Annotated in this window: 33 protein-coding genes and 1 tRNA gene; 13 read left to right on the top strand and 21 right to left on the bottom strand. The window is 68.7% G+C overall.

Annotated elements, in window-relative coordinates:
* Positions 1-179 precede the first annotated feature (179 nt).
* On the top strand, positions 180-1,790 hold the full coding sequence (locus tag ACFVDP_RS16420) for a protein kinase (RefSeq protein WP_383489686.1): 1,611 nt from the start codon (positions 180-182) through the stop codon (positions 1,788-1,790).
* 139 nt (positions 1,791-1,929) lie between these two features.
* On the opposite strand, the gene ACFVDP_RS16425 is transcribed toward ACFVDP_RS16420, so the two are convergent.
* Both ACFVDP_RS16425 and ACFVDP_RS16430 read right to left on the bottom strand, forming a co-directional pair.
* On the bottom strand, positions 1,930-3,405 hold the full coding sequence (locus ACFVDP_RS16425) for a hypothetical protein (protein ID WP_383489689.1): 1,476 nt from the start codon (positions 3,403-3,405) through the stop codon (positions 1,930-1,932).
* 205 nt (positions 3,406-3,610) lie between these two features.
* The gene (locus ACFVDP_RS16430; protein ID WP_003999697.1) at positions 3,611-3,739 is read right to left on the bottom strand and encodes a DLW-39 family protein; all 129 of its coding nucleotides are present in this window, start codon (positions 3,737-3,739) and stop codon (positions 3,611-3,613) included.
* 335 nt (positions 3,740-4,074) lie between these two features.
* Between ACFVDP_RS16430 and ACFVDP_RS16435 the strand changes: the two genes are divergently transcribed.
* Positions 4,075-4,410 (top strand): DUF6344 domain-containing protein, encoded by a 336-nt coding sequence (locus ACFVDP_RS16435; RefSeq protein WP_383489692.1) that lies wholly within the window; start codon positions 4,075-4,077, stop codon positions 4,408-4,410.
* Positions 4,411-5,066: 656 nt separating this feature from the next.
* On the opposite strand, the gene ACFVDP_RS16440 is transcribed toward ACFVDP_RS16435, so the two are convergent.
* From ACFVDP_RS16440 to dnaA, 9 genes are all read right to left on the bottom strand, one after another.
* Positions 5,067-5,140: transfer RNA gene (locus ACFVDP_RS16440), tRNA-Ile, on the bottom strand.
* A gap of 120 nt (positions 5,141-5,260) precedes the next feature.
* Complete coding sequence (locus ACFVDP_RS16445; protein WP_383489695.1) at positions 5,261-5,953, bottom strand: DUF3566 domain-containing protein; 693 nt, start codon at positions 5,951-5,953, stop codon at positions 5,261-5,263.
* 18 nt (positions 5,954-5,971) lie between these two features.
* The gene (gyrA, locus tag ACFVDP_RS16450; RefSeq protein WP_383489698.1) at positions 5,972-8,602 is read right to left on the bottom strand and encodes a DNA gyrase subunit A; all 2,631 of its coding nucleotides are present in this window, start codon (positions 8,600-8,602) and stop codon (positions 5,972-5,974) included.
* A 42-nt stretch (positions 8,603-8,644) separates the two neighbouring features.
* Positions 8,645-10,717, bottom strand: a complete 2,073-nt coding sequence (gyrB, locus tag ACFVDP_RS16455; RefSeq protein ID WP_383489701.1) for a DNA topoisomerase (ATP-hydrolyzing) subunit B — start codon at positions 10,715-10,717, stop codon at positions 8,645-8,647.
* A gap of 275 nt (positions 10,718-10,992) precedes the next feature.
* On the bottom strand, positions 10,993-11,535 hold the full coding sequence (locus ACFVDP_RS16460) for a DUF721 domain-containing protein (RefSeq protein WP_383489704.1): 543 nt from the start codon (positions 11,533-11,535) through the stop codon (positions 10,993-10,995).
* The gene (recF, locus tag ACFVDP_RS16465) at positions 11,532-12,656 is read right to left on the bottom strand and encodes a DNA replication/repair protein RecF (RefSeq protein ID WP_383489707.1); all 1,125 of its coding nucleotides are present in this window, start codon (positions 12,654-12,656) and stop codon (positions 11,532-11,534) included. The genes ACFVDP_RS16460 and recF overlap by 4 nt, the downstream gene beginning before the upstream one ends.
* Before the next feature lie 113 nt (positions 12,657-12,769).
* On the bottom strand, positions 12,770-13,645 hold the full coding sequence (gnd, locus tag ACFVDP_RS16470) for a phosphogluconate dehydrogenase (NAD(+)-dependent, decarboxylating) (protein ID WP_383489710.1): 876 nt from the start codon (positions 13,643-13,645) through the stop codon (positions 12,770-12,772).
* Between the two features lie 170 nt (positions 13,646-13,815).
* Positions 13,816-14,946, bottom strand: coding sequence for a DNA polymerase III subunit beta (gene dnaN, locus ACFVDP_RS16475; protein ID WP_383489714.1), 1,131 nt, complete (start codon positions 14,944-14,946; stop codon positions 13,816-13,818).
* 902 nt (positions 14,947-15,848) lie between these two features.
* Positions 15,849-17,945 (bottom strand): chromosomal replication initiator protein DnaA, encoded by a 2,097-nt coding sequence (gene dnaA, locus ACFVDP_RS16480; RefSeq protein ID WP_383489717.1) that lies wholly within the window; start codon positions 17,943-17,945, stop codon positions 15,849-15,851.
* Between the two features lie 407 nt (positions 17,946-18,352).
* Between dnaA and rpmH the strand changes: the two genes are divergently transcribed.
* The 9 genes from rpmH (at position 18,353) to ACFVDP_RS16525 (ending at position 25,359) form a co-directional block, all read left to right on the top strand.
* Positions 18,353-18,490, top strand: coding sequence for a 50S ribosomal protein L34 (rpmH, locus tag ACFVDP_RS16485; protein ID WP_003967884.1), 138 nt, complete (start codon positions 18,353-18,355; stop codon positions 18,488-18,490).
* A gap of 20 nt (positions 18,491-18,510) precedes the next feature.
* A complete protein-coding gene (gene rnpA / locus ACFVDP_RS16490; protein ID WP_383489720.1) occupies positions 18,511-18,882 on the top strand; it encodes a ribonuclease P protein component in 372 nt (123 codons plus the stop codon).
* A complete protein-coding gene (gene yidD, locus ACFVDP_RS16495; RefSeq protein WP_351449324.1) occupies positions 18,879-19,229 on the top strand; it encodes a membrane protein insertion efficiency factor YidD in 351 nt (116 codons plus the stop codon). Before rnpA ends, yidD begins: the two co-directional genes overlap by 4 nt.
* A gap of 8 nt (positions 19,230-19,237) precedes the next feature.
* Positions 19,238-20,557, top strand: coding sequence for a membrane protein insertase YidC (gene yidC / locus ACFVDP_RS16500; protein WP_383489724.1), 1,320 nt, complete (start codon positions 19,238-19,240; stop codon positions 20,555-20,557).
* 57 nt (positions 20,558-20,614) lie between these two features.
* On the top strand, positions 20,615-21,124 hold the full coding sequence (locus ACFVDP_RS16505) for a protein jag (RefSeq protein WP_383489726.1): 510 nt from the start codon (positions 20,615-20,617) through the stop codon (positions 21,122-21,124).
* A gap of 111 nt (positions 21,125-21,235) precedes the next feature.
* A complete protein-coding gene (gene rsmG, locus ACFVDP_RS16510) occupies positions 21,236-21,952 on the top strand; it encodes a 16S rRNA (guanine(527)-N(7))-methyltransferase RsmG (protein WP_383489729.1) in 717 nt (238 codons plus the stop codon).
* A gap of 309 nt (positions 21,953-22,261) precedes the next feature.
* On the top strand, positions 22,262-23,338 hold the full coding sequence (locus ACFVDP_RS16515) for a ParA family protein (RefSeq protein ID WP_383490420.1): 1,077 nt from the start codon (positions 22,262-22,264) through the stop codon (positions 23,336-23,338).
* Positions 23,335-24,438: a ParB/RepB/Spo0J family partition protein gene (locus ACFVDP_RS16520; RefSeq protein ID WP_383489732.1), complete on the top strand. Its 1,104-nt coding sequence runs from the start codon at positions 23,335-23,337 to the stop codon at positions 24,436-24,438. Before ACFVDP_RS16515 ends, ACFVDP_RS16520 begins: the two co-directional genes overlap by 4 nt.
* A gap of 303 nt (positions 24,439-24,741) precedes the next feature.
* On the top strand, positions 24,742-25,359 hold the full coding sequence (locus tag ACFVDP_RS16525; protein WP_383489735.1) for a GNAT family N-acetyltransferase: 618 nt from the start codon (positions 24,742-24,744) through the stop codon (positions 25,357-25,359).
* Between the two features lie 98 nt (positions 25,360-25,457).
* Here the strand turns inward: ACFVDP_RS16525 and trxA are convergent, their stop codons facing one another.
* The 7 genes from trxA to ACFVDP_RS16560 form a co-directional block, all read right to left on the bottom strand.
* Positions 25,458-25,790: a thioredoxin gene (trxA, locus tag ACFVDP_RS16530; RefSeq protein ID WP_111663056.1), complete on the bottom strand. Its 333-nt coding sequence runs from the start codon at positions 25,788-25,790 to the stop codon at positions 25,458-25,460.
* Positions 25,791-25,836: 46 nt separating this feature from the next.
* On the bottom strand, positions 25,837-26,814 hold the full coding sequence (gene trxB, locus ACFVDP_RS16535; RefSeq protein ID WP_383489739.1) for a thioredoxin-disulfide reductase: 978 nt from the start codon (positions 26,812-26,814) through the stop codon (positions 25,837-25,839).
* A gap of 142 nt (positions 26,815-26,956) precedes the next feature.
* On the bottom strand, positions 26,957-27,862 hold the full coding sequence (locus ACFVDP_RS16540) for a hypothetical protein (RefSeq protein WP_383489742.1): 906 nt from the start codon (positions 27,860-27,862) through the stop codon (positions 26,957-26,959).
* The gene (sigM, locus tag ACFVDP_RS16545; protein WP_383489745.1) at positions 27,859-28,572 is read right to left on the bottom strand and encodes an RNA polymerase sigma factor SigM; all 714 of its coding nucleotides are present in this window, start codon (positions 28,570-28,572) and stop codon (positions 27,859-27,861) included. The genes ACFVDP_RS16540 and sigM overlap by 4 nt, the downstream gene beginning before the upstream one ends.
* Before the next feature lie 45 nt (positions 28,573-28,617).
* The gene (locus tag ACFVDP_RS16550) at positions 28,618-30,351 is read right to left on the bottom strand and encodes a protein kinase family protein (protein WP_383489748.1); all 1,734 of its coding nucleotides are present in this window, start codon (positions 30,349-30,351) and stop codon (positions 28,618-28,620) included.
* A gap of 120 nt (positions 30,352-30,471) precedes the next feature.
* Entirely contained in the window at positions 30,472-32,718 is a 2,247-nt protein-coding gene (murJ, locus tag ACFVDP_RS16555; RefSeq protein WP_383489751.1) for a murein biosynthesis integral membrane protein MurJ, read from the bottom strand.
* 45 nt (positions 32,719-32,763) lie between these two features.
* Complete coding sequence (locus ACFVDP_RS16560) at positions 32,764-35,112, bottom strand: DUF6049 family protein (RefSeq protein ID WP_383489754.1); 2,349 nt, start codon at positions 35,110-35,112, stop codon at positions 32,764-32,766.
* A 221-nt stretch (positions 35,113-35,333) separates the two neighbouring features.
* On the opposite strand from ACFVDP_RS16560, the gene ACFVDP_RS16565 reads away from it, so the two are divergent.
* Entirely contained in the window at positions 35,334-36,806 is a 1,473-nt protein-coding gene (locus ACFVDP_RS16565) for a CCA tRNA nucleotidyltransferase (protein ID WP_383489757.1), read from the top strand.
* A gap of 88 nt (positions 36,807-36,894) precedes the next feature.
* Here ACFVDP_RS16565 and ACFVDP_RS16570 read toward each other — a convergent pair whose 3' ends face one another.
* From ACFVDP_RS16570 to ACFVDP_RS16580, 3 genes are all read right to left on the bottom strand, one after another.
* The gene (locus tag ACFVDP_RS16570; RefSeq protein WP_383489760.1) at positions 36,895-38,148 is read right to left on the bottom strand and encodes an MFS transporter; all 1,254 of its coding nucleotides are present in this window, start codon (positions 38,146-38,148) and stop codon (positions 36,895-36,897) included.
* Positions 38,149-38,282: 134 nt separating this feature from the next.
* Entirely contained in the window at positions 38,283-39,365 is a 1,083-nt protein-coding gene (locus tag ACFVDP_RS16575) for an inositol-3-phosphate synthase (RefSeq protein ID WP_383489763.1), read from the bottom strand.
* A gap of 43 nt (positions 39,366-39,408) precedes the next feature.
* Positions 39,409-40,089: a helix-turn-helix transcriptional regulator gene (locus ACFVDP_RS16580; RefSeq protein WP_383489766.1), complete on the bottom strand. Its 681-nt coding sequence runs from the start codon at positions 40,087-40,089 to the stop codon at positions 39,409-39,411.
* 371 nt (positions 40,090-40,460) lie between these two features.
* On the opposite strand from ACFVDP_RS16580, the gene ACFVDP_RS16585 reads away from it, so the two are divergent.
* A complete protein-coding gene (locus ACFVDP_RS16585; protein ID WP_383489769.1) occupies positions 40,461-43,190 on the top strand; it encodes a transglycosylase domain-containing protein in 2,730 nt (909 codons plus the stop codon).
* The last annotated feature ends 161 nt before the right edge of the window (positions 43,191-43,351 follow it).

The following is a 43,351-nucleotide window of genomic DNA, read 5'->3' on the forward strand; positions in this document are numbered from 1 at the left end:
CTGGGGGGTGGTTCGCTACGGGCTGGTAACCATAGGTTCGACTTCAGGAGGTCACCGCGGGTAGGCGTGTTGTGTACCCCCTAAAATCGACGGCGCCCACGGGCCGCGCCGGGCGATCTCGCGCGACGTCCGATGGAGCCCTGCGCAGCGTGGGCCCGGGAGGGGAGCGACGCACGACCATGGGTGAGGTCTTCGCCGGCCGGTACGAACTGGCCGACCCCATCGGCCGCGGGGGAGTGGGCGCCGTGTGGCGCGCCTGGGACCACCGCCGCCACCGCTATGTGGCGGCCAAGGTCCTGCAGCAGAGCGACGCCCACACGCTGCTGCGCTTCGTGCGCGAGCAGGCTCTGCGCATCGATCATCCGCACGTCCTGGCTCCGGCGAGCTGGGCCGCGGACGACGACAAGGTCCTGTTCACCATGGATCTGGTGTCGGGCGGCTCGCTGGCCCATCTGATCGGCGACTATGGGCCGCTGCCCCCGCAGTTCGTCTGTCTCCTGCTCGACCAGCTGCTGGCCGGGCTCGCCGCGGTGCACGGGGAAGGCGTGGTGCACCGCGACATCAAACCGGCCAACATCCTGCTGGAGGCCACCGGCACCGGCCTGCCGCATCTGCGCCTGTCGGACTTCGGCATCGCGATGCGCAAGGGCGAGCCGCGGCTGACCGAGGCCAACTATGTGGTGGGCACCCCCGGATACATCGCCCCTGAGCAGGCACTGGGCGCCGAACCGGACTTTCCCGCCGACCTGTTCGCCGCCGGCCTGGTCGCGCTCTATCTCCTGGAAGGCGCCAAGCCGGACAGCAAGGCCCTGATCGAGCACTTCGCGGAACACGGCACCCCCGGACCGCCGCAAGGCGTCCCCGGGCCGCTGTGGGGTGTCCTCGCGGGGCTGCTGCAACCGGATCCCGAAGCCCGCTTCCGCACCGCGACCGGCGCCCGCAAGGCGCTGCTCGCCGCCGCCGAACTCCTGCCGGAGCCGGGCCCCGACGACGAGCTGATCGAGGTCTTCGACCAACTCGGGCCGCTGCCGCCCGGATTCAGCCCCGAAGGGCCCGCCACACGCGGCCGCAGGGCCCGCCCTCTGCACGCCCCCACAGCCCCCTCGCCCGCGCCCGCTGCCTCGCACACCCAGTCGACGGTGGTGCCCGAGCGGCCACAGTCGCCGCCCGTGCCCGAGAAGCCGCTCACGCCACCGCCACCACCACCGGTGCCGCCGCTCACTCCCGGGCCGACGCCCACGCCCACCTTCACGCCGGAACCCGAGCGTCCCCAGCTCCCCGAGCGCCCTCAGGACTCCCAGGACCCCCACAACACTCAGGGCTCCCAGAGCACTCAGAACCCCGCCGAGCAGCCGGTCACGAAAGCCCCTCTCCCCTCCATGTCGGAGACGGGCAGCTTCCACCTCCCGCCGCCGGCCGCGCCCGCGCCCGCCCCCGAGTCTGAAGAACAGTCCCCGCCGCCACCCGCGGTGCCTCCGATGCCACCGGTCCAGCCCGTCACGCCTCCGCCCACGCCGGTCACCGATCCTCAGCGCCCGGCACTCACCCCTCGGGCGAAATCCCCGGTTCCCGTCGTCACGTCCCCCCATGGCCTCTCCCTCTCCCCTCGTCCCGCACACACAGTGACGACCGCGACCCCGCCCGACCAGGATCGTCACTCTCTGTACGCACCGGAGAGCGGGGAAGTTCCCCGTCGCCGCCCCGGACCACCCCCAAGGGTGACGATCCCGGTCGTGCTCCTCGCGCTGCTCTGTTTCGCCGTGGGGATCTGGGCCCTGACACAGACCTGACACCGGGCCCGCACGCGCATCGGCCCGGCGATCCTCGACCCGCTGCCCTCGACCCGCCGCTCCCCCGGGTCCGGCGATCCTCAGCCCGGCACCCCGCCGCCCAGGCCCCCGCCGCCCGGCACCCCTCGCCCCGCTCCCCTCAGTTCCGCACCCCCACCCGCCGCACCGCGACGAACCGCCACACCCCGAGCCACAGCAGCAACGCCGTCCCCGTCCCGATGCCGGCGACGCCGATCACCGTCATCGCCGCGCTCCCCGGCGACGTAGAAGAGGAGGCGGCGGAGCTCGACCCTGCTCCCGCGGACGGTCCAGAACCGGCGTCGGCGCCAGAACCCGAACCGGCCGAGTCACCGCTCCCACGCCCCTCGTCGGCGGACCCGCCCGCAGCGCCGCCCCGCGCGACCTCCAGGCCCTTCCACACGGCCCCGCCCGCGCCGTTCTCCGCGGCCTTCAGGTCCGCCTCCGTCACCTGGAAGTCCCCCGCGTCCCGCACATAGTCGGGCGGCCGGACCGCGTTCCCGTCGACGGTCACCCGCAGCGTCACCAGCGACGACTTGTCCCCGAGCTTCTCGGCCACCGCCGGATTCACGGTGACCTTGAGGTAGTACCAGCCGGCGAACCGCATCGCCGCCTGTTCGTCGCGCGACAGTTGCCGGTTCTCGTAGGCCACGGGCGGCAGCGGATCGAGCGACACCGAGGCCGGTTCACCCGCGTACAGGGTGTCCTTCGCCGTGACCGGGGCCCGCGCCGGGTTGTACAGCTGCACGTCGAACGCGTCGGTCACGGTGCCCCCGTGCGCGGAGCGGTCCGTCGAAGCGCCCAGCTCGGCGTCGACGTACAACTGCTGTCCCCAGTCCACGGGGACCCGGAAGAAATGGCTCTGCCCGGATCCGACCCGGTCCTTCCAGACCCCGCCCGACAGGGCCCGCGCATCGTTGAAGCCGGTGCCGCCGCTGCGCTGTGTGCCGGTTCCCGACGGCGGCTGCACCGACGCCGACGACCAGCTCCGCGGGCCCTCGGTGGACGCCGAAGTGACCAGGCCGGGCTCGGTGGCCACCTTCAGTTCGAGGCCCCAGGTCCCGCCCGTCGAGTCGGCCTCCGCGACCCTCTCCACGGCGATGTCGTAGGTCTCGGCCGCCTGACACCGCAGACCGCCCGTCTTCACGAGCCGCTCGACGACGGCCGCGACCGGCCGCGGATACGCGCCGGAACGGAAAGTCGCGCGCTGGGAGTCACACTCGTTCCCGCCGCTGTCCTGAAGGGTCACGGTGACCCCGTCCGAGGACGCCGCCTTCACCCCCGAGCCGAGCGGGGGAACCGCGACCACCGAGACATACGCGTTGGCGGCGCCGTCCAGGTTCACGCGGTAGTGGGCGGTGGCCTCCGCCCCGAGCGAACTCCGGTACGTCTCGCCGGTCGTGAGCCGGGGCGCACCTGTGCTGCTCTGCGTTCCTCGTACGTTCTGCGCGCCCTCGGCGAAGACATACGCGTCGCTCGCCCCGGTACCGGCCGCTCCGGCCGACGCCGGAACCCCGCACAGCCCCACCCCGGCAACGACCGCCACCCAGGCCCGGCCGCGCCGTCCCTCCATCAGCCGCCTCATGAGTCCCCTCATGGACCGCCATCCTGCCGCCCCGAGCCGTGCACTGTCCGCCCGGCGCCGTAAATCCCGCCATCCACTTTGCCGACGCAAGCGACTCCGTCGCATACGCGAACATGACGCCGGCAGCCTGCACAGCTCACGGAATCCCGCACCCGGACAGCACGGAGCCCCGGCCGCTACTGCGACCGGGGCTCCGTGACGAGACTGTTGTCGATACTCACGAACCCGTGGGCACGGAGTCGGTCGCCTCCGTCCACAGATCCTGCTCGGCGCGATCCGCCTGGATCTGGCGGTACACGAGGAGCCCGCCGATGGCGGCCAGTGCGACCAGGAGAAGCTTCTTCACCGCGCGACCTCGTCTTTCCTTGACGTAGGGGACCTCTGGCGCCCGACTATACACACCGACCGATACCGATCGGTGACCTGGATCGGCCTCAACTCCCGCACCCGGTAGAGCAGTCGAACCGGAGCATCCAACTCCAGGGTTCATCCCTGTCTCATTCCCGGACTGTGAGATTCGCTGCTTTTCAGCAGTCATGGCACTCATTGCCCCCACTTGCGGCCATCCGAGTGGTGTTCATCTGAAGATCGACGCGCCACGAGGGTCGGTCCCACCGTCGAGGCCCTGCGTACACATCATGAGGAAAGTACGCAAATCGCCCTACCTGAAAGTGAGGGGCCATGACCAAGAACAAGGTCATGACGATGTGGACCATCGTCATCTCAGCCTTCATCGCACTCTTCTCGGCACTCGGTCTCGTCTCCCCGGCCGCCGCGGCCACTCCCGTCCAGCACACGGAGGAGGCGCACCGGGCCATCGAGGCCGACGCCCCCGCCGCCACGACGGCCCATCCCTTCTGGGCCTTCAAGAGGTCCCTGCCACCGACGATGAAGCAGCGCATCCGCGCCGAGGCCCACGGTTCCTCCCCCAGCTGCCGCACCCGCCCGCCGGCCGACTCCGAGCAGTCCGACAGCGACACGGAACTGGCGAACGAAGCTCTCGCGGGGCACCTGTAGCCCGTACGGCACCACCCCGCGACATCAGTGAGCAGCAGAAGCCGGCGCGAAAGCGCGGCACACGCTGCGGCAGGAACAGCACGTGGCAAGGAACAGCACGTGGCAAGAACAGCGCACCACAAGCGGCACAGAACATTTGCAGCACGCGGTGAGCACACAGCAAGCGCACGCAAGACAGTCGGTACGCACAACAGGTAGTACCGGCGTCGCACAGCACGCACATCAGGCGGTACCAGCAACAAGTAGTACTGGTAGCGCGTAGCGCGCACATCAGGCAGTACCAGTAACAAGTAGTACCGGTAGCGCATAGCGCGCACGACAGCCACAACAGGCAGTACGCACACGGGACGCGACGCGGCACCGCGCACAGCGGCATGCCCACGCCGACCACAGGACTCACCGGCCCACCATCAGGTGGTGGCCCCCGTACAACCAAAGACGGCAAGACCCACCAGGCCCCAGCCAGCTCATCCGGCTGAGAGGGCCCTTTCGGCATGCCCTGCCGACGTGCGGCAGAGACTGTCGACGCTCAGCAGCAGTGGCCTCGTTCCGACGGGCGTCAGTCGGTCCCGGCCGGCAGGTGCACGGGGCTCTCAGCCCTCACCTGCGGATGCCAAAAGACCCCCGATCCAATGGACCGAGGGTCTTCTCGTATGTGGGGCTAACAGGATTTGAACCTGTGGCCTCATCCTTATCAGGGATGCGCTCTAACCAACTGAGCTATAGCCCCGCCGCGCTCTGCGGTGTGTGTCCCGCGCGCTGACTCCTGAAGATTAGCGCACTGGGGGGCCAGTCCCAAAATCGATAGTCCTGGCCCACCCACCAGCGGGTCTTCAGGCCGCCACGCGGCTCATTCGTCCTCGGCGAGCGTGAGCTCGATGCCGCCGACGAAGCCCGCGGAGAGGTTGTAGATGAACGCGCCGAGCGTCGCGAGAGCCGTCGCGAGGACGACGTCGATGACCGCGATGACCGTCGTGAACATCAGCACGCGCGGAAGCGACAGGAACGACTGGAGGTCGAAGCCGTTGCCCTCGTTCGAGCCCGTGGCCTCGGAGATCGTGCCACCGACCGTGGAGAAGACGCCCATGGCGTCCATGACCATCCACAGCACGGCGGCCGCGATGATCGTGCAGATGCCCAGCGCGATGGACAGCAGGAAGCTGACCTTCATCACCGACCACGGGTCGGCCTTGGCGACGCGCAGGCGGGCCTTGCGGGTGCGCGGGGTGGTGCGCGCCCCCGTACGCGGCCTGCGGACCGCTCCGGCCGCCGGTGCGTTCTGGTACGCCTGTGGCGGGTGATACGGGCCGGCCGGCTGCTGCGGCTGCTGCCGCTCGCCGGGCAGGGCCCCGCCGCCATCGGCGGCGTACTGCTGGGTCTGCGGACCTCGGGTGTCCGTCACAGTTCCCCCCTGGGATCCATGAGACTCGTGCGCGTTCGCCGAGCCGCTCGAGTCCTTGACGTCGCGAGCGGAGCCACGGCCGCTCTCCGATTCCGTACCGGTGGATGTCCCGGTAGAGCCTGCGCCCGTGGCTCCGCTCACGATGACTCTCTCCTCGCGCTACTCGGCCGGGGACTGCTCGCCCTCGTCCGTTCCGACAGCCGTCTCGCCCTGGGCCGATTCGTCGGTCTCGGCGCCGTCCACCAGCTCGGCGGCCCCGTCGACTTCCTCGGCCTCGCGGCCGGCCTCGGCATTACGTGCGATGCCGACGACGGCATCGCGCTTGCCCAGGTTGATCAGTTGGACGCCCATGGTGTCACGGCCCGTCTCCCTGACCTCGTTGACTCGCGTACGAATCACACCGCCGGACAGCGTGATGGCGAGGATCTCGTCCGTCTCCTCGACCACCAGCGCGCCGACCAGCGAGCCGCGGTCCTCCACGATCTTGGCGGCCTTGATACCGAGGCCACCGCGACCCTGGACGCGGTACTCGTCGACGTTGGTCCGCTTTGCGTACCCACCGTCGGTGGCGGTGAACACGAACGTACCCGGCCTGACGACATTCATCGAGAGCAGTTCGTCGCCCTCGCGGAAACTCATGCCCTTCACGCCGCTGGTGGCACGGCCCATCGGGCGCAGTGCGTCGTCCGTCGCGGTGAACCGGATGGACTGCGCCTTCTTACTGATGAGCAGCAGATCGTCCTCGGAGGAGACCAGCTCGGCGCCGATCAGCTCGTCGTCGGAACCGTCCGCCGCCTCACGGAGATTGATGGCGATGACGCCACCGGAACGCGGCGAGTCGTAGTCCTTCAGGGACGTCTTCTTCACCAGGCCCGCCTTGGTGGCGAGCACCAGGTAGGGCGCGGCGTCGTAGTCGCGGATCGCGAGGATCTCGGCGATCGCCTCGTCCGGCTGGAAGGCCAGCAGGTTCGCCACGTGCTGCCCGCGCGCGTCGCGTCCGGCGTCCGGGAGCTCGTACGCCTTCGCGCGGTACACGCGCCCCTTGTTGGTGAAGAAGAGCAGCCAGTGGTGCGTCGTGGACACGAAGAAGTGGTCGACGATGTCGTCTTCCTTGAGCTTCGTGCCGCGTACGCCCTTGCCGCCGCGCTTCTGGGAGCGGTAGTCGTCCGTCTTGGTCCGCTTGACGTAGCCGCCGCGCGAGATCGTGACGACGATGTCGTCTTCGGCGATGAGGTCCTCGATGGACATGTCGCCCTCGAAGGGGACCAGCTTGGAGCGCCGGTCGTCGCCGAACTTGTCGACGATCGCCTGCAGTTCCTCGCTGATGATCTGGCGCTGCCGCTCGGGCGAGGCCAGGATCGCGTTGTACTCGTTGATCTTCTGCTGCAGTTCGTCGTGCTCGGCGACGATCTTCTGGCGCTCCAGGGCGGCGAGGCGGCGCAGCTGCATCTCGAGGATGGCGTTGGCCTGGATCTCGTCGATCTGGAGGAGCCCCATGAGGCCCTCTCGCGCGATGTCCACGGTGTCGCTGCGCCGGATGAGGGCGATGACCTCGTCGATGGCGTCCAGGGCCTTCAGGAGGCCACGCAGGATGTGCGCGCGCTCCTCGGCCTTGCGCAGCCGGAACTTCGTCCGGCGGACGATGACCTCGATCTGGTGCGTCACCCAGTGGCGGATGAACGCGTCCAGGGAGAGCGTGCGCGGCACGCCGTCCACCAGCGCCAGCATGTTGGCGCCGAAGTTCGTCTGGAGGTCGGTGTGCTTGTACAGGTTGTTCAGCACGACCTTGGCGACGGCGTCGCGCTTGAGCACGATCACCAGGCGCTGGCCGGTGCGGGACGACGTCTCGTCGCGGACGTCCGCGATGCCGCCGACCTTGCCGTCCTTCACCAGGTCGGCGATCTTCTGCGCCAGGTTGTCGGGGTTCACCTGGTAGGGCAGTTCCGTGACCACCAGGCACTGGCGGTTCTGGATCTCCTCGACCGCGACGACCGCGCGCATCGTGATGGAGCCGCGACCGGTGCGGTACGCCTCCTCGATGCCCTTGCGGCCGACGACCAGGGCACCGCTCGGGAAGTCGGGGCCCTTGATGCGCTCGACCAGCGCGTCCAGGAGATCCTCGTGCGAGGCCTCCGGGTTCTCCAGGAACCACTGGGCGCCGGCGGCGACCTCGCGCAGGTTGTGCGGCGGGATGTTGGTGGCCATGCCGACCGCGATGCCTGCCGAACCGTTGACCAGCAGGTTCGGGAAGCGGGACGGCAGGACGGTCGGCTCCTGGGAGCGGCCGTCGTAGTTGTCCGTGAAGTCGACGGTCTCCTCGTCGATGTCACGGACCATCTCCATGGACAGCGGCGCCATCTTGCACTCGGTGTAGCGCATGGCGGCCGCCGGGTCGTTGCCCGGAGAGCCGAAGTTTCCGTTGGAGTCCACCAGCGGCATGCGCATCGACCACGGCTGGGCGAGGCGCACCAGGGCGTCGTAGATCGAGGAGTCGCCGTGCGGGTGGTAGTTACCCATGACGTCACCGACGACGCGGGCACACTTGTAGAAGCCCTTCTCGGGCCGGTAGCCGCCGTCGTACATGGCGTACAGGACGCGACGGTGGACGGGCTTGAGACCGTCCCGTACGTCGGGCAGTGCGCGGGAGACGATGACGGACATCGCGTAGTCGAGGTAGGAGCGCTGCATCTCCGTCTCGAGCCCGACGGGCTCGATCCGCATCGCGATGGCGCCGTCCTCAGGCTCTGGAGTGCTGGGATCCGTGGCAGGGGTGGGGGTCTCGTCGGCCATTGCTGGTGAAGATCCTTTCTGTGGCGGTCAGCTGAGACCGACTCAGATGTCGAGGAAGCGGACATCCTTGGCGTTGCGCTGGATGAACGAACGGCGTGCCTCGACGTCCTCACCCATCAGGACCGAGAACAGGTCGTCGGCCTGGGCGGCGTCGTCGAGCGTCACCTGGCCGAGGACGCGGTGCTCCTGGTCCATGGTTGTGATGCGCAGCTCCTCGGCGTTCATCTCGCCGAGACCCTTGAAGCGCTGGACCGAGTCGTCCCTGATGCGCTTGCCGGCCTGGCGGCCCAGCTCGATGAGGGCGTCGCGCTCACGGTCCGAGTAGGCGTACTCGAAGTCGTCCCGGCCCCACTTGATCTTGTAGAGCGGGGGCCGCGACAGGAAGACGTGGCCCGCCTCGACCAGCGGCCGCATGAAGCGGAACAGGAACGTCAGCAGCAGGGTGTTGATGTGCTGGCCGTCGACGTCGGCGTCCGCCATCAGGATGATCTTGTGATAGCGGAGCTTCTCGATGTCGAAGTCCTCGTGGACACCGGTACCGAAGGCGGAGATCAGCGCCTGGATCTCCTGGTTCTGCAGGATCTTGTCGATCCGCGCCTTCTCGACGTTGAGGATCTTTCCTCGGATCGGGAGGATCGCCTGGTACTGCGGGTTTCGGCCGGACTTCGCGGAGCCGCCGGCGGAGTCACCCTCGACGATGAAGATCTCGCACTTGGTCGGGTCGTTCGACTGGCAGTCGGAGAGCTTGCCCGGCAGGGACGCCGACTCCAGCAGGCCCTTGCGGCGCGTCAGGTCGCGCGCCTTGCGGGCCGCCACGCGCGCGGTGGCCGCCTGGATGGACTTGCGGATGATGTCCGACGCCTCGACCGGGTTCCGGTCGAGCCAGTCCGTGAGGTGCTCGTGCACGACCTTCTGCACGAAGGTCTTCGCCTCCGTGTTGCCCAGCTTGGTCTTGGTCTGGCCCTCGAACTGCGGCTCGCCCAGCTTGACCGAGATGATCGCGGTCAGACCCTCGCGGATGTCGTCACCCGTGAGGTTGTCGTCCTTCTCGCGCAGCAGCTTCTTGTCGCGCGCGTACCGGTTGATGAGACCGGTCAGCGCGGCGCGGAAGCCCTCCTCGTGGGTGCCGCCCTCGTGCGTGTGGATCGTGTTGGCGAAGGAGTAGACGCCCTCGCTGTAACTACTGTTCCACTGCATGGCGACCTCGATGGACAGGAGCTTCTCCTTGTCCTCCGCCTCCAGGTCGATCACCGACTCGTGGATGACGTCGCCCTTGCGGGAGTTGAGGTACTTCACGAAGTCGACGATGCCGCCCTCGTAGAAGTACGTCACCGTGCGCGGCTCGAAAGCCGTGTCGTCGCCCGCCTCCGCGGCGTCGGCGCCTGCGGTGGCCTTGGCCGACTCGCGCTCGTCCGTGAGCTTGATCGTCAGGCCCTTGTTGAGGAAGGCCATCTCCTGGAAGCGCCGCGACAACGTCTCGAAGTCGTAGTCGGTGGTCTCGAAGATGTCGCCGTCGGCCCAGAAGGTGACCGAGGTGCCGGTCTCCTCGGTGGCCTCGTGCTGCGCCAGAGGGGCGGTCGGAACGCCCGCCTTGTAGTCCTGCGTCCAGCGGTGGCCGTCGGTACGGATCTCGACGGCGACCTTCGTCGACAGGGCGTTGACGACGGAGACGCCGACGCCGTGCAGACCACCGGAGACGGCGTAACCGCCGCCGCCGAACTTGCCGCCCGCGTGCAGGACGGTCAGCACGACCTCGACGGCCGGCTTCCCCTCGGACGGGATGATGCCTACGGGGATACCGCGGCCGTTGTCGATGACGCGGACGCCGCCGTCGGGCAGGATCGTGACGTCGATCGTGTCCGCGTGGCCGGCCAGCGCCTCGTCGACGGAGTTGTCCACAACCTCCTGCACCATGTGGTGCAGGCCACGCTCACCGGTCGAGCCGATGTACATGCCGGGTCGCTTGCGGACCGCGTCCAGCCCTTCGAGGACAGTGATCGCGCTGGCGTCGTAGGAGGCCTCTGTGGCCCCTACGTGCGCCTCGGCGTCGGTGGACGGGATGATCTCGTTGGGGTTGCCGGAATCGGCCACGAAGCGCCCTTTCTGGCACAGCACAAGCCCTGCTCCCGGCTGGTGGCCGGAGCGGCTGCGGCGTGTTGGTTCGGTAGGCCCTAGTCAGCGTTGCTCGGTGCGTCCCACAAGTGGGGCGGGATTGCTCTCCAGTGTACCGGTAGCGCCGACAGTGATGGGGGTTTGCCGGTACCTGAGTCCGCACGTGCCGCCCTCAACCGGTCTCGGCCGACTCCCCCTATGGGGAAAGGGGCTCCAAGAGGCTCACAGCGGCACTCAGCGCTTCGAGGTGTCAACCAGCAGCTACCGTGACCGCGCTCTCACCCGTAGGTGGGGTCGTGACCGGTGCTTCCGGGGGCGCGCAGGGGGCCGTAGCGACGGGGGCCACCGCCGGGATTCTTGATGTCGATGCGTCGCACGGTGCCGTGCCCGAGGTCCTCGTTCAGGCGCCTGACCAGCTGCGGAGCAAGCATCCTGACCTGCGTCGCCCAGGCCGTCGAGTCGCACTGCACCACCAGGACGCGCTCGTCCTCGTCGTATTTCTGCGGCACGCAATGTTTGGCGAGATCCTCACCCACGATCTGCGGCCAGCGGCCCATCACTCCGCCGACGGCGGCCGGCGCTTCCCAGCCGCGCTCGGTGATCAGCCGGTTGATGGCGGCGCCGAGCCCCATCGGGTCGCGCCCGTCGGCGCGCGCCCCGGAACGCAGTCCGCCGCCGCGCCGCGCCTGCTTCTTCTGCTGCGCGGAGGCGCCACGCGCGCGTGCCGCCTCTTTCGCCGCGCGCAGCGCCACGCGCGCGAGGTCGACACCGGACGGCTCGGGACCGCCCTCGGGCTGCTGCTTCGGCTCCTCGGCGCTCACAGCCGCTCCACGGTGCCTTCGGAGACCGCGTACCGGGTGCCGGTCAGCACGCCGGGTACGTCGTCGTCGACCGCCGCCGTCACCAAGACCTGCTCACCGGGGGCCACGAGCTCCGCCAGGCGCTCGCGGCGGCGGGCGTCCAGCTCGGCGAAGACGTCGTCGAGGACGAGCACCGGCTCGTTCCCCTCGGCCCGCAGCAGGTCGTACGAGGCCAGGCGCAGCGCCAGCGCGTACGACCAGGACTCGCCGTGGCTCGCGTACCCCTTGGCGGGGAGCCGGCCCAGCTTGAGCAGCAGCTCGTCCCGATGCGGTCCTACGAGGGTGACGCCCCGCTCGATCTCCTGCTTGCGCGCGCTTTCCAGGGCGGCGAGCAACTGCTCGTAGAGCTCCTCGCGCGCGTGGCCGACGATTTCCGGCGAGGACGGCTTGTACTCGAGGGCGACCGGTCCGCCGCCGGGAGCCAGCTGCTCGTACGCCTTGTCGGCCAGCGGCTGCAGTGTCGCGATCAGGTCGAGTCGCTGGGCGAGCAGCTCCGCGCCCGCGCGCGCGAGGTGCTGGTCCCACACGTCGAGGGTGGACAGGTCCATGGAGCGGCCGCCGTGGCGCCGGGCGAGGGCCGCGGACTTCAGCAGCGTGTTGCGCTGCTTCAGGACGCGGTCGTAGTCGGAGCGGACTCCGGCCATGCGCGGCGAGCGGGCGGTGATCAGCTCGTCGAGGAAGCGGCGGCGCTCGCCGGGGTCGCCCTTGATGAGCGCGAGGTCCTCGGGCGCGAACAGCACCGTCCGGACGATTCCCAGTACGTCGCGCGGCCTGACCTGCGAGGACCTGTTGATGCGGGCGCGGTTGGCCTTGCCGGGGTTCAGCTCCAGCTCGACCAGTTGCTGGCGCTCGCCCTGACGCACCTGAGCCCGGATGACGGCCCGCTCGGCGCCCATGCGCACCAGGGGCGCGTCGGAGGAGACGCGGTGGCTGCCCAGGGTGGCCAGATAGCCGACGGCCTCGACGAGGTTCGTCTTGCCCTGCCCGTTGGGACCCACGAACGCGGTGACGCCCGGGTCGAGAGCGACCTCGGCCCGGGCGTACGAGCGGAAGTCGGCCAGCGACAGATGCGTGACGTGCATGGTCGTGGGCCGACCTCCCCCAACGTTCTCAACAGCGGTTGTCTACAGCTGTGGACTACTTCTGTGCGTTGTCCGCAGTGGTGCTTCTCCGAGTCGCGCGGTGCGTCTCTGAGTCACTTCTTCTCGACGGCGTGCCCGCCGAACTGGTTGCGCAGCGCCGCGATCATCTTCATCTGCGGCGAGTCCTCCTGCCGCGAGGCGAAACGCGCGAAGAGGGAGGCGGTGATCGCCGGCAGCGGCACGGAGTTGTCGATGGCTGCTTCCACAGTCCAGCGGCCTTCTCCGGAGTCCTGTGCGTAACCGCGCAGCTTGTCCAGGTGCTCGTCGTCGTCCAGGGCGTTGACCGCCAGGTCGAGCAGCCAGGAACGGATGACCGTGCCCTCCTGCCAGGAGCGGAAGACCTCGCGCACGTCGGTGACCGAGTCCACGGCCTCGAGGAGCTCCCAGCCCTCGGCGTAGGCCTGCATCATGGCGTACTCGATGCCGTTGTGAACCATCTTGGCGAAGTGGCCCGCGCCGACCTTGCCCGCGTGGACCGAGCCGAAGTCGCCCTCCGGCTTCAGGGCGTCGAAGACCGGCTGGACCTTGGCGACGTCCTCGGCGGAGCCGCCGTACATCAGCGCGTACCCGTTCTCCAGGCCCCAGACGCCGCCGGAGACGCCGCAGTCGACGAAGCCGATGCCCTTGGCGGCCAGCTCGCCTCCGTGCTTCTCGTCGTCCGTCCAGCGCGAGTTGCCGCCGTCGACGACGATGTCGCCGGGCTGCAGCAGCTCGGCCAGCTCGTCGACGGTGGACTGGGTCGCGGCACCGGCGGGGACCATCACCCACACCACGCGCGGACCCTTGAGCCTGCCCACAAGCTCTTCCAGGCTGTGGACGTCCGCGAGATCCGGATTGCGGTCGTAGCCGATGACGGTGTGGCCTGCGCGGCGGATGCGCTCGCGCATGTTGCCGCCCATCTTGCCGAGGCCGACGAGACCGAGCTCCATCAGTGGTTCCTTACGTTGCGACGGGGCGTGAGGTGGGGGGTGGAGCGGTACGGGCAAGCACGCGCGCGTGCCGTCTCGTACCCGCGTCCGAGCCTAGCCCCGGACGCTCCCGCACACCTGTGGACAGAGCCGCTCCGGTGGACCCTGGAGCGGCTCGCCCTTCGGTGGCCTCAGCCCGACAGCCGCACCGGCATGATCAGGTACTTGTACGCGTCGTCCGCCTCGGCGTCCACGGCCGGCCGGCCGGAGAGCAGCGCGGGCTTGGTGGACGTCGTGAACGACAGCTGGGCGACCGGGGAGTCGATCGCGCTCAGGCCGTCCAGCAGGAACGTCGGGTTGAAGGCGATGGAGATGTCGTCGCCGTCCAGCTGGGCGTCGACCCGCTCCACAGCCTGTGCGTCGTCGCTGGAGCCGGCCTCCAGGATGAGCACACCCTGCTCGAAGCTGAGCCGCACAGGGGTGTTGCGCTCGGCGACCAGGGCCACGCGCTTGACGGCCTCCACGAAGGGGGCGGTCTCGATGACGGCGATGGAATTGAACTCCGTCGGGAACAGCGTGCGGTACTTCGGGAGGTCGCCCTCCAGGAGGCGGGTGGTCGTGCGACGGCCCGCGCCCTCGAAGCCGATGAGGCCCTCGCCCGCACCCGAGCCGGACAGCGCCAGGGTGACCGTGTCGCCGCTCGTGAGCGCCTTGGCGGTGTCCAGGAGCGTCTTGGCGGGCACCAGGGCCACCGCGGACGCCTCGGAGTCCTCCGGCTTCCACTGGAACTCGCGGACGGCGAAGCGGTAGCGGTCGGTGGACGCCAGCGTCACCGTGTCGCCCTCGATCTCGATGCGCACACCGGTGAGGACGGGCAGCGTGTCGTCACGGCCGGCGGCGATGGCGACCTGCTGGGCGGCGGAGGCGAACACGTCGCCGGGGACGGTGCCCGTGGCGGTCGGCATCTGCGGCAGCGCCGGGTACTCCTCCACAGGGAGCGTGTGGAGTGTGAACCGCGAGGAGCCACAGACCACGGTCGCCCGTACACCGTCTGTGGAGATCTCCACCGGACGGTTCGGCAGGGCGCGGCAGATGTCGGCGAGCAGGCGGCCGGAGACGAGCACCGTGCCCTCCTCGTCGATCTCCGCATCCACGGAGACGCGTGCCGAGACCTCGTAGTCGAAGCTCGACAGGCTGAGCGCGCCCTCCTCGGCCTTCAGCAGAAGGCCCGCGAGGACGGGCGCAGGCGGTCGTGCCGGAAGGCTGCGCGCCGCCCAGGCCACCGCCTCCGCGAGTACGTCGCGTTCCACCCGGATCTTCACTTAAGCCGCCTCCTGCTGTTGCTGGCTGCTCTCGCCCTGCATCGGTCTTCGGTCTTCGTCGGCTGACGTCGGTGTCGCTCGGCCCACAGCTGGGGAGAACACCGGGGACCAGTCTGACGCACCGCACTGACAGCTGGTGCCTTCCTCGGTCAAGTCATGCCGAGGCGCGGTCGAGGTGCCGAGAGCGAGTTGTGCACAGCCCCCGCTTCGATACGGATTCCCAGCTCTCTCTAGTTGTCAGTAGTAGTAGGGGCTGTGGAAACCGTGGAAAACCTCTTTTTCGCAGGTCAGAGGCGGTTTTTTGTCCACTGCGCCTGTGGGCCGTGCCGGTGGACAACCGGGGGTTTCTGTGGACGGGCGAAAGTTCTGCACACCCGATGCACAGGCAGAGGCGACTTCTCCCCAGCGCCGTCCCCAGCTTTACCCGCGTTCCCCACAGCCCAACCGACCCCCTTGGTGTGACGCCTTTCACTCGCGACGGTGATGAGGCGCGTCGCGTTGCCGAACAGTGGACAGCCGTGTGGAGAAGCTCCTGATCGCTGTGCACAACAGCTGGCATCCTGTGGGGCGACGGTGGACAACGGCATGCACACCCTGTGGACGAAAAATCTGTCCACAGCCTGTGGAGACTTTCTGTCCACCAATCCACAACCCTCTGACCTGGCCTGATTCCCTACGGTGCGCCTGCGCTGTGGACGCCGTCTGGACAACTTTTCGGTCCCCAGGGTGTGGACCGAAAAAACCCGGCACATCTGTGGAGAACTCCCGTAACTCGCCGCGGAATCGAACACCGGCTCAGTTCCGGCGACCGTGTCGCACCCACAGGCACACGAAGAAGGGCGCCCCGGAAGCCGTTCCGGAGCGCCCTTCAGTGACGTACGAGAGCCGCGAGCGGCCTTCCGTCAGCCGTTCTTGATGCGGTTGGTCAGCTCGGTGACCTGGTTGTAGATGGAGCGCCGCTCGGCCATCAGCGCGCGGATCTTGCGGTCGGCGTGCATCACGGTCGTGTGGTCGCGGCCGCCGAACTGCGCGCCGATCTTCGGCAGGGAGAGGTCGGTCAGCTCACGGCACAGGTACATCGCGATCTGGCGGGCCGTCACGAGCACGCGGCTGCGCGAGGATCCGCAGAGGTCCTCCACGGTGAGCCCGAAGTAGTCCGCGGTCGCCGCCATGATGGCCGGCGCGGTGATCTCCGGGGAGGCGTCCTCGCCGCCGGGGATCAGGTCCTTGAGGACGATCTCCGTCAGCCCCAGGTCCACCGGCTGCCGATTGAGCGAGGCGAACGCCGTGACGCGGATCAACGCCCCTTCCAGCTCACGGATGTTCCGCGAGATGCGGGACGCGATGAACTCCAGTACCTCCGGCGGCGCGTTGAGCTGCTCCTGCACCGCCTTCTTACGGAGGATCGCGATCCGAGTCTCCAGCTCGGGCGGCTGGACGTCCGTGATCAGGCCCCACTCGAACCGGTTGCGCAGCCGGTCCTCCAGGGTCACCAGCTGCTTGGGCGGCCGGTCGCTGGAGAGCACGATCTGCTTGTTCGCGTTGTGGAGCGTGTTGAAGGTGTGGAAGAACTCCTCCTGCGTCGACTCCTTGTCCGCGAGGAACTGGATGTCGTCGACGAGCAGGATGTCCATCTCGCGGTACCGCTTGCGGAAGGAGTCGCCCTTGCCGTCGCGGATCGAGTTGATGAACTCGTTGGTGAACTCCTCCGAGCTCACATACCGCACGCGCGTGCCCGGATAGAGACTGCGGGCGTAGTGCCCGATGGCGTGCAGCAGGTGGGTCTTGCCGAGGCCCGACTCCCCGTAGATGAAGAGGGGGTTGTACGCCTTGGCGGGCGCCTCGGCGACGGCGACCGCGGCCGCGTGCGCGAAGCGGTTCGACGCGCCGATGACGAACGTGTCGAAGAGGTACTTGGGGTTCAGGCGCGCGGTCGGCTCACCGGGGCCCGTCGCGGGCGCCGGCTGCGCGGCCAGCGGACCCGGGGCGCCCGACGGCACCCCGCGGCCGGGGCCGCCGTCGTGTCCGTGACGGCCGCCCATGCCACCCATGCCGCCCATCGTGGGCTCGCCGCCGTCCCGTCGCGGCCGGCTCTCGCGCGGCGACGCGTCGTAGCCGCCCCGCTCGTCATAGGGGGAGCGCTCCTCGTAGGAAGGGCGCTCCACCGGCTTCTGCTCGTACGGCGAGCGCTCCGGCTGCTGGTTGTAGCGGCCGCGCTCCGGCTCGTAACCCTGCGACTCGTAGGGCGAGCGCTCCTGCTGCCGGTAGTCGTGCTGGGGCTGCTGCGGGGGCGATGCGTACGGGTCGCGCTCGGGGAAGCCGAGCCGCTGCTGCTGCCATCCGTAGTCGTCCTGCTGCGGCCGGGGCCAGGCGCCGGGCTGCGGGCGCTGGTAGTCCGGGTAGGCGGGGCGGGCGGTCGGCAGCTGGTCCTCGCGCTCACGGTCCTGCTCGCGCGGGGACGGCGGCTGCTGGTCGCGCTGCTCGCTCCGGGGGCCGGCCTGGCCGCCCTGGCCCCGGTCGTCCCTGCTCCGGCGCTCGTACGGGTCGTAGCCGTCGTAGGCGTCACGGCCGTCGTACGTGTCACGGGTGTCACGACTGTCACGGGCGTCTCGGCTGTCGTACGGCTCGTGCCCCTGGCCGGGCGCCGAAGACGGCTCAGTGTCCTCGTAGTCCTCGTAGCGCTGCTGCTGAACCGGCGGGGCCGGGGGCGCGGGCGGCTCGCCCATGGAGTCGTCGACCGTGATCGCGATCCGGATGGGGCGACCGCACTCGCGGCTGAGCGTCTCGCTCACGACCGGTGCGAGCCGGCCTTCGAGTACGCCCTTCGCGAATTCGTTGGGCACCGCGAGCAGGGCCGTGTCGGCGACCAGGGCCAGGGGCTGGCAGCGCTTGATCCAGTGTTCGTCCTTCGTCTCGACGCCCTGCCCGCGCCCTTCCCCGAGGAGTTGCTCCAGAACTCGTGGCCACACTGCGGCAAGATCGGCAGGTACGTCAGCCACAGGGCACGCTCTCTCGCTGGTCCCACGAACGTGTGATTCCTGGGACGGGTTGGGTGGGGAGGCCGGAGCCGGGTCGGTAAGGAAACCGGGTGGGGTGGTGAGAAGGGAACGAATCGGAGTTCAGCCACGGTAGTCAGCGCGACCGCTGCGGTTCAAGTTGTTGTCCCCAGCCTGTGGACAGTGTCTCCCGCGTGACGCTGGTTTGACCGGATGGCGTAGCCGCGCGTACCGTGACCAGGTCGAGTTGTCGATGGCTGCTGCCGCCTGCCTCCGATGGGCAAGGTCACGGTCCACAAGTTTGCAGTGGTCCGTCTAGCGGTGCACTCGGGCGTATTGCGAGCTACTCGTGGGCGCACGGTGACAGCCAGGCGATGTCCCGCCATCCCAAGTTTTTCAGGAGCCCCCGAGTGAGCAAGCGCACCTTCCAGCCGAACAACCGTCGTCGCGCCAAGACCCACGGTTTCCGCCTTCGCATGCGGACCCGCGCCGGTCGTGCGATCCTCGCCAACCGCCGTGGCAAGGGTCGCTCCAGCCTGTCCGCCTGATCACATAAACAGGTCATGACGTGCTGCCTACCGAGCATCGGCTGAGGCGGCGCGAGGACTTCGCGACCGCGGTACGACGAGGTCGTCGGGCCGGACGCCCGCTTCTTGTCGTCCATCTACGCAGCGGTTCAACGGACCCGCACGTGCCTGGGGAGAGCGTTCCCCCGTCGCGTGCGGGTTTCGTCGTGAGCAAGGCCGTGGGCGGCGCCGTCGTACGGAACGCGGTGAAGCGCAGGCTTCGACACCTCATGCGCGACCGAGTGGCTTTGTTGCCCCCAGGTAGCCTGGTAGTCGTACGTGCGTTGCCCGGTGCGGGTGACGCCTCCCACGCACAGCTGGCCCGAGACCTGGATGCCGCCCTGCAGCGGCTGCTGGGAGGGGGCGCGCGATGAAGTACCCACTGCTTGCATTGATCAAGATCTACCAGTGGACCATCAGTCCACTGCTCGGTCCGGTGTGCAAGTACTACCCGTCGTGCTCCCACTACGGCTTCACGGCCATCGACCGGCACGGCGCGATCAAGGGAACAGCCCTCACTGCCTGGCGGATCCTCCGGTGCAATCCGTGGTCCCACGGTGGTGTCGATTACGTTCCGCCGCGTAAGCGGCCGCGCTGGCACGAGATGCTCCGCGACGCCTTGCGCGGGGACAAGAAAGCGGCCCCCGTCGTTCAGGACGACAGTGCCACTGCCCAGGACAGCCCGTCCGCAGCGACCCCGCCCCATGCCCAAGGAGCCTGATCAGGGACATGATTTCCGATATCGTCAACGCGATTTCTGGTGTCTTCGCGTTTCTCACGACCCCGGTGTCCTGGGTCATCGTCCAGTTCCACAAGGTCTTCGGGGCCATCTTCGGCCCTGACACTGGATGGGCCTGGGGTCTCTCCATCGTGTCCCTGGTGGTGCTGATCCGCATCTGCTTGATCCCGCTCTTCGTGAAGCAGATCAAGTCGACGCGCAACATGCAGCTGCTCCAGCCTCAGATGAAGGCGATCCAGGAGCGCTACAAGAACGACAAGCAGCGTCAGTCCGAAGAGATGATGAAGCTGTACAAGGAGACGGGCACCAACCCGCTCTCCTCGTGCCTTCCCATCCTCGTGCAGTCGCCGTTCTTCTTCGCGCTCTACCACACGCTGGCCGGCATCGCCGAGAACAAGAAGATCGGCGTCATCGACCAGTCGCTGCTCGACAGCGCGCAGAAGGCCCACATCTTCGGTGCTCCGCTGGCCTCGAAGTTCATGGACACGGCCGAAGAAGTGTCCAAGATGGGCGCCACGCTGATGGACGTCCGCGTCGTCACGGCGGTCATGATCATCATGATGTCGGCGTCGCAGTTCTACACGCAGCGCCAGCTGATGACGAGGAACGTCGACCTCACGGTCAAGACGCCGTTCATGCAGCAGCAGAAGATGCTGATGTACGTCTTCCCCGTCATCTTCCTGTTCATGGGCATCAACTTCCCCGTCGGTGTCCTCGTCTACTGGCTGACCACCAACGTGTGGACCATGGGCCAGCAGATGTACGTGATCAGCCGGAACCCCACCCCCGGCAGCAAGGCCCAGGCCAAGATGCTCGAGGGTCTGACGAAGCACGTGGTCGACCACTCCGCGACCCGCACCAAGCGGGAGCGGAACATCGTCAAGGCGATCGTCGCCAAGGGCCGGGACCGCAACGAGTACGAGCGCAAGTTCATCAACGGTCTGACCAAGGCCAGCCTCGCCGCGCAGGCCGACGGAACCGTGGTGGCGAGCTCGGCCGCGACCGCGGTCCTGGACGAGGACGGCACGCCGGCGTCGGGCGCTCCCAAGCGCCAGCAGCCCAAGCGCCAGTCCAAGTCGCAGCGCCAGACCGGGCCCACGGGCAAGGCCGAGGGCACCGCGCAGGCTTCGGGGAAGCCGTCGCTGGAGAAGAAGGACGGACCCGAGGACGCCGAGTCCAAGGACGCCAAGCCGCAGAACGGCCAGGGCAGCGCCAAGGCCAAGCCCGCGGGTGGTAACCAGGCGCGCAGCAAGGCCAAGTCCGGGCAGCGCAAGGGCCCGCAGCGGCCCAAGTCCCCGTCCAAGAAGTAAGACCTCCCCGTAAGACGTTGGCGCAAGCCGGCCTTTGACTCAAGAAGGAGTCCTCCCGTGACGGAAGGCACCACCTCCGCTCCTGAGGGTGGCGACACCCTGACCCGCCTCGAGCAGGAGGGCGAGGTCGCTGCGGACTACCTCGAGGGTCTGCTGGACATCGCCGACCTCGACGGTGACATCGACATGGACGTCGAGGCCGACCGCGCCGCGGTGTCCATCGTCAGCGACTCGAGCAGCCGCGATCTGCAGAAGCTGGTCGGCCGTGACGGTGAGGTTCTCGAGGCTCTTCAGGAGCTGACCCGCCTCGCGGTGCACCGGGAGACCGGGGACCGCAGCCGTCTGATGCTGGACATCGACGGGTACCGGGCCAAGAAGCGCACCGAGCTCACCGAGCAGGGTGCCAAGGCCGCGGCCGAGGTGAAGAACAGCGGTGAGCCGGTCAAGATGCAGCCGATGACGCCGTTCGAGCGCAAGGTCGTGCACGACGCGGTCAAGGCCGCCGGACTGCGCAGCGAGTCCGAGGGCGAGGAGCCGCAGCGCTTCGTCGTCGTGCTTCCTGCCTGAGCGGCACGTCGCTCTCCGGCCCCGTCTGTTCGCAGGCGGGGCCGATCTTTGTCAGCCTGTTCATCAGCCACCCCCTGCGGTGGAGCGGTGAGGTACGGAAGGACGGTCCCCGTGACGGAGGCAGCAGAACTCCCCCCGGCTCCGGAGCTTGCTCGGGAGGTTTTCGGCGAGCGCTTCCCGGACGCGGTCCGGTACGCGGAGCTTCTCGCTGACGCGGGTGTGCGGCGTGGCCTCATCGGCCCCCGCGAAGTGCCGCGACTGTGGGAGCGGCACATCCTGAACTGCGCGGTGCTCTCCGAGGTCGTGCCGGAGGGTGTCACCGTGTGCGACGTGGGTTCGGGTGCCGGACTGCCGGGCATCCCGCTGGCCCTGGTCCGCCCGGACCTCAAGATCACGCTCCTTGAGCCGCTGCTGCGGCGTACGACGTTCCTCACCGAAGTCGTCGAGCTGCTCGGGCTCGACCATGTGACAGTGGTGCGCGGCCGGGCCGAGGAAGTCCTCGGCAAGCTGCCGCCCGTCCACGTCGTGACGGCCCGGGCCGTGGCACCGCTGGACCGGCTCGCGGCGTGGGGCGTTCCGCTGCTGCGGCCGTACGGAGAGATGCTCGCGCTCAAGGGCGACACCGCCGTGGAAGAGCTCAAGGGCGCCGGTGCGGCTCTGAGTAAGCTCGGTGCCGTCGAGACCTCAGTGCTTCAGGTCGGTGAGGGCGTGGTGGACCCGCTCTCGACCGTGGTGCGGGTGGAGGTCGGGGAGAGCCCGGGCGGTGTGCGTTTCGCCGCCAAGCGGGCCAAGGCGGCCCGCACGGGGCGCGCCCGGCGCAGGCGTTGAGCCCCTGACGCGGTGGTGATGAGTACCGCTGATCCGTTCTGAGAACCAGCGGTACTCCACAAAAGCTGTCAAACGTACGCATCTCGGGGTGTCGCACGGGTGCGTGCCGGGCCGCGGTGCATCGTGTTTCACGTGAAACGTCGCTCACTGCTGCATGGCATCATCAGTCGCGGCCGCGCAGCGGCCGCTCCCCGCGACCGTAAGCCCCTCGGAACACTTCAGTCGTCCCCTGTTACGGGCACGAAGTTGTCCACAGAAGGGGATTCATCCACAGAAGACCGGGCCTCGCTGGTTCTCGACCCCGAAGGCATGGGAGGCTCTGTTCATTGTGAGCCTGAAGTCGAGGAGAGTGAATCCTTGCGGTCCGACGCCAACATCGCGGGACCGATGACCGATCCGGTCCCCGGTCCCCGTACCGAATCGGCGGGGGAGGATGTTTCACGTGAAACACCGCCCCCGATGGACGACACACCCATCGGTCGCGCTGCCCAACTGGCAGTGGAAGCTCTCGGTCGTGCAGGCGAGGGCCTGCCGCGTCCTGAGCAGACCCGCGTCATGGTGGTGGCCAACCAGAAGGGCGGGGTCGGCAAGACCACGACGACCGTCAACCTTGCCGCGTCGCTCGCGCTGCACGGTGCACGCGTCCTCGTGATCGACCTGGACCCGCAGGGCAATGCCTCGACGGCGCTCGGGATCGACCACCACGCCGAAGTGCCTTCCATCTATGACGTGCTGGTGGAGAGCAGGCCGCTCTCGGACGTCGTCCAGCCGGTCGCGGACGTGGAAGGGCTCTTCTGCGCTCCGGCCACCATCGATCTCGCTGGTGCGGAGATCGAGCTGGTCTCTCTGGTGGCACGTGAGAGCAGACTCCAGCGGGCGATCCAGGCGTATGAGCAGCCGCTGGACTATGTCCTCATCGACTGCCCGCCCTCGCTCGGACTGCTGACCGTCAACGCGCTGGTGGCCGGCGCGGAAGTGCTGATCCCGATCCAGTGCGAGTACTACGCGCTGGAGGGACTCGGCCAGCTTCTGCGCAACGTGGATCTCGTCCGTGGGCACCTCAACCCCACGCTGCACGTCTCGACGATCCTGCTCACGATGTACGACGGACGCACCCGGCTGGCCTCTCAGGTCGCCGACGAGGTCCGCAGCCACTTCGGCAAGGAAGTACTGCGGACGAGCATTCCTCGCTCGGTCCGCATCTCGGAAGCGCCGAGCTACGGGCAGACCGTTCTGACCTACGATCCGGGGTCGAGCGGTGCGCTCTCCTACCTTGAGGCTGCGCGGGAGATGGCGCTGCGCGGCGTGGGCATCCACTACGACGACCAGCATGCCCACACAGGCACTCAACTCGACCAGCAGACCACCTCGGAGGGGATTCAGTGAGCGAGCGACGGAGGGGACTGGGCCGTGGTCTCGGCGCGCTGATTCCAGCTGCCCCCACACCTGAGAAGACGGTTCCGGCAGCTGCGGGAGGAGGAGTCTCTTCCTCTCCCGCCGCGGCGTCGGTTCTGACGGCAGAGCGCGGCGTGGCCGCGGCGAAGGTGGCATCGCTGTCGCAGGGCGATGTTTCACGGGAAACCGAGGCGTCGGCCGGCAGTGCCGCAGACGGCTTCGAGCGGCCCGCGGGTGCGTACTTCGCCGAGCTGCCGCTCGATGCCATCACGCCCAACCCGCGCCAGCCGCGCGACGTGTTCGACGAGGACGCCCTCGCCGAGCTCGTCACGTCCATCAAGGAAGTCGGCCTGCTGCAGCCTGTCGTCGTACGACAGGTGGGGCCTGCACGCTACGAGCTCATCATGGGCGAGCGGCGCTGGAGGGCTACCCGTGAGGCGGGCCTCGATCGCATTCCCGCCATCGTGCGAGCCACCGACGACGAGAAGCTTCTCCTCGACGCGCTCCTGGAGAACCTGCACCGGGCCCAGTTGAACCCGCTGGAAGAAGCTGCCGCCTACGACCAGCTGCTCAAGGACTTCAACTGCACGCACGACCAGCTGGCGGACCGCATCGGTCGTTCCCGCCCGCAGGTCTCCAACACCCTGCGGCTGCTGAAGCTCTCGCCGGCTGTGCAGCGACGGGTGGCGGCGGGTGTGCTGTCCGCGGGCCATGCCCGGGCGCTGCTCTCCGTCGAGGACTCGGAGGAGCAGGACCGGCTCGCCCACCGCATCGTGGCCGAGGGGCTGTCGGTGCGGGCCGTCGAGGAGATCGTGACCCTCATGGGTTCGCGGCCCACCAGCACGACCCGGTCCAAGGGGCCGCGGGCCGGCGCGCGGGTCTCCCCGGCGCTGAGCAGTCTCGCGACGCGGCTCTCGGACCGGTTCGAGACGCGGGTGAAGGTCGACCTGGGCCAGAAGAAGGGCAAGATCGTCGTCGAGTTCGCCTCGATGGACGACCTGGAGCGCATCCTCGGCTCGCTCGCCCCGGGCGAAGGACCGGTTCTCCAGAACGGTCTCTCCGAGGAGGCCGAGAGCGACGAACAGGACTGACCGTCCTGTGCTGTGACAGGGAGCGGGCTGTGTCCGGTGTGTACCGGAACACGGCCCGCTCTTTGCTTTCTTACGGTATCGATGGAATCGCATCGTGGTTACGATGCGATCGGGAAGAGCGCATCCACCCGGCAGCACCTCAAGGGGAGGCGGGGTCATGCGATCGGTGAGTCGTACCGGACTGATGACCGCAGGTCTCGGACTGGGCGCGGTCGGCGGATTCGTCGGCAGTCTGCTCAGGGAACGAAGCGCTCTGACAGCCGCCCGTGCCGCGGCCGGCGGAGAAAGCGAGGAACTGCCTTCATGGGGCGTCGGCTCGTACCGCTCACACTGGACAACCTCCCGGACCTTCCCAAGCGGTGCCGGTCGTGTGTCTTCTGGGAGCTGGATCCGGTCAGCGGCCAAGCCGCAGTGAAGGCAGGAACTCCGGAGCTGGAAAAGGAAGCGTGGATCTCTGCGGTTCTGCTGGAGTGGGGATCCTGCGGTCGTGTCGTCTACGTGGACGACGTCCCGGTCGGCTTCGTGCTCTACGCGCCACCTGCCTATGTCCCGCGGTCCCTCTCGTTTCCCACGAGCCCTGTCTCCCCTGACGCCGTCCAGTTGATGACGGCCTGGATCATGCCGAGCCATCAGGGCCAGGGGCTCGGGCGGGTCATCGTGCAGACCGTCGCGAAGGATCTCCTGCGCAGAGGCTTCAAGGCGATCGAGGCCTTCGGCGACGCGCAGTGGAAAGAGCCGTCCTGTCTGCTGCCCGCCGACCATCTCCTGGCCGTCGGCTTCAAGACCGTCCGCCCGCACCCCTCGTACCCGCGGCTGAGGCTGGAACTGCGTACGACGCTGTCGTGGAAAGAGGACGTGGAGATGGCGCTGGACCGGCTTCTGGGGGCTGTACAGAAGGAGCCTGCACTCCGCCCGCTGTGAGGGACCGGAACGCCGAACGGGCCGACCCAAGAGGGTCGGCCCGTTCTTGTTTCACGTGAAACAACGTCCGTCGTCCGTGAAACGGCGTCCGTGGAGCATTACTCCGCGATGAAGTCCTCGAGGTCGCGCACAATGGCGGCCTTCGGCTTGGCGCCGACGATGGTCTTGGCGACCTCGCCGCCCTGGTACACGTTCAGCGTCGGGATGGACATGACGCCGTACTTGGCGGCCGTGCCCGGGTTCTCGTCGATGTTGAGCTTGACGATCTCGATCTTGTCGCCGTACTCGGCCGCGATCGCCTCGAGCGACGGGGCGATCTGGCGGCACGGACCGCACCAGGCGGCCCAGAAGTCGACCAGGACGGGCTTGTCGCTCTTCAGGACGTCCTCGTCGAAGGAGGCGTCCGTCACGTTCTTCAGGTTGCCGGCCACAGCGGGCTCCTCATTTCTATGGGGGTGCGAGAGGGGGAAGTCGGGGTCAGACGGTGGCGGTCTGGGTCTTCTCGGGCTCGGCGGCCTCGCCGTCGGCGAGAGCGGCCAGGAAGCGCTCGGCGTCGAGAGCGGCGGAGCAGCCGGTGCCGGCCGCCGTGATCGCCTGACGGTAGGTGTGGTCCACGACGTCGCCGGCGCCGAAGACACCGGTCAGGTTCGTCTGCGTCGACGGGGCCTGGACCTTCAGGTAACCCTCGTCGTCCAGCTCCAACTGGCCCTTGAAGAGCTCCGTGCGCGGGTCGTGGCCGATCGCGATGAACAGACCCGTCACCGGCAGCTCGGACGTCTCGCCCGTCTTCAGGTTGCGCAGCGTCAGACCGGCGAGCTTCGGGTCGCCCTTGATCTCCGCGACCTCGCTGTCCCACACGAACTTGATCTTCGGGTCGGCGATGGCGCGCTCCTGCATCGCCTTGGAGGCGCGCAGGGTGTCGCGGCGGTGGACGATCGTCACGGACTTGGCGAAGCGCGAGAGGAAGGTGGCCTCCTCCATCGCGGTGTCGCCGCCGCCGATCACGGCGATGTCCTGGTCCTTGAAGAAGAACCCGTCGCACGTCGCGCACCAGGAGACGCCACGGCCGGACAGCGCGTCCTCGTTGGGCAGGCCGAGCTTGCGGTGCTGGGAGCCGGTGGTGACGATGACGGCCTTCGCCCGGTGCACGGTGCCCGAGGTGTCGGTCACGGTCTTGATCTCACCGGTGAGGTCGACGGCCACGACATCGTCCGGGATGAGCTCGGCGCCGAAGCGCTCGGCCTGGCCGCGCATGTTGTCCATGAGCTCGGGGCCCATGATGCCGTCCTGGAAGCCCGGGAAGTTCTCCACCTCGGTGGTGTTCATCAGCGCGCCACCAGCGGTGACGGCGCCCTCGAACACCAGCGGCTTCAGCGACGCGCGCGCGGTGTAGAGCGCCGCCGTGTAGCCGGCGGGCCCTGAGCCGATGATGATCACGTTACGGACGTCACTCACGGCTTGATTCCTCGTCTCTGCGGGACTGCTGCGTACTGCCGGGGGAGCCTCTTCTCAGGACTCTCACCCCACCCAACGGATCCTACGGGGCATGCATTCCCGACGTGTCCGGGCGCACGCCCGGACTGCGTGCGGATGCCGGTCAGCCGCGGTTGTAGGAGTGGGTGTACAGCAGCTCGCCTGCCGTGGAGGAGTTCTTCGCCGCACAGGACGCGTCGACGATGAAGGCCGTGACGCGGGCCGCGTCGGTCCTGTGGGGCAACACGAGGAGATAGACGGCCTTCCCCTCGTACGTGCCCTGCTTGAACCCGAGGGGGTCCTCATCGCGGTGCGTGCCGCGCTGGACGCAGACCGGCGGTGCCAGGGCGGCCTTCGGTAGTTCGGGCGTCTTCGGGGACGGCTTGGGGCCGGTGCCCTCTGTTCCGAGCGACGTCGTGTCCCCCTCGTGCAGCAGCTCGGAGACCTTCGCCTTCAGGGTGGCCCTGGCGAAGGTCGACGGGCTCTGGCTCGCACTGGCCTGCGTCTTGCCTGCGGTCGGGGTGCTGCCGCCGCCCTGAAGGAACATCACGCCCGTGCCGATCGCGGCGGCGGTGAGGACGGCTCCGATGGCGGCGCCGGTGCGGCGTCGGGTGACGCGCGACCTGCGTCCCGGGCCGGTCGCGGAGGCGGCATGCCCGGAGGGCCGGTCCGCGGGGCGCGGTGCGGGACCGGAACGCTCGGTCGATGTTTCACGTGAAACAGGAGCGGTTTCACGGCCGCTGTCCTCGCCGCTCTCCGCGTCCTCGTACGCGACGGAGTCCAGGAGTGCCTCTGCGGCCAGAGCGGCGTCGATGCGCGCGGCGACGTCCTCGGGCATGCGCGGCGCGGCGGGAAGCGTGCCGAGCGTTCCGCGGATCTCTTCCAGCGAGGCGTAGACCTCGGCGCACAGGACACATCCGCCGAGGTGCCGGCGGATGTCGGAGGTGCGGGACGGCGGCAGCAGGCCCTCGGCAAGATCGGAGATCTCGGTGACCTCGGGGTGTTCCGCCGTGTCGGTCGTGGATGTCACGCTCGCCCACCTCCGCCCTTCACCGCAGTCGAGTCATGTGGTCCGGCCTCGTCCCGAGGTCCCGCTGCGGGTGGGACGGATGTCCCCTGCGTACGGTTCCTTCCGGGGGGCGGGTTCTTGCCACCGCCCTCCTCCCCGTTCGCTGTCCGCAGGTGCGCGAGGAGGGGAAGCAATCGGGCTCTGCCGCGGGCACAGCGGCTCTTCACGGTTCCCGTGGGGACATCAAGGATTCTGGCGGCTTCGGCCACCGGGTAGCCCTGCATGTCGACGAGAACGAGGACCGCCCGCTGGTCGGCTGGAAGGGACTCCAAGGCCCTCAGGAGCTCCCGGTGCAGATCGTTGCGCTCGGCGGGCGCGGCCGCCGACTCGTGGGGCTCCAGAAGCTGCTCGAGACGTTCGGTGTCGTCCACCGGCGCGGTTCTGCGGGAGGCCGTCTTGCGGGCCCGGTCCAGGCACGCGTTGACGGTGATGCGGTGCAGCCACGTCGTGACGGCGGACTGGCCGCGGAAGGTGTGGGCGGCGCGGTACGCGGAGACGAGCGCGTCCTGCACCGCGTCAGCGGCCTCCTCGCGGTCTCCCAGCGTCCGCAGGGCCACCGCCCACAGACGCTCCCGGTGCCGCCGCACTATCTCGCCGAATGCGTCCTTGTCCCCCGCGACATGGCGGGCGAGGAGGTCCTGATCGCTCGCTCCGCCGTAGGCGTCGTCCACTGCCGAACCCCCTCCCCGTGGCGGGCCCCGATGAGCCCCGGTGCGTCAGCCGGTGAACTTCACATCCGTGATGCCCTGCTTGTATCCGGCTTGGCTGTACCCATCTTGGCCCGCGTGAGGCAGCGCGGTCAGCCATACGAGCACGTACCGCGTCTTGACCGGCTTGTCGGCCTTGATGCTCAGCGCGGTGCTCGTCGTGTCCGTCTTGGCGCCGATCCGCTTCATGCCGTCCACCGCGGACGGGCTGGGGCTGAGTGAGTCGGATGCGTACAGCGAGACCGTGGTGTGGTCGCCTCCGTAGCGGAACTTTATCGACGCGGCCGACACGTCCTGGTCGGAACCGAGGTCGTACACGATGCCCACACCCGGCTTTATGACGATCTTGGGTCCGTCGACGAAGGCATGGGTGCGCCAGTACGACGCGCTGTCGTCGTCGTACGTCTTGCCGACGTCCGCCGGGGACTGCGCGTCGCCCGCGGCGACGAACTCCTTGGCGCCCGCGATACTGATCGGCTTGGCGATCTTCTTGTCGCCCTTGCCGCCGTCGTCGTCCGTGGTGTGGGTGTTCTCCGTACCGCTCGAGTTGTTGCGGTCCATGAGGGCATCCGCGAGCTGCCAGCTGCCGAGACCCAGCGCGGCGATCAGCAGCGCCGAGACGGCCCACTTGAGGGCCTTCCCGGTACGGCTCTGCAGCGGGGGCGGCGGCGTGGGGATCACCTGCGTGGCACCGGGCACGGCGGAACGGCCGTAGGTGCCCTGCTGATAGGTGGTGCGCTGGTACTCCGGGGGCGCGGTGAACGCGGGCTCCGGCGGCCGGATCTTGGGCATCTCGCCGATGGCCTTCACCAGCTCCTCCGGCGTGGTGCACGGGGGTTCCTGGCGGGACGCGGTGGCTCCGTCGTTGGCGAGCGCGCGCATGGCCAGCTCGGCGAGGCCGCGGTGGACGCCGGCCCGTACCTGGTCCGGTGCGATGAGCCCGACGTCCTTGGGCAGCCCCGCCAGGCCGTAGGCGTCGTTCTCGTACGGCCACCGCTGGGTCAGGGAGGCGTACAGGAGCGCGCCGATCGCCTCGGCGTCGGTGCGCTGCGGGGTGTCGGAGGTGATCCCGCGCAGCGCCGCGTTGACCGCGAGGCCGCGGATGCGCCACTGGCCGGTGGAGGTGCGCAGCACGGCGCTCGGCGTGAGCCGCAGATGCGCGAGGCCCTCGCGGTGCGCGGCCGCCATGGCGTGCGAGACCTGCGTGACCATGTCGTACGCGTCGTGCGCGTCGAGCGGGCCGACCGCGAGCAGGGCGGTCAGCTCCGTCGCGTCGGGCAGCCACTCGTGGACGACGTAGACGAGATCGTTCTCCTCGACCGCGTCCAGGACCTGGACGAAGCGGGGATCGCCGAGCAGCGCCGACGAGCGGGCCGCCGCGAGCACCGAGCGCGCCCGCGGATGGTCGGCGGGCAGCAGGTGCACGCCGACGGCGCGGCGCAGCTTCTCGTCCACCGCGCGCCAGCTGCTGAAACCGTCCAGACGTGTGACGCACTCTTCGAGCCGATAGCGCCTGGCGAGCTTGTGCCCGCTGTGCAGCTCGGGAGGTGATGTCTTACCGGGGCTCACGTGCGTGCCCGTCTCCGCGGTGTCCACCGGCGTCTCGGACGCCGTGCTGTCCCGCTTCCCGCTGTCGACCACACCGTCGGCCGTGGCCTGCTCCGCCTTGTCCGCCTTGGCGGTCAGCGGTTCGTCCCCGCCGTTGTCGGCCACGTCGACGGCAGCCGTGCTCCGTTCCGCCACCGTCGTTCCTGCCTCCCCATCCGTTGCACTCACTGCGACGCCAAAGCCAATTGTGCCCACAGTCCGGCGCTATGCACGACACGCAGTGGTCGCCGATGGTTGTGCGCACTTCGGGCCGAGTCAGCGACCGAGACGGCCACGGACCATTCCGACCAGTGAATTCAGTTCTTCGATTCGCATCTTGCGGGCTGCCACATAGAAAACGCCCAGCAGCGCCACGCTGCCGACGAGCAGCGCCGCGATCGAGCCGAGCACCCCGTGGCCGAGGGCCTTGGTGAGCGCGTACCCGATTCCGCCGCTGATGACCGTAGCGGGTACGGACGCCAGGCAGAGCCGCGCGTACGTACGAACGACGTTCGCACCGTCCAGATCGCCGCCGAGCCGCTTGCGCAGCCGCTGCCACGCGACACCGACGCCGATCGCGTAGGCGAGACCGTACGAGAGGGCCATGCCGACGACGGCCCAGCGGGCGGGCAGGATCACGTAGCAGATGGCCGACGCGGCGGCGTTGACCGCCGCGACGATCACCGTGTTGTAGAAGGGCGTGCGGGTGTCCTCGTACGCGTAGAAGCCGCGCAGGACGACGTACTGCACGGAGTACGGGATCAGGCCGAGACCGAACGCCATGAGGATGTAGCCCATGGACTGGGCGGCCTCGGGACCGCTGGAGCCGAACAGCAGGGTGCACATCGGGATGCCGAGCGCCACGAACATGAAGGAGACGGGGACGATCGCCACGGCCGAGGTGCGCAGGCCGGAGGAGATGTCGTCGCGGACCGCGCCCGAGTCGCCGTCGTGGGCGGAGCGCGAGATCCGCGGGAGCATCGCGGCCATGACCGAGACGGTGATGATCGCCTGCGGCATGCCCCAGATCAGCTGGGCGTTGGAGTAGCCCAGGATGCCGGTGCCCTTCACCGGGGACGCGTTGCCGGCCGCGGTGGCGAGCTGGGTGACGACGATCACGCCCGCCTGGTTGGCGAGCACGAAGAGCACGGTCCACTTGGCGAGCTTGACGGCCTTGCCGAGGCCGTGGCCCTTCCAGTCGAAGCGGAGCCGGAAGCGGAAGCCGGTCTCGCGCAGGTACGGGATCATCGCCAGCGACTGCACGGCCAGACCCAGAAGGGTGCCGATGCCCAGGAGGCGAACCGCCTCGTCGGGGATGCCGTTCACCGTCATCTTGGTCTGGGACCAGGGACCGTAGACCCAGAGGAACATGCCGAACGTGAAGATCATGACGATGTTGTTGAGGACCGGGGTCCACATCATCGCGCCGAACTTCCCGCGGGCGTTGAGGATCTGTCCCATGACCACGTGCACGCCCATGAAGAAGATCGTGGGCAGGCAGTAGCGGGCGAAGGCGATGCCCACACTGTCCGCGGCCGCGTCGTTGGCCACCGTGCTCGACATCAGGTGGATGAGCAGCGGTGCCGCGAAGACCACGACCGCCGTGATGGCCGCGAGGGCGACCATCACCAGGGTCAGCAATCGGTTGGCGAAGGCTTCGCCGCCGTCGTCGTCGTCCTTCATGGCGCGCACCAGCTGCGGCACGAACACGGAGTTGAGGCCGCCGCCGACGGTCAGGATGTAGATCATCGTGGGCAGCGTGTACGCGACGGTCCAGGTGTCGCCGAGCAGTCCGGCGCCGAGCGCCGCGGTGATCACCATGGTGCGGACGAAGCCGGTGAGGCGGGAGACGAGCGTGCCCGCCGCCATCACCGCGCTCGACTTCATGAGGCTGGAGGCGCGGCCGCCCTTCTGGGGAGCGGCGGGCGCGGGCGCGGCGGCCGGTGCCGGGGCGGGCACCACGGCCTGGCCGAGGACCTGGGTCTGGTCGTCGACGGGCTGCGGGACCGGCGGGCGGCCACCGCTGTACCCGGGCTGCTGGTCACGGAAGAGGTGCGCGAAGGCGTCCGGCTCGTGCCGCTCCTCGCTCGCCTGCGTCACCAGGTCGTCGACGCCCACGAACTGCGTCGTCCGCGCGTCGTCGCCGTACGGCAGGTACTGCGTGGGGCCCTCCGGCTCCGGCGGCGGCGTCTGCGCCCACACGCGCGGGTCCGGCTGGTACTGGTTCTCGGGCGGCGCGTAGAGCGGCTGCTGCGCCTGGTACGTGCCCGGGGGCGGCGGCGGGTGCGCGGCGCGGTCGTACAGCGCCTCGCCGACCGGATCCTGCGCGGTCAGATCCTGGCCGCGGTACGGATCCTGGTCGTAGGCGTCCTGGAGGTACGCGTCCTGCGGGTACGCGTCGGGGCCCGGCTGGGGCGGCGGGACCTGCCCGCCGGCACCGTGCGAGCCGGCGTACGGGTGGCCGTCGCCCGAGGCAGAGCCGCCCGAGCCCTGGCCACGATCACCGTCGTACGGCGCGTTCATGGTTACCCCACCTCATCGTCCCCGGCCCACCGGCCACGACATCGCTCAACGGTCCACTCTCTCACCCGTGCCCGACGGGGCCGTGCTTTCGGAAGCGGTGTCAGCCATCGGGTCACTCGGCTGCTGCGGGACGTCTGCCCGTGCGGCGGATGCCGAGCCGCCCTCGGGCTCCGCCTGCGCGGCCGATTCCGGGTCGTCCTCAGGACCGTCCGGGGCGGGCTCGCCGGCCTTCTCGGCCGCGGCGCGCTTGCGCTGGGTGTACATGCGGAACCCGGCCAGGACCAGCAGCAGGACGCCGCCGGCGATGACGAGCATCACGGTCGGCGTGACCTCGGTGACGTCGACCTGGAAGGCGATCTGCTTGCCGTACGGCTGGTTGTCCTCGGTGAAGAGCTGGGCGTAGACCCAGACGGGACCGGTCGCCTTGGCCGTGGTGGTGAACTTCACGGACTGGCTGTGGCCACTGGTGATCGTCACCTCCTGGTCCTGGGAGGAACCGTCACCGATCTTGAGGCGGGTGCCGTTGTCGGACGTGAGCCGCAGCTTGAGGTGGTCGACGTCCTGCCACAGGTTGTTCTGCACCGACACCGGGATGGTCGCGCTGCGCCCGGAGAGCTTCACCTCGGACTTGTCGATCAGCGACACCTGGTCGGTGAGGCCGGACAGATACTCCGAGACGCCGGTGCGGAAGCCGTCCGACGCGGCGGTCCTGCCGCGCCAGGACGTGGACATCTCACGGTCCACGGCCCGCCCGAACGGAGTCACCACACGGGACTCGTCGGTCAGGACGACCTTGAAGTTCTCCAGCTCGCGCTGAGTGGCCTGGATCTGCTCGAAGGCCGCTTGCGGCAGCTCCTGCTTGCGGAGCTTGGAGGGGTACGCGCGGGCGGACGGCACGCGGGTGGTCGCGCCGGAGTCGGGCTTCGCGGAAGCGGTGGCGGACAGGCTCTGCGACTGTGTCCAGGTGCCGCCCTGGAGCACTCCCACGGCCTTGGCCATCGTCTGGGCCTGGCTGGCGGTGGGCGTGCGCTGGGGGGCGATGAGGACGCTGCGCTGCCGGTCGGTCTGCCGGTCGAGCATCAGGCTCTGGGCGAGGAACTCCTGCACGGCGAGCGTGGAGTTCTCCGCGCCCGTCATGTCGCCCTGGAACGCGGTCGACAGGCGGGCGTCGGCGACCACCGCGGTGGTGCCGCCGCCGATGGGGCGCGCGGCGGACGGCGTGTACGGGAGGCTGTCGGTCTCGCTGAGGCTGTCGCTGCGCGCGATGATCTTGCTGGCGCCCGCGGACGTGGCGACCTTCACGATGTCCCAGTCGACGGCGCCCTCGGCGGGCCACGCGTAGGACGCGTCCGGCGTCACGTGGAGGATCGTGTCCACGGTCGACACGGCGGCGTCCGTGGCGTCCTTCAGGTGACTCAGCGAGCCGGCGACCTTCGTGCCGTTGTGGGCCAGCGAGGCCAGGTCGGGGTCGGCGAACGGCAGCGTGACCACCTTCTGGTCCTGCACCGCGGTCTGCAGGTCCTTCAGCCACTCCTTGGCGACCGCCTGGTGCTTGCCCGAGGTGAGCCTGCCGTTCGCGCCCTTGACCTTGTACGCCTCCGTCATGGCGTCGACCGAGGCGAGCAGATCGGGGTCGATCACCCAGGTGACGTCCAGCGCGCTGCCGAGCGCCAGCATCTGCTGCAGGCGACCACCGGGAGCGATCTCCTCGGCGAGGTCGTCGTTGCCGAAGACGGCGGTCTGCGTCTCGTTCGTCCCCGTCTCGGCCGTGAGGCCGGTCTCGGAGATCAGCGGCCACAGGACCGTCGTCTTCGTCTTGGTGCCGGCGGCGTCGGGCTGCCACGGCAGGAACGTCCGCTGGATGCCGAGCGTCTGCTGGTACGGGGTCGCTGCGGTCTGCCCCATGAGGGCGGCGCTGATCTGATAGACCCCGTCGGCGCTTAGGTTCAGCGCCTTGACGGGCACGGACAGCGTGAAGTCCTGGGTGGCGCCGGGCTTCAGCCTGGCGAACTTCTTCGCGTACTTGCTCGCGACCTCGGCGCCGTCCGGAGCGCCGCCCGTCTTGTTCTTCGCGGCCTCGTCCACGGCGGAGCGCCCGCTGTACGACATGCCGACCCGCAGGCCGATGTGCGCGTCGGTGACGGTCTGCCTGCCGTTGTTGGTGATCTTGCCCTTGACGGTCAGGGTGTCGCCGTCGGCCGGTGCGTTCGGCGACAGCTCGTTCACCGCCACGTCGACCGTGCTCGTGCCGGTCGCCGCGGCGGCGGCCGTGGCAGGGGCGGCGGCCTGGGCCGGCGGGGCGCCGGAGAGGAGTGCGGGCGCCGCGAGCAGCGGCGCCGCGGCGAGCAGGGCTCCCGTACGCCGCAGCAGTCGGCGGGCAGGTGAGGGACTCATCCCTGGGTAGTCTGCCGCCTCGGCCACGCGCTCGTCCGTCCCTCGTCGTCGTCAGTGGTCGCAGATGTGTCCACGCATCGTAACGACCAGGGCTGTACCTGAGTGCCTGGGTCCACCCCACAAGATCGTGCAGCCAGAGTAGGGGGCCGCATCTACGAGGACGCCGCGGCCCCGGCAAACGGTTCGGCCGGGGCGGTGCGAGGCACGTACCCTGTCCTGTTGTGCCGAACGCCAATGAAGACAACCCCAGTGCCCTGAGCCAGGTGCAGCACCGCGCGGTCAGCGAATTGCTGCGCGTTTCACCTGTCGCAGACGACCTCGCCCGCAGATTCCAGGAGGCCGGGTTCTCTCTCGCCCTGGTCGGCGGTTCGGTCCGGGACGCACTGCTCGGCCGGCTCGGCAACGACCTGGACTTCACCACCGACGCCCGTCCCGAGGACGTTCTCAAGATCGTCCGGCCGTGGGCCGACGCGGTCTGGGAGGTCGGCATCGCCTTCGGCACCGTCGGCTGCCAGAAGGACGCCCGGGTCGACGGTGTGGACCAGAGCTTCCAGGTCGAGGTCACGACGTACCGTTCCGAGGCGTACGACCGCACCTCCCGCAAGCCCGAGGTGTCGTACGGCGACTCGATCGAGGAAGACCTTGTCCGCCGTGACTTCACCGTGAACGCGATGGCCGTCGCGCTCCCGGAGAAGGACTTCATCGACCCGCACGGTGGCCTTGAGGACCTGGCCGAGCGCGTCCTGCGCACGCCGGGCACCCCCGAGGACTCCTTCTCCGACGACCCGCTGCGGATGATGCGGGCCGCCCGCTTCGCCGCGCAGCTCGACTTCGAGGTGGCCCCCGAGGTCGTCGCCGCGATGACGGCGATGGCCGACCGGATCGAGATCGTCTCCGCCGAGCGCGTCCGGGACGAGCTGAACAAGCTGATCCTCTCGGCGCACCCGCGCAAGGGCCTCACTCTGCTCGTCGACACCGGCCTGGCCGAGCGCGTCCTGCCCGAGCTGCCCGCCCTGCGTCTGGAGCGCGACGAGCACCACCGGCACAAGGACGTCTACGACCACACGCTGATCGTCCTGGAGCAGGCGATGGCGCTGGAGACCGAAGGGCCGGACCTCACGCTGCGTCTCGCGGCCCTGCTGCACGACATCGGCAAGCCGCGCACGCGCCGCTTCGAGAGCGACGGCCGGGTCTCCTTCCACCACCACGAGGTGGTCGGCGCCAAGATGACGAAGAAGCGCATGACGGCGCTCAAGTACTCCAACGAGCTGGTGAAGGACGTCTCCCGCCTCGTCGAGCTGCACCTGCGGTTCCACGGCTACGGCACGGGTGAGTGGACGGACTCGGCTGTGCGCCGCTACGTGCGCGATGCCGGACCGCTCCTGGGGCGGCTGCACAAGCTGACCCGTTCCGACTGCACGACCCGTAACAAGCGCAAGGCGAACACGCTCTCCCGGGCGTACGACGGCCTGGAGGAGCGCATCGAGCGTCTCCAGGAGCAGGAGGAGCTGGACTCGATCCGTCCGGACCTGGACGGCAACCAGATCATGGAGACCCTGGGAGTTTCCCCGGGGCCGGTGATCGGTCAGGCCTACAAGTTCCTGCTCGAACTGCGTCTGGAGAACGGACCCATGGAGCATGAAGCGGCGGTCGCGGCGCTCAAGGAGTGGTGGGCGGAGCAGGCCCAGGACTGACGGGTTCCTCGCTGACGCGTTCTTTGGTGACGGGGGCTCTGTTTCACGTGAAACAGAGCCCCCGTTCCGTTGAGGGGCTGTTGTTGTTTCACGTGAAACGACGGCGCATCGTCAGCGCGACGGCGGCGTAGACCGCCGCCACCAGAATCACGAGGGGAACCGAGCGCCCGTCCGGCGGCAGCATCAGCGCCGCCACTCCGGCGGCACCGACGAACGAGGCGTTGAACAGGACGTCGTAGACGGAGAAGATCCGCCCGCGGAAGCCGTCGTCGACGGACGACTGCACGACGGTGTCGGTGGCGATCTTCGCGCCCTGGGTGGTCAGCCCCAGGACGAAGGCGGCCACCATGGTCGGACCCGGCTCGAAATTCAGCCCCAGGGCGAGTCCCAGGACGGCGGCGACGCCGGCGCAGATCGCCATCCAGCCGCCCGCGCCGAAGCGCCCCGCGGCGGCCGGGGTGATGACGGCGGCGACGAAGAACCCGGCCCCTGAGATCCCCAGCGCCAGGCCGAGCAGAGCCAGGCCCTGCCCATCCGTGGACGACCACGCGTACCGACACAGCATCAGCACCATGACGAGCAGGGCGCCGTAGCAGAACCGCATCGCCGTCATCGCGGCCAGAGCGCGTGCGGCGGCCGGCCGTGAGGCGAGATGCCGTACGCCGGAGACGAGGTCCCGCGCCGCGCCGGACAGTGCGGAGGCGAGGCGCGGCTGCACCAGCTCGGGGTCCGGTCCCAGTAGTTGTACGTCCATGCGCAGCGATGCCAGGGCCGCGCAGAGGTAGAGGAAGGCGCCGAGCAGCACGACGGCCGCATCGGAGTCCGAGGCGACGAGACGCACCGCGAAGGCCAGACCGCCGCCCACGGTCGCGGCGAGCGTCCCCGCGGTCGGTGAGAGGGAGTTGGCGACGACGAGCCGGTCGGCGTCGACAACACGCGGGAGCGCGGCCGAAAGGCCCGACAGGACGAAGCGGTTGACCGCGGTGACGCAGAGCGCGGAGGCGTAGAAGAGCCAGTCCGGCGCCTGGCTCAGCATGAGGCCCGCCGTCGCGGAGGCGAGCACGACGCGGAGGAGATTGCCGTAGAGGAAGACCTGCCGGCGACGCCAGCGGTCCAGCAGGACGCCCGCGAACGGTCCCACGAGCGAGTAGGGCAGCAGCAGGACGGCCATGGCCGAGGCGATCGCCGCCGGGGAGGTCTGCTTCTCCGGGGAGAAGACCACGTAGGTGGCGAGGGCGACCTGGTAGACGCCGTCGGCTCCCTGGGACAGCAGCCGCAGGGTGAGCAGGCCTCGGAAGTCACGCAGACACAGCAGGACACGCAGGTCACGGACGACAGCCATGGGGCACAGCCTCACATACGAGGAAGGCCCCCGGCGCACGAGAGTGCGATCCAGGGGCCTCACCAGCCTCGAGCGGCAGATGCTTCACGGTTTCACGTGAAACATTCGCGCCGGCCGTCAGGAGAAGTCGGCGCTCAGCGCTCGACCTCACCCTTGATGAACTTCTCGACGTTTTCGTAGGCCTCGTCGTCGAAGTACTGCACCGGCGGGGACTTCATGAAGTACGAGGACGCGGAGAGGATCGGGCCACCGATGCCACGGTCCTTGGCGATCTTCGCGGCGCGCACGGCGTCGATGATGACACCCGCGGAGTTCGGGGAGTCCCAGACCTCGAGCTTGTACTCCAGGTTCAGCGGGACCTCGCCGAAGGCACGGCCCTCGAGGCGGACGTACGCCCACTTGCGGTCGTCGAGCCACGCGACGTAGTCGGACGGGCCGATGTGGACGTTCTTCTCGCCCAGCTCACGGTCGCGGATCTGCGAGGTGACGGCCTGCGTCTTCGAGATCTTCTTCGACTCGAGGCGGTCGCGCTCCAGCATGTTCTTGAAGTCCATGTTGCCGCCGACGTTGAGCTGCATGGTGCGCTCAAGACGGACACCGCGGTCCTCGAACAGCTTGGCCATCACGCGGTGCGTGATGGTCGCGCCGACCTGCGACTTGATGTCGTCGCCGACGATCGGGACGCCCGCCTCGGTGAACTTGTCAGCCCACTCCTTGGTGCCGGCGATGAAGACCGGAAGGGCGTTGACGAACGCGACCTTGGCGTCGATGGCGCACTGCGCGTAGAACTTCGCCGCGACCTCGGAACCGACGGGCAGGTAGCAGACGAGGACGTCGACCTGCTTGTCCTTGAGGATCTGGACGACGTCGACCGGGGCCTCGGTGGACTCCTCGATCGTCTCGCGGTAGTACTTGCCGAGACCATCGTGCGTGTGGCCACGCTGGACCTGGACGCCCGTGTTCGGGACGTCGCAGATCTTGATGGTGTTGTTCTCGGAGGCGCCGATGGCGTCCGCGAGGTCGAGGCCGACCTTCTTCGCGTCGACGTCGAACGCGGCGACGAACTCGACGTCGCCGACGTGGTAGTCGCCGAACTGGACGTGCATGAGGCCGGGGACCTTGGTCTCCGGGTCAGCGTCCTTGTAGAACTCGACGCCCTGCACCAGCGAGGCGGCGCAGTTGCCCACGCCGACGATGGCTACGCGAACCGAACCCATTCCGGTTGCTCCCTGTGTGTACTGGTGAAGTCCTGAGCGGACTTCACGTGGCGGTGTCATCGGACGGATCCGGCCGGGTGCTGTCCCGGTGCCGGGGCAGGCCGCCCGTCTCTCCAGATGTGTCCTGCTGAGCTGCGCTCTCCGGGCCCGACCGTCGTTGGTCGCGTCCCGCGCGCTCGCTCTCGATGAGCTCGTTCAGCCAGCGCACTTCGCGCTCCACGGACTCCATGCCGTGCCGCTGCAGCTCAAGCGTGTAGTCGTCCAGGCGCTCCCGCGTGCGGGTGAAGGACAGGCGCATCTTCTCGAGGCGCTCCTCCAGCCGACTGCGACGGCCCTCGAGGACCCGCATCCGCACATCGCGCGACGTCTGCCCGAAGAAGGCGAATCGCGCGGCGAAGGTCTCGTCCTCGTAAGCATCAGGGCCGGTCTGCGCGAGCAGCTCCTCGAAGTGCTCCTTACCTTCCGCCGTCAACCGATAGACGATCTTGGCGCGACGCCCTGAGAGTGGAGCGGCAGGGACGTCGGTGGGACCGGGACCCGATTCCTCGATCAACCAGCCGTTGGCGACCAGCGTCTTGAGGCAGGGGTACAGCGTCCCGTAACTGAAGGCGCGGAAGACCCCCAGCGACGTATTGAGTCGTTTGCGCAGCTCATAGCCGTGCATCGGGGACTCGCGGAGCAGTCCGAGTACGGCGAATTCGAGGATGCCGGAACGTCGGCTCATCGTCGCCTCCTCACTGTCGCGGGCCCATGTATCGACTCTTTATGTCGTGCTGATGTATCGACTCGATACATCAGCACGATAGAACGAGCCTGCGACTCCGACAAGAGGGATCACGGTGAACGGCGTCACATCACCGATTCGCACGAAGTAACTTGCCTGTTTTGGGGTGAACTTCGGCCCTAGGTGGGTTTTGACGGTGCGTAGTCTGTCCGCCATGCAGACCACCGGGAACCGAGTGACGCCTGAGGGCGTCGTCGTCCCGGGTGCAGTACGGATGAGCGCCGGAAGGGGCGCATCCGTACGTCGGGGGGACCGGAAACCAGCCGTCGTCCAGGCGCGCCAGCCGCGCCTGCCCGAGGAGTAGTCGTTCGATGAGCGAGCACCGTCGCAAATCGCCGCAGCCGCAGAGCGGCGGGCGTGCCGCGGCCCGTCGCGGAGCGTCCGGAGCACAGTCGGGTCGCCGTGCGGCACCCCGTGGCTCCACCGGTTCACCGTCCGGTTCCTATGACGCCCCGAGTTCATCGGGTCCGTCCGAGGACGGGACCGAAGATCGTCCCTGGGGCGGCCGCGCCGAAGCGCGCCGTGCTGCCCAGCGCAGTGGCGGAGGAAGGCGCAGGGCCCCCGAGGGCGGCGGCCGCGGCGGAGCCGGTGGTGGCGGCCGTCGTGGCGGCGGCGGCCCCGGTGGGCCGAGCGGTCCGGGGCGCGGCAGAGGCCGTGGCTCAGGGCAGCCGGAGAAGAAGGGGTTCATCGACTACCCGCGCGCCAACAAGGACGGCTGGCGTCGCTGGATGCCGTCCTGGCGACTCATGTCGGGTTTGTGCGTCGGATTCCTCGGGAGCCTGATGGCGGCCGCGGGCATCGCCTACGCGCTGGTCGACACTCCGACCGTCGCCGACACGGCCAAGGCCCAGAACAACGTCTACTACTGGTCCGACGGGACCCAGATGGTCGCGACCGGTGGTGAGACCAACCGGCAGATCATCAACTACGAGGACATCCCGAAGTCCATGCGCTACGCCGTCATGTCGGCGGAGAACAAGACCTTCGAGACCGACAAGGGCGTCGACCCGATGGGTATCGCCCGCGCCGTGGTGAACATGGCGAAGGGCGGCCAGACCCAGGGCGGCTCGACGATCACCCAGCAGTACGTGAAGAACGCGATGCTGGACGACCAGTCGCAGACCGTGTCCCGAAAGCTCAAGGAGCTGTTCGTCTCCATAAAGGTCGGCCGGACGGTCGGCAAAGAGACGATCATGGCCGGCTATCTCAACACCGCCTACTACGGGCGCGGTGCCTACGGGATCCAGGCGGCCTCGCGTGCGTACTTCGACGAGAACGCCGCCAAGCTGAACGAGAGCCAGACGGCGTTCCTCGCGTCCGTGCTCAAGGGCGCGACGTACTACGACCCCGCGGGTTCTCCCGAGATCGACCCGATCAACGCGACCCGCGAGAAGAACACGGCACGCGCCCAGGCGCGCTGGAAGTGGATCCTCGGCGAAGAGGTGAAGGACGGCCGGCTGACCGCCGCCCAGCATGATGTCTACATCAAGAAGGGCTTCCCCGAGCTGAAGAGCCCGCGTTCCAACGCCCAGCTGAGCGGTCAGATCGGCTATCTCGTCGACCTCGCCAAGGCCTACGTCATCAACAACAGCAAGATCACCGCCAACGCCCTCCAGCAGGGCGGCTACGAGATCCACACCACCTTCGACAGGAAGAAGGTGAAGCAGCTCGAGGCCGCGGTGAAGAAGGTCCGCAAGGAGAGCATCAAGCCGGACCAGCGGGAGAAGGACAAGTACGTCCAGTTCGGCGGTGCCTCGGTGAACCCCGAGGACGGTGCGATCGAGGCGATCTACGGCGGCGCCGACGCCACGAAGCACTTCACCAACAACGCCGACGTCACGGGCGCCCAGGTCGGTTCGACCTTCAAGCCCTTCGTCCTGGCCGCCGCCTTCAAGGACGGCGTGCGGGACCCGGACCAGGGCCCGGACCAGCCCGCGAGCGCGCGCACCATCGTCTCGCCGAAGAGTCTGTACAGCGGCAAGAACAAGCTGAAGATCCAGACCTACGACGGCTCGGTCTGGAAGGACAAGGAGGGCAAGGAGTGGCTGCAGACCAACGACGGCGGCGACTCCATCAACCCTCCGACCTACCAGATCGACCTGCGTGAGGCGATGCGGCAGTCCGTGAACTCCGCCTATGTGCAGCTGGGCATGGACGTCGGACTGGACAAGGTGAAGGAGTCCGCGTTGAGCGCGGGCCTCCTGGAGAACAGCTTCGCCAGCGCCAACTACCCGTCCTTCTCCCTGGGCACCTCGGACCCGAGCGCGATCCGTATGGCCGGCGCCTACGGCACGTTCGCGTCCAGCGGTCAGCAGAACGACCCGTACTCGGTGACCTCGGTCGACCACAAGGGCGAGCCGGCCTACCGGCACGACGCAAAGCCCAAGAGGGCCTTCGACACGAAGGTCGCGGACAACGTCACCGACGTCCTCAAGACGGTCGTCGACAAGGGCACGGGTACGGCTGCGCAGCTGCCGGGCCGCGACGTGGCCGGCAAGACCGGTACCACCGACGGCAACAAGTCCGCCTGGTTCGTCGGCTACACCAAGCAGCTGTCCACCGCGATCACGATGTACCGGATGGACGACAACGAGAAGTCCAAGAACCGCAAGTTCCTCGAGATGTACGGAACGGGCGGTCAGGACAAGATCCACGGTGCGTCGTTCCCGGCGGAGATCTGGCACGACTACATGGCCAAGGCCATGCAGGGCCAGAAGAACGAGCCCTTCGAGACTCCCGAGCCCATCGGCAAGATCGTCGGTGAGACGGCCAGCCCGACTCCGACGCCGACGGTCAGCACGCCTCCGTCCTCCTCGGCTCCGGCCTCTCCGACTCCGAGCGAGTCCTCGGCCGATCCGTCACCGTCCACCAGCGAGACGTGCAGCAAGTGGGACTGGAGCTGCAACAACGACGGTGGGACGACGGACGGCGCTGACGGTGGCGCGGACGGCGGGGTAACGACGTCGCCTTCGGCCACCGAGAGTTCGGGAGACACGAGAGGTAATCAGAACGGCGGCGGTTTCTTGGGAGGCACCGGCTAGCCCACATCGTTGTGACGCAGTGTGTTTCACGTGAAACGCTGCGTGTTCCACGGCAGTCGAGGGGGGGGGGACCCCCGGGGGGGGGGGGGACCCTCCCCCTTTTTCGCTCCCTCCCGAAGGGGGGGTTGGAGACCCAACGGCAAGAAAAAAAGCGTGGGCCC

The organism is Streptomyces sp. NPDC057694, from assembly GCF_042799415.1.
In the GTDB taxonomy this organism is placed as follows: Bacteria; Actinomycetota; Actinomycetes; order Streptomycetales; family Streptomycetaceae; genus Streptomyces.

Excerpts from the sequence above, each read along its gene's own strand:
- ACFVDP_RS16435 (WP_383489692.1), top strand. The coding sequence starts at position 4,075 with ATGACCAAGAACAAGGTCATGACGATGTGGACCATCGTCATCTCAGCC.
- ACFVDP_RS16420 (WP_383489686.1), top strand. The coding sequence starts at position 180 with ATGGGTGAGGTCTTCGCCGGCCGGTACGAACTGGCCGACCCCATCGGC.
- ACFVDP_RS16525 (WP_383489735.1), top strand. The coding sequence starts at position 24,742 with ATGGGGCGTCGGCTCGTACCGCTCACACTGGACAACCTCCCGGACCTT.
- gyrA (WP_383489698.1), bottom strand. The coding sequence starts at position 8,602 with ATGGCCGACGAGACCCCCACCCCTGCCACGGATCCCAGCACTCCAGAG.
- gnd (WP_383489710.1), bottom strand. The coding sequence starts at position 13,645 with ATGGAGCTCGGTCTCGTCGGCCTCGGCAAGATGGGCGGCAACATGCGC.
- ACFVDP_RS16570 (WP_383489760.1), bottom strand. The coding sequence starts at position 38,148 with ATGGCTGTCGTCCGTGACCTGCGTGTCCTGCTGTGTCTGCGTGACTTC.
- ACFVDP_RS16515 (WP_383490420.1), top strand. The coding sequence starts at position 22,262 with ATGGGAGGCTCTGTTCATTGTGAGCCTGAAGTCGAGGAGAGTGAATCC.
- murJ (WP_383489751.1), bottom strand. The coding sequence starts at position 32,718 with ATGAACGCGCCGTACGACGGTGATCGTGGCCAGGGCTCGGGCGGCTCT.
- yidC (WP_383489724.1), top strand. The coding sequence starts at position 19,238 with ATGATTTCCGATATCGTCAACGCGATTTCTGGTGTCTTCGCGTTTCTC.
- ACFVDP_RS16425 (WP_383489689.1), bottom strand. The coding sequence starts at position 3,405 with ATGAGGGGACTCATGAGGCGGCTGATGGAGGGACGGCGCGGCCGGGCC.
- ACFVDP_RS16560 (WP_383489754.1), bottom strand. The coding sequence starts at position 35,112 with ATGAGTCCCTCACCTGCCCGCCGACTGCTGCGGCGTACGGGAGCCCTG.
- ACFVDP_RS16580 (WP_383489766.1), bottom strand. The coding sequence starts at position 40,089 with ATGAGCCGACGTTCCGGCATCCTCGAATTCGCCGTACTCGGACTGCTC.
- ACFVDP_RS16585 (WP_383489769.1), top strand. The coding sequence starts at position 40,461 with ATGAGCGAGCACCGTCGCAAATCGCCGCAGCCGCAGAGCGGCGGGCGT.
- yidD (WP_351449324.1), top strand. The coding sequence starts at position 18,879 with ATGAAGTACCCACTGCTTGCATTGATCAAGATCTACCAGTGGACCATC.
- recF (WP_383489707.1), bottom strand. The coding sequence starts at position 12,656 with ATGCACGTCACGCATCTGTCGCTGGCCGACTTCCGCTCGTACGCCCGG.
- ACFVDP_RS16575 (WP_383489763.1), bottom strand. The coding sequence starts at position 39,365 with ATGGGTTCGGTTCGCGTAGCCATCGTCGGCGTGGGCAACTGCGCCGCC.